Origin of the sequence: Methylobacterium sp. 10 (genome assembly GCF_000519085.1) — a bacterium.
Lineage (GTDB): Bacteria > Pseudomonadota > Alphaproteobacteria > Rhizobiales > Beijerinckiaceae > Methylobacterium.
In genome coordinates this window covers 3,316,798-3,374,468 of sequence record NZ_KI912577.1, presented here as the reverse complement: position 1 = coordinate 3,374,468, position 57,671 = coordinate 3,316,798, and the positions used below count along the sequence as shown (strand labels likewise).

Genomic DNA, 57,671 nt, shown 5'->3' with positions numbered 1-57,671 from the left:
TTTATGGAGCGACCTTTTGGGTCTGCGGCTGGAGGCAGATCCGAGACGCGAGTTCGTCAATGACGCCGTGCGGGGGGCGGACACTCGCACGAGCACGTCGGCGAGCCGTAACGGTTGCCGGCCCGAGTTAAGTGGGACGCCGCACTCATGGCCGAGATCCGGCGCGTTCACCCGGCCAACTTTGGTTTCTTAGGATTTCGCGAGGTCTGATGTCAGCTCTCCCGCGAGGGGATCGCGGTGGCGCGCTGCACGGTACCACGGCTGACCTGAGCAATGGGCTTGGCCAACGCTGCATCCGTAGCCAGATCGCTCAGGGCGGCATCATTAATCCGATGGTCCTCGACGACGTGCACCACTACGACTGGGTTCTGAACCGATGGATCGGAGTCAAATCCGCGGGGAGTGGCAAGGCCACGCGGCAATTCATATTCCGGTGCGATCCGCGCGATATCATTCAGAGCTATTTTTTCGAGCTCGACTTCGGTCGCTGTTTTCCGATTCCCTACCGGAACGTAACGCGGCCGACCGTCTCACTATGGGAAGTGCGTACGGCCAAGGCAGGACTCACCAAGAGTGAAAATCGGCGGATCGGCGAAAAGTCGTTATTCAACGGCATCGCACGACAGTAAAAATTTTTCAGGATGGACGGCATATGACAAAATCGGCTCAGCGCGAGCATCACCTGGCAACATGACTGCTGCCGCCCTCGACGGACATACCGCCAGTGGTTGAGACAGTTGCACGACAGCGTAAGGGCCGGTGGCCGTCAGTGGAAGACTTTTTCGCCAAGCTGGCTCAAGTGTTTGGCATTTGCGCGAATACAATCGGAAGGTAACTGCGTTAATCCCCGGCGGCATCCCGCACGGAATCAGATTGGATCGATCACAACAACGATCGACGCAATTTTTTTCATGACGTATTACTATCTATACAATGCCGATGAGAAACGTCGTCATCGAACAAATTTTTCCATGTGTCGAACCTATGCACCAACGGAGGTAGCGTTCAGGACGGAACTCCTATCAGCCCAATCGCTTATCACGTCATAAAGTCTGGCGTCACGACTATTTGGCGAACCGCTATCTTATCGGGGCGTCAGATGATCATGTCGCTGAGCGATTTCGAGAGCAGAATGTCGATTTTATTTCGTCTCATTTCGGTGATGCGCATCTCTAGCTTACATCTGTATAATGCGACGCTTCTTTCTTGGATAACGCGATTTCGGCGGAGACATTGTCCTATACGATGTGTCGTGACCATCTTCATCGAGCCCTTTATCGTCGCTAACTATTAAATTCTCCACGGCAAGCACAATTCCTTTCTTTCCTTCAATCATTGATTTTAAATATGGGATTAATAAATCGGTCTGCAACGTATTTGTGCCTATCCAACCGCGGCCAACCATATCGATGAAATGCGTAGGAGTAAAATAACGACGACCGAAAGTCTCTTTATAGATAACTTTACCCCCTCGCTTTCCCTTTACAGTTGGCGTTTCGGTAAATCGCTTCCAATAGCTTAAAGGGATATAAATACCAGGAACATGACCGTTTTCGTCATATGTCAAAAGCTTTTTGCAAAATTTGAAAAAGAAGGGATCGAAACTGAAGCGATACCCATCGCACGTCTCGTCGGTGGCAACTCCGTTAATCGTCGCAAGAGCGGCGTCCATGCGGGCGATTTCTTCACCTAATTGGGCGTCTGGCCGATAGCCACCCTCTCCATCGAGCCCTTTAAACATCTTGTACTGTACGAAAGTTACAGATTTCAAGGTTTCGTTTACATATATTAGATCTGTTCCCAGCTGATGTTCCAGTGGTAATTTGTTTGCTAGGATAATCGTGAGTTTGGTATCGCCGTTCTTGAAAGATTTCGCAGGGTATAGCTGGCTCTTGAATTGTTTCCATTCCTCTCCCGCGTCATCAAGATCTTTGAGGACAAGAATATCTTCGACCGTAACAAAATCAGAGTCGCTATCAAAGATCGATGTTAAGTCAGCTGCTGCGTCTTCAGAGATCTGGGGTCTGATCCTTAGCCTCTCTCTTGGAATTCGAGCAATTTCCAGGGCTGTCAAACTTGCATCGCGTTGATAAGCATAGTTTATCTTAGCGCGTGTTGACGTTGGATCAGGTGGTTGCCGCCTACGATCGGTCAAACCATCGGCTGCAGCGAACGCTTTGGCATCGACACGACGCAATGCGTCCAGAACCAATTTGAAAGCGCCCGCTGAAATATGGCCACCGTCTAGCGCCTTCCTTGCGCGCCAGGATTGCGGTCCGCTGAGTTTGGCTTTGATTGCTAGTATCCGAACGGGTTTAGAGAAGGCTATTATATTCCAAATGTCGAGTTTGTGACGTCCAGACTCCGATTCATGGAAGACGACACTGCGCGCGACGTGCGTAAAATAATTCCTTTTGCAACTAATGAAGCACATCATTCCGCGCCGGCGAAGAGCCGTCGGTATTTCTGAAATACTTTGGCTGCTAAACATTTTACGGGAAAGAACCTCCTCCAACTCTTCTAGTCGTTCGGAACTGATTGCGAGCACGTACCCTTGCTCAGGTATCCAAGGGTTTCGGATTTCATGAGGTTGGTTCTCTGATGACGACAAGCGTGGATCCTTTTTGAGTTTTTACGTCCATCATCCACTCCATAAATACGTTCTAGAGTAGGGAAGAGATGGACAGCTTCGATCTAATTCGGCATTTTATCTATCCATCAACCTGTAAATTCCCAATGAATTTATTTGGAAAAGGCAAGCTAAGATCGTACTTTCGATCTTAGCTTGCCCACCCAGGTCCATGACAGCCTCTGCATACCTCGCTGAAACGTTGATCGCGACTTCCGGGGCTTTGTCGCCGCCTATGAGCGCCTATTATCGTTGGCCAAGACCTCCGGAGTCTGTCCGAATGCGAACTGCTGATCCCGTTGCCCACGGTCGGAGACGGGACCCGTCGGCCAGGTGGTGAAACTGCTCCAACGCGCTGCAAAGGTCGCATTCCGTACTGGTAACGAGCAGATCGACGTCAACATGATCCTGTTGGTCGCCAATCTGCCGCGCGAAAAATAGCGCCGCGCTTGGATCCGTAGGGCCGTGGTACGCTGGCCCCCCGCGCTTCGTCCTGCATGATGACGAATCGTTAAATCCCCATCCCAAGCGACACGGGATGCAGCCCCGCTTCAGACTGACCGTGTTCGCGGCTCTTTAGTGGCCGGAGCTGGCGATCTGAAACCGCGATCTAGATCGTGGCGAGGACACGCGGTGTCTCGCGCGGATCGCCGAGACCGCCGGCCTCGACCTGGATCTGGTCGTGGGGGCTACCGTGACAGAACCACATCACCAATTTGGCTTGGCCGGGGGTACGACGCCGCTGATCCTGGTGGTGGGGATCTTTCATCGGAAGCGAACGGGATTAGGGTTCAGATCTGTCCGCGGGGTTCTGAATGCGCGCCGATTTGGCCCTTGAATGCCTGACAGGCCTGCAATCGGATCGTGATTGATCGTGTCGCGCCGGCGGTGCCGGACGCCGTGGTACGGCTCCGGACGCAACTGCTAGCGCAGTTCCTCTGCCGGTCAGAGGCAACGCTCGGGCCGTGGATCAACTATGCGATAATTGCCGGCCTGCGAAGTCTCATCACCATCGCTGGGCATCCGGATACCGCCGATCCAAATCAATCAGACGATACTCTTGAAAAATCAAATTATATCGAATTTATGGGATGCTGGATACTTCGAAATTTGGCTCGTACGCATTTACGTCTTTGGCCTCACCGAAGTTCAGAAAATTCCTGATCCTGTCAATCATAAGCGTCACGTCTTTAGTTTCGCACTCCCAGATTTGCATGACACGCCATCCCCAATTCTTCAGATCTGCGGATGCACAGTCATCTCGTATTTTATTCCGATCCCTCTTCTTATTCCAATATTCCAAATTCGACTTTGGAACCCGCCTGCCTTTCTTGCAATCGTGAGCGTGCCAAAAGCACCCATGCACGAATATGACGGCTTTACGCTTGGGAAATACGAGGTCCGGCTTTCCGGGCAGGCTCTCGTCGTGAAGCTTGAATCGGTAGCCGAGCCCATGGGCCGTCCGCCGAACTAACATTTCCGGCCGCGTGTCCTTCGATCTGATGCGGCGCATGTTCTCGCTGCGCCGCTCTTGGGACAAATGGTCAGTCATGCTGCCTTGGCGGATTCCAGAAGCGATTGAATCTCTTCAATGCTCAAGCATGGTTTCCTGCTATGGATAATCATATGACAGGAGGCACACACCATAGCCAATTGGTGAACAGTTGTGATGCTGTCGGGCTGAAGTTCTTCAATAGGAGTCGTGTGGTGAGCATGAATACAACGCTCTCCCTCGGGACCATAAACCGCAATCGGATCGAGGCTGCAGGCAACGCATTTAAGCCTGCCTCCGGCTTTGCTTTTGTAGTACTGCTTAGCTTTCAAAGTTAGCTCTCGATCCCGCTCTTTGTACGAGTGCATCCGAGTGAGAAGCCTGCCTTCTTTGCCGGCAAGGATATCTTCGAACTCAGACGGCGGAAGCGCCTCGAACTTTTCAACTTCGACGGTGGATCCGGCGTTTGTCTTACCGAAGATATCGGCCTGCAGCGCGATAACGATATCGGCAGATGTCCTGATGCTAACATCATTGACGCCAGCCCGGACGCATCGCTCGTGCTCCTCAACGGCGTCGGCAAGATCTGGATGCCGTGCGCGGATGCTCGCAACGGATTTGAAATCCTCCGCGACGGCACGTAGTCGATCATTGAGGTTAAGCCGAACGTCGGAATGTAAAATGGACATGTAGAGGGGAGCAAGAATCACCGTCTCCTCATCCTCCTCGATAATATCAAATTCCATAGCGTCCATTACGAACGCTTTATTCTCCAGGGGAAACTCTACACTATGTGCCAGATCCTGACGGGCGAATTCGGGAAAGCGGGCAACCGCGAGAACAAGCTGGGGGAGATGGAACTTCTTCCTGTTGTTCGGCTCGTGCTTGCGAAGGCGGGGCTTGCCCTGCGCTTCCTCTTTTCGCCCAACAACTTCGGCGTCAATGGTAAGGCCCAGCGCCTCGAAATAGACTCTCACATCGCGGTCAGTCAGGCTGTCGCCGGGAACATACTCAAATTCTCCGCGACCGCCCGATGGTCGCCACCGTACCGAACAGGTTGGCATTTACCAGAAACCTCTCATTTGATTCGCGTAGGTATCTTACCAACCGTTTTCCGCATTGCGATGCCCCTCGAAGGATTGACGAACCAATCTCGGACCGCATACGGTCCAGGCTTCTTGTTCACCTTTTGGCCGCACATCGGAGCCGCCCCACTTGCACGCTGTGGCTTCATTCTTCTCGGGCATCGGCGGGCTGGACCTTGGTTTGGAACTTGCCGGCTTCGACGTGCGGTTCCAATGCGAGGCGAAGCCGTTCTGCAGAGAGCTTCTCAGGCAGCATTGGCCTGGCATCCCGCTAGACGAGGACATTCGTACCCTCGATGACACAAAAATCCCTGAAGCTGACGTTTGGGCAGCAGGATTCCCCTGTCAGGACCTCTCGCTTGCGCGCATGGGGCCGAGATCAGGGCTTCGAGGGGTCCAATCTGGACTCTTTCACGACTTCATGCGCCTCGTTGGAGCACGTACTCCACGAGCAATTATCCTCGAAAACGTGCACGGCCTTCTCTCTAGTCACGGAGGACGTGACTTCACCGTCGTACTCCAGGCGCTGGATGAACTCGGGTACGGCGTGGCGTGGCGTGTGCTTAACAGTAAAGACTTCGGAATCCCCCAGCAGCGTCGTCGCGTCTACATTGTTGCCATGCATCGAGACCCAAGAGGTCCCGGAGAAGTACTTTTTGAGCCACAATGCGGCGGTTGGAATTCTTCGAAGGGTAGACCGGATGGGGAGGAACCTACCTCCCTCTTTCAGAAAATCCTTGGAGATCCTAGCAAAGGTCCCCTCGTAAAATCTATCGCACACTGCATTTACGCTGAAAGCGCGCGGCATACAGGGACGGATTGGAGCCGCAACTACGTCTGGTACCCGGACGGTCGCGTCCGTCGATTTACGGCGAACGAGGTCGAGCGAGTTCAAGGCTTTCCTGCCGATTGGACGCTTCCAGCAAACAGAAGCATGGCAGACTCCGAGCGGATCGATAGCTTGCGATACCATGCGGTGGGCAATTCTGTTTCACCTCCAGTGGCTGAATGGGTCGGGCGTCGATTAATAGCCGTACTTGAACGACAGGATCGCGAGTTGCTCGAAAAGAGTGTAGCCGCGTTTGACAGTCGCTTTGGCCGATCAACACCAGTTGCAGCTTGACGTTCGTCGACAGTCAACCTTGGCCATTTGAGTGGACTGTTGGTCGGGGCGGGGTGCCGAAGCCGGCGTGCTAGTTAGGTTGGTGGTGTCCCCGCCAAAAGACACCACCACCATGTCCACTTAGCCGACCGGCTTCCGGGCTCATCCTCGCGTTGCTGTTCGTTCACCGTTCCTGGCGGCACGCGTAGGTGCTGCTGGTCGGTGCGATCCTCACCCCCGCACGGTGGCCAGTGTGCTGCGGATCATGGGCCGAGCGCACGTGCGTCGGTTGGGGAACGTCCGCCGCATCCTCAACCGCGCCCCACGCGGCTCCGCAGTACACGGGCTCAATGACACGATCGAGCGGCGCTCGGGGCGGCGCATTCGGGCGAGCGGCATCTGCCGCGATCCGGTGTGGTCCTCAGACGGCCACTTCGTCAAGGCCAGCGGTCTGCGCCGGATGAGCATGATGCTGCTTAAGCCGATCCCATGGCGGGTGGGTCTGAGCGCTGCCGTTCCTGACCGCGCTGGTGCCATCCGAGCGCGCCTGCCGCGAGCAGAGTCGTCGACAGAAGCCCCTGGTCGACGTCTGCCGCTAACTCGCTCTTCAGCGCGCCGCTAGGTGTCGGAGCGCGACGACGTGCTGGTAGGCGAAGGCGGCTTCTCGGCCCGCAGGTTCCTCGACGCGGTGCGCCGCAGCCTATTACCCCGCCTGCGGCTGGACGCGGCCCTTTACGATCGTGCCCCGTCGCGGCCCCCGGCACAATCGGACGCCCATGCACGAAAGGCGCGCGCCAGCCCACAAGTCCGATTTGCCTCCGAGACCCGCGGTGGCAACTGGCGAAAAAGCGGCCACGCCGTAAAAGCGTCTCGTTGAGACTAGACGGGGGGTGATTTCTCCCGCACGCCTTAGCCTCCAGCAGGAGACGATGGAATGTGGTTAAGCCAGCGTTCGCATCACCCTATCAGATGGTGCACAACTAGGGTTGGAGGCTGAAAATGGTCTCTGTCCGTAGAGCCATCGTTTTTCTCGACTGGGATACCGCACGTCGCGTTGCTCCGGCACGCCGCATGCAAACACCCGATCTTAAACGTGCTGCACGGGAAATTGAGCAGGTTTTCTCTGTGCTTCAGGAGATCGTAGCGCGTCACCTAACTGCCTTGGACGCCAAATCTCTCTTCCGGGTGCGTTGGCGACTCTACCATGGTTGGTACAGCGGGAAGACACGGACCTTCGACTATCGAGCCGTCTCTGAGTACCTTGGAGGAGCAAGTACGAACGCTATAAAGAACGTTTCCTTCGGCATTGACGTAGAAATTGCGACGTCGATGCTCATCGGAGGCAAACGAATGCCGTTGTACGACAGCCTGAGGTATCGAGAGGACCCAGAAGGCAGCAAGTTCATTGAGCAGAAAATGGTCGACACAAGCCTTGTCTGCGACCTTCTTCAATCGGCACGAAGTGCACGCGACGACATACACATTATTTATGGTAACGACGACGACCTCCTTCCTGGGATATTTGTGGCAGAGGCTTGGGGCACCAGCATTCATATGTACCGTCCTGATCACGGAAGCAGCTATCTGGATACGAGTCGGATCGTCTCTAAATTGGAGATTTCTTAGATGATTTCGCCTGAATCACTCGAGCGCGACCTTCGTCCGTTTGCAGATCCCGCGACGGACGTTGAGGTTCTAGCGAACGAACAAATCATCCGCGTGTTACTGACCCGTGATGGAGAAGGCAACACGATTACCTATAATACCGAGTCCGGCCGCGTACGACTACAGATTTTGCAAGCCGGAGATCCAATCGTCAGCGAATTTCCTAATATGAGGTCGCTGCTAGCCTCAAAAAATTTCTCAAATATCCAAGTCATCGCCGATAATCAACGGCGAATGCTAAACTCACAAATTGTCGGGGTATTTATCGAGCCGGAAGGATTTATCGATGGCGATCGCTTAACAATCAGCAAGTTTCGGCAAGCGGCAAGCCTGCGAGAGAGTGACGCAAACGGGAAACCTATACAATTACTGCTTTTAGACGGTTCGGCCGGGGTCGGAAAAACAAGCTTAATATCTCATCTTGTTTTGTCGCGAGCTGATAAGTACGGCAGGGATAGCAATGACCCACCGGTTTTGCATGTTGCAAACCGAGGGCGACGACTTGCCAGCCTAGATGAGCTAATTGCACTCTCCATTCAGCTCGTGCGCGGTAAATTCTCCTATGATCAAGTGCCTGCGTTGGTTCGCCATGGCGTCTTACAAATTGCTATTGACGGGTTCGACGAGCTTGTCGACGCGGATGGCTATGCAGACACATGGTCAGTGCTACGCGATTTCCTAATCGAGGTGGATGCTGGTGGTCCAATAATTCTAGCTGGGCGCGACACCTTCTTTGATTTGACCAAATTTTCCGAACGACTGCATGACCTTAGCGGAAAGGTAGGGCTTAAGCACGCTAGCTTAGCGCCTATTTCGCCGGCTACTGCTAAAAATTGGCTTACGCAAGTTGGCTGGTCCGCGGACGATTTAAATTCGAGCGAGGCGTCCGAGCTTCTCAAGCCCGGTTCATACGCTTTAAGACCGTATTTCCTGAGCACAGTCGCGCCTCTGGGTGGAATCAATTCTGTCTTGGGAGAACTCGTAAGCCCGCGTGACTTCCTTGTAAGAAGCTTTCTGCAACGAGAAGCGAAGCTTATCACCCAACGTATTAACATGGATGAGTCTACCGCAGCTGATCTTCTTTGGGAATTGTTTGAGCTCATAGCGCTCGAAATGGCCGAAGCGGAGACAGAGTCTGTTGACTTGCTATTCTTACAGCTGGCTGTCGACGTTACATTCGAACGCGCTTTGAAAGACCCCGCAGATCTGGCAAAGCTTCGGCATAAAGCTGGCTCTTTTGCCTTGATGGATGTCGATGCGCGACAAGGATTTCGTCGGTTTCCCCATACTGAGATATCGAACCATTTTTTAGCAAGAGCGCTAAGTAAAGAGATCTTAATTGGGAAAGTACCTCGCTTCCTTCGCCGAGGTTATTTTGGAACTGATCTTCTGCTGATATTTGGAGAGCAGATGTTGGACCTCCCTGAGAAGGAACTTCAGAAGCTCCAATCGAGATTATTGAGTTTGATGCGCAATGATGTCGGAGCAGAGCGGCTCAGCGAAAACGCAGCCAGTATCCTTTTGACCTCGCTCGCAGTCAGTTCATCAGAGTTGACAATTGAGCAAATCAAGGCTGGCGATGCGGTCCTCTTCGGGACTCCAAGCAGTAATCGCTTGATTGAAGTGGATATAAATCGATTTGATTGCCGAGACACAGATTTGTCAGAGCTAAAGTTCGAGAGGTGCTCCGCATCGGTTTTAGTCGTCAACGAACAGACAGTATTCGGGACTACCGTCCCCGCGGCCAGTAGTTTGATGGTTGATGAATCAGGGAAAGCAACAGTTCTGTATGATCCCGATTGCATTGGGGACTGGATTACGAAACATCGGGTCGTCTCAGACGGATCCACATTGGAAAACGAGGCAACAAAGCTTCTGGAAAGAATTACCCGCGTATTCCTGCGGCAGTTCTATATCAAGATTGATCCATTAGACCCTGCAGGACGATATCTTTCGACGGATCTTTGGCCTGGTATTGAAGAGAAGCTTGCCGCATCTGGTAGATTGCGCCGAACTGATAGAAAGGATGCTTCGGGGAAACGTGGAGAGTTCATCCACATCATCAATCCTGCCGGCTTACTGGAGCGGACATCACAGGAAGATCGTGAGATTTGGAGTGAGGTTGCAGGATTGGCAACGAGATAAGCATTGATCGACATGGTCGTACAACTTGCGGCCTTCTTGGGCGGGAGGCAGTCAGCTTGGCATACGAAACCGCACAGGGAGGCCAGACGAGACTATAGCGGGGTCTTACCTGGAGCGGTTAAGCACCAGCGGGCCGAAACGATCAATGATTTGCGACGGAAGAATCTCGCTGGCCGAGGAAGAGCTAAAGGAATGAACCATCACCGGTTTGGGGGATGCTCACTGGACAACGCAACAGGACCGCTGGACGGCCTGTCTACGATTTGATGAGCACGATTGCATCGCCAAAGTCTGCGTCGAGGATGATGCCCCCGACCTGATAATTGTAGCCGATCTGCCTTCCGACGACGAAGCCAGTCTGCTCACGCGACTTCCGAAAGCCGTCGAGGACGCCTGGGTTGAGCGCGACGAAGCCCCGGCCTTCGGTGTATGATCGCCGCGTCTTTTCTTGATGGCGATACTCAGCGAATCGCCTGTACAATTTACTAATTAGCTCGGCCGTATCCGATGGATCAACGGACGATGCGTCCTTTATAGTGCCGGTGAGCAGTGAGGCCTATCGTCGGGGTTGTAACTGTGAGGCTTTCTAGCGAAGCGGTCGAGAGTCGCGAAAGATCGGTGGGCGGGAATTATTGTGTTGCGAATCGCTCAATAAGCAGCGATTCGTGAAACAGAATTTCTGATTGTGTATAAGACGCTGATTTACATACGGTATCAGACTTGATCATTGGACGGGCGCTGCCTACCTGCCGGAATGTTGCTGGCCCGGCCGGAGGCGAAAATCGCCTTGGGCAGGGCATGCAACACAATCAGAAACAGCGTTTCAGCACGCCAGCGGCTCCGGCCCTCTGGCCGGCTCCAGGATTCGTCGTGATGGTTCGAGCGATGCCGACCGCACCTCCCTCGCTCTACACCGGCGGAGGACGACGGAAATACCTCACGGCGCAGGAGCGAGAGCGCTTCGTCGCTTCGGCCGCCTCCAGCGTCCCCGAGATCGAGACGCTCTGCCTGATGCTGGTCTGGACAGGATGCCGGATCTCCGAGGCGTTGACCCTGACCATGGCCGATCTCGACGTCGAGGGTGGCATGGTCTCGGTGCATTGCCTGAAGAAGCGCCGTCCCGGGATCGTACGCGAGGTTCCGGTGCCCCTCGCGTTCCTGGCCCACGTCCGACAGGTCCACAGCGACGGACTGCTAGAGGACCGGCTCTGGCCGATCGCACGCTGCACAGCCTGGCGGCAGGTGAAGGACGTGATGATCGCCGCACGGGTAGGCGCGACTGCCGCGTCGCCCAAGGGCCTGCGCCACGGCTTCGGCGTCCACGCCCTGCGTTCTGGCGTGCCCCTCAATCTCCTGCAGCGCTGGCTCGGCCACGCGGACATCGCGACGACCGCGATCTATGCCGATGCGATGGGCCCCGAGGAACGCGCGATCGCAGCCCGGATGTGGTCCCCCACCATCTGAATGGATCGAAGTTGGGACCAGAGACGGTCCCCATTCGACCACACCAAAAGCGACGTCCCGCCTCGAGCCCCGCGTGGATGGGCCGATGATCATCGATCACCGCTTCGACCATATCGCGGACGACGAGGCGCGCCGCCGGGCTTGGATCGACAGCCTCGCTTCCTTCTTCGTCACGGAGATTGATCCGGACGCGGTCGTGCCTACGAGCGCGTTCCACCGCTACCACCACATGAACCATTTGGTGTTCGGAGAGATCGAAGCGTCGCCGCAGACGATTCAACGGACGCCGACCCTGGTGGCGGCCCAGAACATCGATCACGTCGTGCTGCGCCTCTATACCTCCGGCCGCACCAACATCTCGACCGGCGGTGACGAACGAGAGATCGCCCAGGAATCGTTCGTCCTCTTCGACCTGTCGCAGCCGATCCGATCGGAGACCAAGGGAATGACGGGCCTCAATCTCGCAGTACCCCGTCGCCTGATCGAGGGCGGCGGCGATCTCTCGGCCTGGCACGGGCAGATCCTCCCCTCCGCGAGCAGTCCGATCACGAAGCTGCTCGCCGACCATTTACGCAATATCAGCGCCTGCCTGAAGACGGCGACGACCGCGCAGATGGACCACATCGTTCCGGCGACCACCGCGCTGTGCAACGCGCTGTTCCTGTCTGAGACCGACAGCGCCTACAACGGCCCGGCGATCACCGGCATCGCCATCCGTCAGTTCATCGACGAGAACCTGTCGAAGGTCGATGTAGGGATGCTGATGGCCCGGTTCGGCATGTCGCGGAGCCCGCTCTACAAGCTGTTCGAGGCCGAGGGAGGCGTTTACGCCTACATTCGTAACCAGCGGCTCGCCCTTGCGATGCAAGTGCTCTCGAGCACCCAAGGCAGCCGGCGGCCAACGATCGCCCAACTCGCCTTCAGCGCTGGCTTCCAGAACGAGCGGGTGTTCAGCCGGGCGTTTCGACGAAAGTACGGAGTGAATCCCAGCGCCGTAGACGGGACAGCGGGAGCGGCCGCGAATGAAGAGCACACCTCCCGGCTACTCTCCTGGATGAAGGATCTGTAGCGCTGTCACTCGGGACAGTGTTCCGACCGGACGCCGCTTCTTTCCGGGTCACCAGTGTATCCACAGCCTGTTCACAACCCGGTCGAAGCTGGCCCTCACAAATTTTTTACGCCGCGCTCACGCACATAAAAAGCGAGTCCGCAGAATCGGTTGACTGAGACTTTTGTCCTGTCACACGAATTCCGAACGATCCGTTTTGCAGGCGAAGTCAAAAAAGAGCTTGTTCTCTGTCTGTTCCATATAATACATTAGGACCATAAGCCCGAAGGCGATCCACACATTCCTAGTGGAGCTACGGGCCGTCCTGATTCGTGGAGCGCCCTATGGACCGCTTCGAGGCTGAATTACACGCCATCGCACTGCGCTCCTCGTCCGAATTCCGGGTCCTCCGGAAGCTCGCACGAAGAATGATTTACGACCGACCCTTGCCGTCCAAAATCAAGACGGGCCTGATTGTCGACGTCGAGACGACAGGCCTCAATCCCAACACCGATGAGATCATCGAGATCGGGATGGTACGGTTTGCCTACACCCCAGGTGGTACCGTGCTGGGACTGTTGGCTGACTTCAGCGGCTTTCGCGAGCCGTCGCGTCCGATCCCGCATGAGATTTCGCGCATGACCGGGATTACCAACAAAATGGTCGCTGGGCGGCGCATCAGGGATGATCAGATCCGCAGCTTCGTCGCATCCGCGGACATTGTGATCGCCCACAATGCGGGATTTGATCGACGTTTCTGTGAGCGGCTCTGCCCCGTCTTCGTCACCAAGCCTTGGGCATGCTCTCAAACACAAATCCCGTGGAGTGCTGAAGGTGTTGAAGGCACGAAGCTTTTCTACATCGGCGTCCAACAAGGTTTTTGGTTCGAAGGGCATCGCGCCTTGGACGACTGCTACGCCCTCCTGGAAATCCTCGAGAGGCCGCTCCTGGTCTCGGGACAGGGTACGCTTCAGAAGCTTCTGGAAGTCGCTCGCGAGCCGACCTTACGCATCTGGGCGCTGGGCGCACCGTTTGAGGTGAAGGACCGCTTGAAGGCACGGGGATACCGCTGGAACGTCGGCGAGGATGGGCAACCCCGGGCCTGGCACCGTGACGTTCCTGGCGATCAGGTTGAGGCGGAACTCAAATTCCTGGATGGCCTCGGCTTCCCCGACCTCATCGAGCCGCTGGTCATAGAGATGGATGCGCTCATTCGCTTCTCTGACCGCCGCATGTAGGTGCTTAGCAGACGACCCGCTGCGACAAAGGTGCAGAATCAAATATTTTTTAATAAGATCTCTATGATGCTAAATTTTTATTCTTGTAAAGTGAAAGACGAAAAAATAAATAAGATCAATCAGCGCCTCTATATTTATAGAATACCCCTAGTCAAATCCTACGGATCAGGCTTTTATAGCCATCAGGTTACGCAGTAAATGTTTTTGCCGATTTCACAAAAAACCTAGGTTTCACAAAACGTATTCCCGGGTTTTAGCCTTGCCGTATCTAGCAATATCACTGAAACTGCCTGCGACCCATTGACTCCGGGGGACGGGCCGACAAGCTAATAGGTAAGGGGACGCAAGGCCCCACCTCAAGCCACAAGGAAGCGGTCCATGTAGTGACCCGGACCAAGCAAAAGCCGACAAAAACGAAAAGGAGCGCGTGACCGAAGACACGCGCTCCTGAAGGCAAGGTGTTCGGAACCAGTTCGAACGGTCTTCTGTCGAGGACGCCCGTTCGAACTGCACAACAAGCGATCGACAAGCCGTTGTGACCACCAGCGGTGGTCACAACGGTGATGTCGCACCAATGCTGATGCAGATTCTCACAGTTGGAGCGCTCGATCAAGGGCACTCTCGCGACGGCGGAGCTCTGTCCATTTGGACCGGCTCGGCTCTCTGCACAGCATCCTCAGCCTTCATCCTCAACGCCGTTGCTGCCGACACATGTCGGCAGCAACCCCGATCAATCGCGCCGCCCCGACACCGGGCCGGTCGGAGGATGATGTTGTCATGCTGGATAATCGATCCGTGGCTTCAGAGGGTCGCGAACCTGACGCGGGTTTCCCACAGGAAGCCAGGTTGTCGTGGAGCGAGCGCTCCTATGTCGAACCCGCCTCCCTAGGCCTGGCTCCGGGCTGCAAACCCGTCCGGAAGATCGCGCGTAAATCCAAGCGGATTTCGCGTCCGGGGTTTTTCTCATCTCGTAAGACCTGGAGCCGGGACGCCATCCGCGCAGAATCTCTGTTCGAGCAGGATGGTCTCGCGCACATCGAGACGAACCCGCGATATGTGCGTATCGCGCCGCAGCCCCACCGCCTGACGTATCACCTCGACACCGGAAACGACGGCGTCCTCGTCCGGACCTACGTGCCGGACCTCGCCGTACTCACGATCGATCGCACCGTCGTCATCGTCGATTTCAAATGGAGCTTCCTGCGCAGGGATCCGGCTTGGGCCAAGCTCGAGCCCGTCATCCGTGAAGCCTACCGCCGCGATCACGGCGCAACGTTCCGGGTTCTGACCGAGGAGCACATCCACGTCGAGCCGCGACGCACGAACGTGACGATCATGATGATGCATCGGCCCATGGTCACGGATGGGCCCGCGATCACCGCGGTTCGCGTCGCCATCGACATGCTGGGTCTGCCGAGCACGATCGGACGCCTGCGGTCAGCCTCCGGCCTGATCCCGCAGCCTCCAGAGGACCGCGCGTTCTCAGCCCTGATGGAGCTCGCCATGGCCGGTGAAGTCGAAATCGACATGAGCGAGCGATTTTACGACGGCAGCGTCGTTCATCGGGGGATCCGCTGATGACGCTCCATCACAACCATCATTCTGTCGTCGCGCCTGGAGCGCCCGGTCCTCGTTGGGACTTCGCCAAGGGCGATCTTGTCAGTATCGGCGCACCTCTCGGGCATACCTTGCGGCGTCTCGTCTACGAACGCGCGATCCCGGGCACGTCGGCAGACTCGGTCCACGGCGTTACGCAGCGCCAGCTTGTCTTCCACGAGATCCCGAGCGGATCGATTGTGATGCTGACGGATCAGCAGATTGCCTTCCTCGCGATGGAAGGCGAGTTCCGGCTGGACGTGATCGACGAGAGCACGGGCCAACGACGCGGGCCGCTGCCCACCAATCTCGATCTTACCGAGACCGAACGGGCCTACGTCGAGCGACATTGGCCTTACATCGAAGCTTTGATTGCCCAGGGTGGTCATCTCAAGATCAACCGCCAAAAGCTCGATCCAATCGTCGCTGAGGTCAATGCGCGATCGAGTGGCAAGCCGATCAGCACCTCCACCGTCATCCGCCTTCACAAACTCTGGCTGGAGCACGGTGGCCGGCTTGGCCGTGCGGCAATCATTCCAAAACGCGGTCGTGGGAACCGCATCAGGCCTTGGCCTGACGTGATGATGCAGGAACTGAAAAACACCATACCGCGTGTTCTCAAACTCCCGAAAGGCGGAGCGGAAGACGTCTTGAGCCTAATGCACGCTTGGGCAGACGAGACCTATCCCAACACCAACTTCAAACTTCCGTCACTTCGGACAATCCAGCGCGAAATGCGCAAGATCGACGCCTGGACAAAAGACGCTTGGCGGAAGGGTGAGGGGTACGCCAATCGGAAGCATGCCTCATATTACGAAACTATTCGACCGGATTTGCCTCTTGAAGACGTCGAGACCGATCATACGACGTTCGACCTTCCAATTATTGACGATGAATCCGATCTCGTCTTCGGTCGGCCTGACGTAATCGCCTTCCGCTGCCGCCGGACTGGATACTGTTTGGGATATGGCATCGGCTGGGAGGCTCCGAGCTACACGTCCTTCCTCGAAGGCGTCCGGCACGCGATGTATCCCAAGGATTTGTCAGCCTTTCCCAACTTGAAGCATGACTGGCCAGCCTACGGTCGCTGGAAGCGACTGTTCGTCGACAATGCGTTGCACTTTCTCGGGGTGAACATCGCCAACGCGGCTGCGGAGCTGAAATTCGAGACCGCCGAATTGCCGCCGGCCACGCCCTGGATGAAAGGGGCTGAGGAGCGCCTTCTGGGAATCCTCAATCGCAAGGTTGCCCACATCATGCCAGGCACCACGCTGTCGAACCCTGTGGAGCGCAAAGACCACGAGGAGGCCCTTCTCAAACCCGCCTTAACGCTCCGAGAGTTCGAGGCGTTCCTCGTCGCCTACATCGTCGATGATTATCATCAGCGTCCGCATGAAGGCCTTGGCCCTCTCCGGACGATGAAGGACATCCCAGCCCGGATTTGGAATGCCGAAATCGGGGCGGTGAAAATCCAGCAACTCCCAGATCCCGACACCTTTACAGCACTCGCCGGCGACATCGACGAACGCACCATCCAGCAATACGGCATCGAGTGGGATCGCATCACGTATCAGTCCGAGGCGCTGTTCGCGATCCGAGCGCACGGCGAGCACAAAAAAGGCCGTAGGCCACACCGAGGGTCGAAGTACCGCGTCACACGTGATCCCCAGAATCTCGGCATGATCTGGGTCTTGGATCCCTACCAGCAGCAGCGGATCCCCGTGCCGGCCGTCCGCCAGGATTACGCGGCTGGACTGACGCTCCACCAGCACCGCGTCATCCAAGCTCAGCATACGCGGATGGTGGGCCAGTTCACCGATATCGACGGCTTGCTTCGTACGCGGGCCGAAATGGTCAAAGCCGTGGAGGCCCTACGCGAAGAACGCGTCAAGCTCGATATCGCGCGGAAAATGGCGCGCTTTCTCAACGGTCAAGCCTCGAAGCGCGTGCGGAGCACAGTTCAGACGAAGATCGAAAGTGCTGTCGTCAGTTCGACCCCGTTGGATATCGAAAATCCTATCGGTGTCGTCCAGGCCGAAACACGCAGCAAGCGGGCCACGCAATCAAACCGCCGCCGCCGGGCCGCAGATCCTGAGCGCGTGAGCAGCATGCAGATGTCTACAGATGGCATCCCGAAAGCCAGCGAGCGACCGACGTTCCGCGAACCAATCATCGTGAATGATGATCCGGATCAAGCACCGGACATTGATTCCCTCAAGGAGCGTCATCAGGGCTGGGAGGACATCTGATGTCGGATCCTATGCCGTTCCACGACAAGAAACTCGATGACATCAGCCGTCGACGTGCTGCAGCGCTGCCGGTCAACGAGCGCAAGGCTATGATCGACCGCCTGCTCGTTCCCTATCCGAGGTTCAACGACCTCAGCACATTCGTGCGGCGATTTCATCGCCCGGTCGATGATGCTTCTCATGCGACCGGTCAACTCGGGGCGCTTCTCGGAGCCTCGCGATCTGGGAAAACATGGATCCTCAAAAACTACACAGATGAGCACCCACCAAGCATGGGCGACTACGAAACCATTCGGCCTGTCATTTACATCCAAGCCCGCAAGGGCATGGGCGCATTCGATCTGATCGACACCGTCGGCAAGAATGTCGGCTATCGATCGACGCCGAAGATCAAAACATCAGCTTACATCGACCGGATCGTTCTCGCTTTGATTCACCACAAAGTCGAACTGGTGATTATGGATGACATTGATAACGCGCTGAGTTCAGCAACCAAGCACAACGCTGAAAAGATACTTAGCTTCGTACAAGAGATGATCGATAGCGCCCATTGTAACGTTTTGTGCGGTGGGCGAGCCGAACTATGGAACACCCTCAATGCCGTCGTGCAAATCGAAGGCCGAGGCAGCCTCCCGTATATGATCTTGAAGGCCTATGACTGGTCTATGGCAGAAGAGCGAGACCATTTTCGCCTTCTGCTGGACGGGATCGACAATCGCCTGCCATTCAAACTGAAATCGGACCTTAACCATTCTGAAATGGCCGCGCACTTCTATTACATCTCAGGCGGCTTGGTCGGCCGGGTGATGAACTACGTCAAAGCCGCTGCTTTCGAAGCCATGAACGATCGGGCCGACCGGATCGAGCAGTCACACCTCGTCTACGCAGCCAAACTGCGCATGCGGCCGGGATCGAGCTTCGTTCCATTCCAAGATCGGCTCGCCGCCACACGCCTGACGGCGAATGACTACAATCCCGAAGAAGACGACGAACATCATCCACCGCAGGTCACCCGAGACACCTTCACGAAGAAACGCCCCCGGAGATCGGCATGACCGTCGATGCCGCATATATGCCGCTACAGCGGGACTTCTTCCAGCGCTGGGCCGAGCCACTGCCGCATGAACCTGCGACAGCCTTTTTCTCCAGGCTCGTTGGCATGAATCTGCAGACGAGCGCGCGCGTATTCGCTCAGGAAATGGGGATCGACGGACGCGAGCTTCGCCCCGCAGAATGCCTGGAGGCCGTCCGACATCTACCCATCAAAGGCATGGCCCACTTGGTGGCGGCGACGCCAGTCGTCACTCCGCAGACCGTGCAGCTTCTCAGCGTCACCGTCCGACGGAAGCACTGGTCCGGCGACTATCCACGCTACTGCCCGGCCTGTGTCGCCGAGAGTGCGCATTACCGGACCTACCATGGCCTTACGGCCTTCACGGTTTGCCCATTTCACGGCTGTGATATTGAGACTGCCCGCGGTGGCAACGACAGTCTGTCGTGGCGACATCCCAGCCTCGCGGAGACCCCGGACGGAACGCCGATTGGACGCCGACTTCCGCGGCGCGATCAGCCGTCGCAGAGCTTCGAAACCTGGCTACTCGGTCAACTCGGCGTCATAGACGTCTGGACGGTTCCTTTGCTTGAAGGCGTGCCAGTCCGTATCGCAATTGAGACAGTCGACCTCCTCGGGCGCGTGGCCGTTGGCGGATGGTCGCGAAAAGCTCCACGAATTGGTCGCGCCAGCGTCACGCGTCGTGCCGTCGTCGAGAAGGGCTTCCAGACGCTTCTCGGCGGTCCAGAGGCTGTTGAGGCGCTTCTTGAGTCCATCGCGGCGCAGGCCGGCGAAAGGCTCGGCCCCGCCAATGTTGCCTGGGGGCTGCATCAATCGTTCGGGTGGCTCTTTAATGCGCTCGTAGACGGGGAGCGCACATCACGGATCATGAGTGCCGTCCAAGACGCCGCCATCGCAGTTGCCAAACGTCGGGGCACATTCGGCAGGAAGACGAAACGGCTCGATGTGACTGGAACCGATGTCGCCTGCCTTCATCGCGAGGAGATCGGGCGGCGTTTTGGCATCAGCCCAAAGGTCATAGATACCATTGCGCGTTACCTTCATATCGAACGATCTGTCGGCGGTGGATGCTTCTTCCTGTATCAGCGCTCCGACGTTGAAACGATGCAGCGCGAATTCGATGCCGCGCTTGATCGCAAGAGTACCGCTGCGCAACTCGGCCTTTCCGCGAAAGATCTCCGAAGCCTTGAACGCACAGGAGTGCTGAGGCCCTTCTTCCGGTATGGAGGAGCCACAAACCGATATGACCGGTTCCGAGCGTCAGACATCGCGACGCTGGCTCCAGCCCATCTACCTCAGATCAAAGACGCCAAAGATCACGGTCACGTCGAATTCACCGCTCTTTCACGCGCAACCGGACTGAGCGGTGGAGACCTGGCAGCAAAAATAGAACGAGGCCAGATCAAACCCATTGGCCGCAGCTGTTACGCTCAAGGTTTTCGCAATCTCATCTTCAGTAAGGATGTCGTCGAACACCTAAGAACCCAAAAAATCTGCGCTCTTCAGGAGGGAGGACGCGAAAGGCTGAGCCAAAAAAATATCGGTCTAACGCGAGCCGATGCACGCGCCGTCCTCGGTATCAGCCCGACATCTTTGAATGCATTGAACAATGGGGGATATATCCAAACAATACGATCCAAAAAAGGAAGCACCAGAGAATGCGTTGATCGACCCTCTCTTCAAGCCTTTGCCGATGAGTACGCCCTCGCGTCGGCTTATGCGACCGCTCTCGGCTGTTCTCCCTATTCTGCGACACGGACCCTTCGCACGTTGGGTGTCGCCATCCATGGCATCGATTCTCAGTACGTTAAAGGCCTCACCGCCTTCGTCCGCAAGGCAGACGTCACTCGTATGCTTGGTCTCAGGGAGGATCCGATCACGAAGCAAACTGAATGGGCGCGGTTCTGGACCGCCCTGGGCGACCGGCTATCGGCCCACAAATCAATCTTCCGCCTTTTTAAAGCCAACGACAGACCATCTGCTCGGCTCATCACCGGAGACCGTCGCACGTCGTGCACGATGTTGATTGTTCAGACCGCATCTGCGTCTCAACACGTCACCATGCACGGCCGATCCGCAATGGCCCCACCCAGCGTGGCTTGGTCTGAAATCCACCGATCGATTGAAAATCTTGCCTATGCGCAACGCTGCCATCATCCCGAACGAGATCGAGATCAAGTGATACTTGACGACACGACACTTGAGGTGATCGTTATTGCGCGATCATTTAGGCAACAAAGGTGCAATGACCCGAGCAACAAGTGACGAGCACAGGTTTAACATATAAAATCATTCAACAGATACATTGAAAATCTTTATATTTGAGAATTGTTTTTAAGAACCAAGCTTAGAGCCTTGGACACATCCCAAATCTCAGCAAAACCAGGGAAAGCCCCCAAAGCGATTGCGCTAACCTGCAACGGGCCGTATCCAACGGCTGCGCATGTTCAAGATTAGCTGGCGCATTCGAACCTATGTTCAGGATTAGCTGACAAGAGGTTCAAGATCGATTGGCGGTTCGGCTGTCACCGCAGACCGCAACCAAGGAATCTTGTTCAAATTTATGTGTCGCGCTACAACAATCACAGTGACTTAGCCGCCGGTTGTTAGCTTTCGAAGAACGGCTGGCAACCACATAGTTACCACGGTGATGCTGTCATTTCCCGGCTTGCGTCGTAGTCGATGCCGAGCGGACTGTGGGCAATGCACGAGCGGATCGGACGGCGTGCTCGTCCGATCCGCTCGCGATCTCGAGGGCGAGGTCGCTGGGCGAGAGGACGCGCTTGAGGATTTCGGCGATCGGGGCGGCGTTGCGGGCCGCGGTCGGCGAGGACAGGACGTCGGGCATAGGGCTCTTCTTAGGGCGGCCGATGCCTAGTGCATCCCTGTCGTGGCGGCACGCCTGAGGCGTGGCCGCCCGGGGGTGGCAAGCTGCGGTACATCGCCCGGACGGAAGCAGCCTGCTCGCGAAGGCGTTTCCACGCCATTTCTGCGGCAGTGGCCGATCTGGCCGGGAGCTAACGTGTCTCGTCCCCAGCCATGCCGTGGTTCGACCCGGTGACGCTGCTCGTTCTATGGCCAGGGAAAGCGGATGTTACCTTCGCGAAGGCCCGCAAGTACGACCTCTACCCCGCCCGACTTGACCATCCATTCGAGACGGTGGTCACGGTATTCACGGCGTCGTCCACCGGTAGTGTACAGGTCGGAGGCCTTCACCATCTCAGCGGCGGCTGCGTCGAACTCGGCGAAGGTCTCAGCCACCGAGGCGCGTTCCCGCAAGCGGCCGTGCCAGGCCGCGAGCGGGCTGCCCGCCTCCGGCCCGAGACCGTAATGGACCGAGCGGTTGACCATCGGCGCGGCGGCAGCGTCCGCCCACCCGAAACGCGTCCCGCCGAACCAGTCGCCGCCGCCGAGGCGGCCGGTCAGCCATGCCTGGAGCGTGCGCGTCTGCCGTTCGGCCTCGTCCCCCAAGTGTGCCGCGAGATCGCCGGTGGCGCGTCCGAACCAAAGCACTTCGCCGAAGCCCCAGTTCACCGCTTCGTACTGCGTGTCGCACACGTCCTCGGTCATCCGAGCACGGGCCCGGGCGGCCGGTTCGCGCGGCAGGAGCGGTGGCTCCGGCCAGCGCTCCTCGACGTATTCCAGGATTACTGTCGAATCGAAGATCGACGCGTCGCCGTCGATCAGCACCGGTACCTCGGTGCGCGGGTTCACGGCGGCGAAGGGTCCGTCGCCCCTGCCGGTGCCGAAGCCGTCCGGCAGCTGCGCAACGAACGGGACGCCCTTCTCGCGCAGGGCGATCTTGACCTTCTGGGCGTAGGACGAAAGCGGGTGGTCGTACAGCAGCATGCAGGTGATTCCGGTTCGCGAAGGAATTGCCTGGGCATGCCGGGTCCTGCGCCGATGCGTTCAGATCTCGATGCAGATCTTACCGAAGTGCCGGTTGCTCTCTTGGTACCGGAACGCATCGACCAACCCGTCGAGCGGGTAGCGGCTGTCGACCACCGGCCTCAGGCCGCAGGCGTTGATGGCGCGGATCATCTCGATCTGGTGGCGCCGGCTGCCCACGAGCACGCCCTGCAGGCGGATTTGGCGGACCAGCGCCGGGACCAGCGGAAGCGGGCCCTCGACGCCCGTGAGGATGCCGATGACGGAGACATGGCCCCCGACCCGCACGGCCGCCATCGACTGTTCCAACGTCGCTGGTCCGCCGACGTCGAGGACGTGGTCTACGCCCCGGCCGCCGGTCAAGCGGCGTGCCGTCTCGCCCCAGGCCGCGTCCTCCCGGTAGTTGACGACATGGTCGGCCCCGAGCCCGCGCAGGCGTTCTAGCTTTGCGCCGCTCGACGAGGTCGCGATCACCGTCGCGCCGGCGGCCTTCGCGAACTGCAGCGCGAACAGGGAGACGCCGCCGGTGCCCTGTACCAGGACCACGTCACCCCCCTTCAATCCGGCATCGGCGTGCAGGGCCCGCCACGCGGTCAGCGCCGCCGTAGTTAGGGTCGCCGCCTCGGCGTGATCCCAGCCGCTGGGCGCCCGGGTGAACGCGGTCGCCAGCGCGGTGACGCGTTCACGGGCATAGCCGTCTATGCCGTCGCCCGGCACGGTCGCGAAGCCCTCGACCTCGGGCGCCCCCTCCAGCCAAGTGGGGAAGAACGTGCTGACCACCCGGTCGCCGACCTCGAACTCGTTGGTCCCCGGCCCCACCGCCTCGACCTCGCCGGCGCCGTCGGACATCGGCACGCGGGCCTCCGAGGGGCCCCACATGCCGCTGACCACGGCATAGTCGTGATAGTTGAGTGAGCTGGCGCGTAGGCGGACGGTGATCTCGCCGGGTCCCGGCTTCGGGACCGCCCGTTCCCCGAACCCGACCCTTTCGAAGCCGCCTCCGGGCTGGACGACGACGGCGCGCGATAGTGAATGCTTCATGTCCGCCTCTTCGAGTGCATGACGACGTTGGGTGCCTTACCGGTTGGGCCACGAGCGCGTCGCGATCCGCCTCTGGGCGATCCTTGTCCGCGTTGACGACAACTGTCTGGTCGCCCGTGCGGGAGGGCGTGTTGATCCGGTGGGCCTAGGCCGGAACCTGGTCGATGCTCGCCGTATCCTCCGCTGCCACGCCGTTCTCACGGTGGCGGAAGGCGCTCAAGGCTCGGTATACCTGGAGCCGGGCGCGCATCACGGAGCCGAGCGGCCGGTGAGCCGCGAGGCTGTGGGCGGGACGGAAGGTCATCACCTCGTCGAAGTAGCGAACGCGGTCCGGCGTGTAGGCGTCCTGACGCGGCAGGCGCAGCGTCGCCACCGTGCGATAGGGGCTGATCGAGACGGGCCAGTCGACCGAGGCGTCCTCGATGGGCTGCCGCTCGGCATCCGCCCAGAGCTGGGCCCGCACCTCGAACACCACCTCATGCTCGCGGAAGAAGGCGACCGTAGCATGGCGGAAGCCGTTCTCGTCCTGATGCGGGTCGAGGCGCCACTCCGACAGGGCACGCTGGCCTTCCGTCGCCGGTACGGCCCCGAGCTTGGCGACATAGTCGCCGTAGCGGACCGGAGCCTGGCTGAAGTAACTGTCGGCCAGCGGATGGCTGTAGGGATGGCCGAAGAAGTCGGCGAGGGCGCTCTCCGTCCCAAAGGCGTGCAGCGCTTTGTTGAGGTTGCGCATCGTCGATGAGACGGCGCTCTTGATGCCTTCAGGCAGTCCCGTGGACTTGCCGATGACGGTGCCGTCCCGGAGGAACCCGGCTGCTGTGCCCGAGGGAAACGTTGTGCCGGTCGCGAGCACGAAGTCCTGGGTGTCGACGGCATGACCGGGCAGCTTCTCGCCGGGGACGTCGAACACCTTGATGGACATGCCGCGGTGGGTCGATACGCGGTCGCCCAAGGTCTCACCTGGCCCCTGCGCGAAACGGACCGCCACGGGATGGGTGCCGGGAGTGGCGAAGAGCCCTTGAGCCAGTTCGGCGGGAAGGCCGGCGGCAATCGTCAACTCGCCGGTGACGCAGGCCGAACTCTTTGCGTGGCTGGCGCGCACCGCATGGTGCTCGCGGGCCTCGACCGTCTCCGATTGCTCGGTCATCCCCTTGATGATGCCATCGATGGTCTCCTGCTCATCCGGGCCGGGCGTCTCGATGTCGGGGGCGTATCGCAGGTAGGTCATGGTTTGCCTCGCAAGGGGGTAAGGAGTGGAAAAGCGCAACGGGCTTGGGATTCACTCCCGGCCACCGACACGACACAAGATCAACTCAGGGGCGGCTGTCCGTTCGAGGCCATCAGGCCACCGTCGACTGGCAGATTAACGCCGGTCACGAAATGGGCGTCCTCGCTTGCCAGGAACGCGATGACGCCAGAGATGTCCTCGGGCTTGGCGCCGCGCCCCATCGGGATGCGCTCGTTGAACTTCGCGACGAGCTCGGGCTGGTCCTGCATGCCGGCGGTGAACGGCGTGTAGACGAGCGACGGGTTGACCGCGTTCACGCGTACCCCGTTCCTCGCCTCATCGAGCGCCACGGCACGTGTGAAGTTGGTCACGGCGCCCTTGGCCGCACAGTAGAAACTGTGGTTCCAGTCGCCGCCGAGCCCAGAAACCGAGGAAATGTTGACGATGCATCCGCGGCTCTCGCGGAGGTGCGGCAGCGCGAAGCGGGTCATGTAGAAGACGCCGTACAGGTCGGTCTCGATCACCGTCGAGAAGTCGGCAATGTCGCCCTCGTCGACCCTGCCGAGATGGTCCTTGCCGGCATTGTTCACGAGCACGTCGAGGCGGCCGAACCGGTCAATGGCGGCTTTTACCGAGGCTTCGCATTGGCTGGCATTCGAGAGATCGGCGACCTCTGCCAGGACGGCGACCGCCTCGATCCCGTCTGCTACCTTCCGAAGGCCCTCCTCGTTCTTATCGATGAGGACCAGGCTGGCGCCTTCCTGTCCGAAGCGTCGCGCCGCGGCCTCGCCGATGCCGGATGCGGCGCCGGTGACCAGCACCACCTTGTTCGAGAAGCGTCCCATGTGATGTCTCCTGGATGGGGCGTGACCCGCTCAGACGCTCCGGGCCTGGTCCGGATGGCGGCCCTCGGCGAACTCCTCGACGATCTTCGCGCAGAAGGCGGGGAGGTCCTTCGGGGTACGGCTCGTGACGAGTCCCTGGTCGGTGACGACCTCCTCGTCGACCCACTCGCCGCCGGCGTTCCGGATGTCCGTCGCGACCGTCGCAAACGAGGTCAGCCTGCGACCCTTCACGACATCCGCCTCGATCAGCGTCCACGGGCCGTGGCAGATCACGCCGACCGGCTTGCCCTGGGCGAAGAAGTCCCGGACGAACGCGACCACATCCTTGTTCGCACGAAGCTTGTCGGCGCCGACAGTGCCGCCAGGAATGACGAGCCCGTCGTAATCGGAGGCCGAGGCTCCCTCGATGGTTGTGTCGACGCCGTAGCGCCCGGCCGGGTCGAGGTCGTTATTGACCGTCTCGGCCTCCCCAGCCTCAATCCCGATCACCGTCACCGTGGCACCGGCTTCCGTTACCGCGTCTCGCGGCTTGACGAACTCCGGCTCCTCCGTCCCCCGCGGAGCGATCAGGATGGCGATCTTCCGTCCCTGTAGGTTCATGTCCCTGTCTCCTTGCTTCGGGCGGGTCGGGCCAATCACGAATGGTTCGCGGACGATGCCGAGATGCCCTCGTGACGGGCGGCCACGCCAAAATTCGTTCACGCGTGATGGAACGGAGGAAGGCCGGGGAGGTTCAATCCGGAATTGGAAAAAGTTGGAGTCTGCGCTTTGCGAGCACCTGTCCGCTACACCCCCGACGTCGAGGACGTGAAGCCCGACGAGGGTAGGACCATCGAGGGGCTGAACGAGACCTTCGACACGATTCTGAAGACGGTCGCCCAGGACTCCGGCCACGCCGTTCGCTCCGTACACGCCAAGGCGCATGGCATCCTGGAGGGTGTCCTCAGGATCGACGAAAGCCTGCCGTTTGAGCTGGCGCAGGGGCTTTTCGCCAAGGCGGGCGAGCACAAGGTCATCATGCGGCTTTCGACGAACGCCGGCGACATCCTCCCCGATGCCGTGTCTCTGCCGCGCGGGCTCGCGCTGAAGGTCCTCAACGTCGATGGCGAGCGCTTGCCCGATGCCGAGGGCACGACCCAGAACTTCATCATGGTTAACGGCAAGGTCTTCCAGGCGCCGACCGCAGAGAAATTTCTCGGAAGCCTCAAGTTACTCGCCGGCACCACCGACAGGGCGGAAGGCCTGAAAGTCGTCGCCTCGACTGTCCTGCGCGGCGTCAACAAGGCGCTCACGGCGGTAGGGATCGAAAGCCCAACCCTCGGCTCGCTCGGTGGTGCGCCGAATGTCAATCCGCTCGGCGAGACCTACTACAGCGTCACCCCGTTCCGGTACGGCGATTACATCGCCAAGTTCTCGGTGGCGCCCGTTGCGCCGGGACTGACCGCGCTGACCGGGACCGAGATCGACGCTTCGGGCCGGCCGAATGCAATCCGTGAGACGGTCCAGTCCGAGATGGAGGGGATCGAGGGCGTCTGGGAGTTCCGCGTCCAGCTCTGCCGCGACCTCGAACGCCAGCCAGTCGAGGATCCCACGGTCGAATGGGACGAGGAGGAAGCGCCGTTCCAGCGAGTCGGCCTGATCACCGTCCGCCCTCAGGACAGTTGGGAGGCGGGTCGCGTCCAGGCAGTCGACGAGGAGATGCGCTTCGGCGTCTGGACCGGGCTCGCCGCGCACCGTCCGCTCGGCAACATCAACCGCGCCCGCAACGCACCCTACAAGCACTCCGCGGAGTTCCGGCAGCAGTTCAATAGATGCCCCATCCACGAGCCCGGTGCCGGGCGCTGATAGAGGAGATGACGATGCGAAACCTCGGCACGGGCGCGGCCATAGCGGCGCTCCTCCTTATCGGATCTTCGTGCTGACGGACCTTAGAGTCGGGTATCGCCGAGTGGGCAATGGTTCGGGCACCCTGGTCGGCCCGAGATATAATGCGAATCCGACGCGCCTCGGCAGGGTTCATCACGCGTGTGTCATCCAGACCTGAGCGGAGTTTTGGGCAGACCTGAGCGGAGTTTTAGGGATGGTATCTAAGAGGTCCAGACTGCGGTTGGACGACCAGATCTGTTTCGCGCTCTACGCTGCCACTAATGCCGTGGTGCGTGCTTACAGACCCCTGCTCGGCGAACTGGGGCTGACGTACCCGCAGTACCTGGTGATGCTGGCGCTCTGGCAGGATGGCACCTCTTCCGTCCACGTCCTGGCCGAGCGCCTACACCTCGGGTCCAATGCCGTCACCCCGCTCGTCGACAAGCTTGAGACGGCCGGTTTCGTCACCCGTGCCCGCGGCACCGACCGCCGCGTCGTGTTCGTGGCCCTCACCGAAGCAGGTCGGCGGTTGGAGAACGATGTCTCGGATGCGCAGCAGGTCGTCGCCTGCCGCCTCGGGCTTGACGGCAGCGACCTCGTCGACCTTCGTCGGGAGCTAAAGAACCTCGCCAGTCGCCTTTCCGACCCAAAAGAAGTGCCGTCGGTCGAGGGGCGTTGACGACCGCCACGTCCGGAACAGGGCTGGCGTTTGTACGGTCGCATGATGTTTCCCGGGCGGATGCAATGCCGGTATGGTGATGACGGATCGCGTGGGCGAGGTCGATGCCGTATGGCGCGGGAGGTGGTCGATGACCGCTTCAGCTGGGACCGCCCTCATCTCGTCGTTGGAGGCAAGCTCATCCGTTGCTTCGGCTTGGAGGCAATGCCGTTCGAGGTCGGCATGACCGCGACGGCGCGCGCCTTCGTCGGGGAGGGCCGCTGAATATCCGCTGCATCACGACAACGCTCGCCATCGGTGGGCGCTGTAGAACGACAAGACGAGCGCATTATGCAAGCGAACCAATTGAATGGACCTTCCGCTTACTGATACCTCAAATTCGGAAGCAGCCAGACCACATTCCACCCGACCCGGTCGTAGAGGGGACCGGCTGGTCTCGACCCAACCTTGCCGTAGACGCTTATCTTTCCCGTTCCGAAAAGCAGGCGTTCATTGCCGCCTTTATTTAGAGGGATGGACCTCTTTGGATACGAGGCCGTGCCTAAGGCTGCGTCGTAGAAGCCGCTCAACGTAAGGTAATGAGATCCTTGATCCGCGTGGCAAGGGTTTCCAGCACGAAAGGCTTGGTCAGCACCTGCATCCCGGGCCGGAGGTGTCCGTTTCCGAGAACGGCGTTCTCGGCGTAGCCGGTAATGAACAGCACCTTCAGGTCAGGCCGACGCTCGCGCGCCGCGTCGGCCATCTGGCGCCCGTTCATCCCGCCCGGCAGGCCGACATCCGTGACCAGCAGGTCGATGCGGACGTCTGACAGCAGCACTTTCAGTCCGGAAACGCTGTCGGCGGCCTCGATGGCCGTGTAACCCAGATCCTCCAGCACCTCAGTGACCAGCATCCGCACCGAGGGCTCGTCGTCGACGATCAGCACCGTCTCGCCCTGGCCGGCACGCCCGACCTCGGCAAGCCGTCGGGCGACGTCGGCCTCGTCGGCTTCGCCGTAGTGGCGCGGCAGGTAGAGGCAGACCGTGGTGCCCTCTCCGACCTCGGAGTAAATGCGGACCTGACCACCGGATTGGCGCGCGAATCCGTAGACCATCGAAAGGCCGAGTCCCGTGCCCTCGCCAAGCGGCTTGGTGGTGAAGAACGGCTCGAACACCTTAGCCAGCAGGTCAGTCGACATGCCCGTGCCGGTGTCGCTGACGGACAGGCTGAGGTACTGGCCGGGCGGCATGTCGTGTCGGCGGGCTCCGGTTTCGTCCATCCACTTGTTGGCCGTCTCGATGGTGATGCGACCGCCATCAGGCATGGCGTCCCGGGCGTTGATGCACAGGTTCAGCAACGCGTTCTCAAGCTGGCCCGGGTCGATCAATGCCGGCCAGATTCCCGACAGGCCGACGACCTCCAGGTGGATGGCCGGCCCGACCGTGCGGCGGATCAACTCCTCCATGTCCGTGACGAGACGGTTCACGTTGGTGGGCTTGGGATCGAGGGTCTGGCGGCGCGAGAAGGCCAGGAGGCGGTGTGTCAGGGCGGCGGCGCGCTTGGCCGCCCCCTGTGCCACCGTCATGTATCGGTCGATCTCCGTGAGGCGGCCCTGCGCCATCCTGGTCTGCATCAGTTCCAGCGATCCCGAGATGCCGGCGAGCAGGTTGTTGAAGTCATGCGCTAGCCCTCCCGTGAGCTGCCCTACCGCTTCCATCTTCTGGCTCTGGCGCAGGGCCTCCTCGGTTAGGCGGAGCGCCTCGGCCTGGCGTTTGATCTCGGTCACGTTCCGGACGGAGGCGTAGATCAGCCCATCGCGCGGTACCGCGTTCCAGGACAGCCAGACGTCGCCGCCGTCCTTGTGTCGATAGCGGTTCTCGAAGGTGATCTGCGGCTCGCCGTCCGCAAGGCCGGTCGCGGCGGCCAGGGTGGAAGCGACGTCGTCGGGGTGCACGAAATCGATGAAGGGCCGTGCCCGCATCTCCTCCTCGCTCCAGCCGAGCGTCGCCGGCCAGGCCGGGTTCAGGCTGACGAAGTAGCCGTCGAGGTTGGCCACGCAGAGCATGTCCGACGACGCCTGCCAGACCTGATCCCGCTCCGCCGTACGGGCAGCAACCTGACGCGCGAGGTCGGCCTCGGTCCGCTTTCGGGCGGTGACGTCGTGAACGAACACGTGGAAGCCGTCGACGGTCCCGTCCGCGGTGCAGCGCGGCAAGTAGCGGATTTCGGCGATGCGGGGCTCCCCGTCGCGGCGCGGCCAATCGAGTTCGAAGGTGACCGCCTCGCCTGCCAGGGCGCGATCCATGTGCGGCTTGCGCGCCGCGTATGCGTCCGGCCCAAGAAGGTCCCTTACGTCCCGCCCGACGATTTCCGCTGCGGGCATCGAGAACCAATCGTCATAGGCCCTGTTGGCAAAGCGATAGACGTGGTCGGCGCCAATGAAGGAGATCAGGACCGGCAACGCATCCGTAATCAAGCGGAGTTCGCGCTCGCCCGCCTCGGCGCGCTTCTCGACGGTGCGCCGCTCGGTGATGTCGGAGAAAAAGATGGCAACGTGGTTCGCGGCGGGATCGCCCATCCGTAAGGCGCGCACGTCAAACCAACGCCCGAATACGTCGGCGTAGTGCTCGAAATGCGCCGGCTCGCCGGTCAGCGCGACACCCCCATAGGTGTCGAACCAGTACCGCTCAAGGTTGGGCGCGAACTCGCTCACCCACCTGCCGGCGACGTCAGCGCCCGTCTGCCGCACGAAGGCGGGGTTGGCCTCAAGGATACGGTAATCGACGGCCCGGGCACCCTCGAATTTCATCTCGACAATGCAGAACCCGACTTCGATGCTCTCGAACAGGGTTCGGTAGCGCGCGTCATTCTCCCGCAGAGCGATCTCAGCGAGGGTACGCTCCGTGACGTCGTGCCCTTCCACGAAGATGCCGCTGATGCCCCCGAACGCGTCGGTGATCGGTTGGTAGATGAAATCGAGGTAGCGCTCGTTGATCGGACCGCCCGGCACGGCCTGGACGTCGTACCTGGCACCCGTTGCCCGATGTGCATTGCCCGAGCGGAATACTTCGTCGAGCAGGTCGACGTAGCCTTGGGCGGCCGCGTCCGGCAGAGCCTCGGCAGCGGTGCACCCGCCCACGTCGCGGTGGTCGATGGCCCTTTGGTAGGCGGCGTTTGTCAGCGCGAAACGATGCTCCGGTCCGGTCAGCAGGGCAATAAAGCTCGGGGCTTGCTCGAACATCTGGGCGAGCGAGGCCGACTGGGCGCGCAGGTTGCGCACCTCAGCTTCAAGTTGGTCGCGGGACAGGGTTTCGGGTTCCGGAAGGATCACGGGTTGCATGCCTGCCGGGTTAGCGTGGGATTGTGTTGCGCGCGAGGACTTCGGGCGAGACGCCATACATCATGCGAAGTGATGCGCGCTCAGCCAGATCGCCCCTCGTCGATCTGCTCAGATACTTTTCTGGAATCCCCGCAACGGCGCCTCGACCACGCAGATGACTCCTTTGGTCGCGTAGTCGTGCCTCAACGTTCCCCCAACCTGTCCGGTGATCGGGCCGCGCGCAAGCACGAGATCCCGGAGGGCCAGTGCCTGTCGCTCTGCGTGAGTGATACCGGCACCGGCATGACGCCGGAGGTCATCGCGCGGGTGTTCGAGCCGTTCTTCACGACCAAGCCCATCGGGGAAGGTACGGGCTTCGGGCTGTCGATGATCTACGGGTTCGCGCAGCAGTCGGGTGGGCAGGTCAGGATCTCTTCCGAAGTCGGGCAAGGCACGACGGTGTGCCTCTACCTCCCGCGCCGCTATGGCGAAGTGGACATTGACGGCCCTGATGCGAAGCGCCCCACCCTCAGGCGATCCGAGCAGGGCGAGACCGTGCTCGTCGTGGCGCAAAGCGTACGCTGGCAGTATGCTTAAGGCTGTCACACTAAGGCATACCCTGGCGTAACGTAACATTGCGGGCACAGGCTATCGTAACATCTGGGCTGACACCGGCTATTTGTGACAAGGTAGCCTCGGGCCTAAAGCTTGAGGTTACAAACTATGGCCCGCATCTTTATCGGGTGCTACGCGGGTCCTAACCGACCGGATGTATCAAGGCCATCGCCATGTCCCTCATGGGTGGATTTCTGCTGGTCTGCTTTGTGGAGGCAAGTCAGTAAAGCAGACACAGTCATCCCGCCCCTCTCGCCCCTGAGCGTTGAGCTCCAACGCTCCGACCATTCGTGTACGCATACGAGGACGAACTACAGGCATCGGACGAATTTATCGACTAGCCGCTCATGCCCAGGCTTTCGGCCTGATAGCCGTAGACCGCCAGCTCGTTGCCATCGGGATCACGCGTATAGGCGGCGACTGATCTGGGCGCCCATGCACGCGGCCCGGCGGCACCTTCATCCGGCGACCCCAACGCGAGGGCGGCCTCATGGAAAGCGTGAACGGCGTGATGATCCGGCGCCTCGAAGCTGATGGTCACGCCGTTTCCGACGCTGGCGGGTTTACCGTCGCGCGGCTGGGTCACCATGAAGCTCGGTCGACCATCGCCCCACATCGAGCCCCCCCTCGCCAAGATAAATGATGACGAGGTTGGCCAGCGATGAACCAACATCGACGCGCAACCTGCCGCGCGGGCTGGATCGTGCCTGCCCCGCGGCCGCATCCATCGCGTCGAGATCGGCGAGAAGGCCAAGGGCAAGATCCCGGTAGGCCTCGCCCTCCGGGGTGATGGTCAGGGCGCGCGTGCTGCGTTCTACGAGTTTCGTGCCGAGGTGCTGCTCGAGGTCCTGGAGGAGCTTACTGACCGAGGAGCGCGGCAGGTCGAGGTATCGGCGGCCTTCGCAAAGGACCGGGCGTCCGCGATTCGAACGAAGACCCGCATGGCAAGGAGTTGGTCCATTGATACGATCCTGGGGGCTTGAGGGACTGGGGGGGCGGGCATCTAGGCGCCGCCGCCACTTGTCCGTTCCGTATTGCGACGTGCCGGGTGTCAGGTCAGGCGCCCCAGATCGCCTTGAACTTTCAGGGCATCCCGCGTCGGCGGCAGGCCGAAAAAGCGGGCGTATTCGCGGCTGAACTGAGAGGCGCTCTCGTACCCCACCTCGAACGCGACCGCGGCGGTGCTCCCCGCGCCCGCGATCAAGAGCGTACGCGCCTGAAGCAGGCGGATACGCTTCTGGAACTGTAGCGGGCTCATTGCGGTCGCCGCTTTGAAATGCCGATGGAAGGCCGACGCGCTCATCGCCGCCATTTCAGCAAGGGTCTCGACGCGCATCGGCCCACGGAAGTTGGCGCGTATCCATTGGATCGCCTGGCGCATGCGGGACAGGGCTGTGTCTGGCATGGCGATGTCGCGCAGCATGCCGCCATGCGGCCCCTGGAGGACACGGTAGAGGATCTCGCGCTCGTAGGCAGGCGCGAGGACCGGAATGTCGGAAGGGGCGTGCATCAGGCGCAGCATCCGCACGAAGGCGTCGAGCAACTCGGGCGTCACCGAGGCGACCGAAAAAGCATGGGTCGCGACGGGCGGGGCAGTCATCGGGGGCGCGCACGCCAGAACGTCGGCCACGACTGACGGATCTATCGTCAGGCTCACGGCAAGGTAGGCCTCGCCCGTCTCGGCCGCATGGATCGCCCCGACGGCCGGCAGGTCGATGGACATCACGAAGTAGCTCGCCGGGTCGTACTCCAGGGTCCGGTCACCGATTGTCATCAATTTGCGACCCTGGAGGATGAGGTTGACCATCGGGTCGTAGACGGCGGCCAACTCGTGTTCGGGGACCTTCCCCTGCACCATCGCCACCCGCGGTATCCCAGTCTCCGTCCGGGTTTTCCCCGCGCCCGATGCCAAGGCGCGTAGTTCGACAAGGCGATTATCCATAGGGGAGAGCTCGCAGGCGCCACCTCCACGCGCAAGGCGGAAAGCAGGAACAGGCAAGAGCCCGACAGGATCGGGCGCGATCCGACAGGCGGGTCGGCGGTAGAAAGGAGCCACGGGAAAAACACGGGACCAGACCATGAAGATCGCAGTCATCACTGGCGCAAGCCGCGGCCTCGGCCGAAGTGCAGCCCTTCACTGCGCCAAGCGCGGTACAGGTGTCATCCTGACCTACAACACCCATCCGGACAGCGCGCAGGAAGTGGTGCGCATGATCGAGGCCGATGGCGGCAAGGCCATCGCGATGAAGCTCGACGTCGCGGACATCGCAAGCTTCGCCGCCTTCCGGGACGATGTCACGGCAGCGCTCGCGACGACATGGGGGCGTACCGAATTCGACCATCTCGTCAACAATGCCGGCTACGGCGTCTACAATCCGATTGAATCGGTCACGGAAGCTGAATTCGACGGATTGTTCAACGTCCACATGAAGGGGCCGTTCTTCCTCACCCAGGCACTGCTGCCGCTGTTCGCCAGGGGTGGGCACATCGTCAACGTGACCAGCGCGACAAGCCGCGTCGCGACAGTCGGCGTGGCACCCTACGCCGCCTTCAAGGGCGGGCTTGAGGTGTTGACGCGCTACATGGCCAAGGAGTTCGGCCACCGCGGCCTGCGCGCCAATGCCGTGTCGCCCGGTGCCATCCGCACCGACCTCGGCGGCGGGCTGAACGATGAGTTCGAGGCTCTGCTCGCCGGGCAGACCGCACTCGGCCGCGTTGGGGAGCCCGATGACATCGGCCGGATGATCGCCAGCCTGCTCTCCGACGACAATGCCTGGGTGAACGCCCAGACAATCGAGGTCGCCGGCGGATACGTCATCTGATCCGCCTCACCTCGTATCGCCGGGAAACCCCATGCTCGATCACGTCTTCCTATCGGTTAGCGACCTGGATCGGTCGATTGCCTTCTACACGGCGGCCCTTGCTCCTCTGGGGATCAACGACCGCGTCGACTACGACGGTGCGGACGGCCCACCAGGGCATCCCGACCTCAAGGGTTTTGGCTGCAACGGCCGGATCTTCCTCTGGCTGCGTCCCGGCATCGTCGAAGGCCGAGCCGCGCACATCGGCCTTGTCGCCAAGTCCCACGCGGAGGTCGACGCAGCCTATGCCGCCGCGATGGCGGCGGGGGCGACCGACAATGGCGCGCCGGCGGCACGCCTCCACTACGACCCCCGCTACTACGCCGCCAACGTGTTCGACCCGGACGGCTACGGCCTGGAGTTCGTCCACAAGGCCTGGCAGCGGATCTCGCCCTGAAGACTCCGTCGATCCGACATACGCGCCGACCTCGGTCGGTGGCCGCGAATAGGAACGCACCCATGACCAAGCTGCTGATCTATGGCGCTACGGGATACACCGGCCAGCTCGTCGCCGAGCGGGCGAAGGCCATCGGGCTCGACTTCGAGATCGCCGGGCGCGATGCCGAGAAGCTGGCCAGGGCCTCGGTCGAGCTAGGCGTAGGGCGCCGCATCTTCACGCTCGACGACCCGGCCAGCCTGCCAGCGCACCTCCACGGTTTCACCGTGCTCCTGAACTGCGCCGGCCCCTTCGCCAGGACGGCCGAGCCCTTGATGCATGCCTGCATGGCGGTCGGGGTGCACTACCTCGACATCACGGCCGAGATCAACGTCTACCGGTTGGCCGAGGCGCTCGGCGACTCCGCGGAACGAGCCGGTTCGATGCTGCTTCCCGGCGTGGGATGGGACGTCGTCACCACGGATTGCCTCGCAGCCCACGTGGCAGGGCGGGTCGATACGCCCCGGAGCTTGCGGATCGCGCTTCAGGTGGCCGGCTCGCTGTCGCGCGGCTCAGCGATGAGCGCGGGCGAGATCATCGGCGCGGGGCTGATGGCCCGCGTCGATGGTGTCCTGATGCCGAAAGCAGATGCTGCGATCAGGAGCTTCGACTTCGGTGACGGCCCGGTGGATTGCGTCCCGCTATCGTTCGGCGACCTGGTGACGGCTTGGCGCTCGACCGGCATCCCCAACATCGAGATGTTCGTCCACGTCCCGGGCGATGCGTTCCCCCAGGGTGATCTCGTATCGCTGCCCGACGGTCCGAGTGCGGAGGAGAGGGACGCCAACCGGGCCCGTGCGGTCGCCGAGGTCACCGGCGCCGACGGCCGCACGGTTCGCTCGATGATCGAGACCCCGAACGGCTATTCCTATACCCCGCAGGCCGCGGTCGAGGCGTCCCGGCGGGTCCTGGCGGGCGATCATCGTCCCGGCTTCCAGACTCCAGTCACCGTGTTCGGGCCTGCGTTCGCCCAGGGCATCGCCGATACCTCCATCACCGACCTATGAGGTCTTGGCGATGGGGTATCCGGCCACCGGCCTCGTCGCCGTCCTCGGACGGAAAGCGCGCCATGCGATGATCGCCGCCACGAAGGCAATCGCGGCCCCGGCTCCAAAGGCCGCCGGCAAGCCCGAGACGTACCGCCCCGGCTCGACGGCGAGGGTGTAGATCGCGGTGATGACCGCGATGCCGAGCGCCCCTCCGATCTGTTGGTCCATCTGCAGGAGGCCGGACGCGGCCCCAGCGTGATCGACCGGTACGCCCTCCATGATCGCCACGGTGCCCGGCGCGAAGACGAGGGCGATGCCGACGGCGTGGACCAGGAGGGGGATCAGAACGGCCGGGAAATAGGCCCCGGCATCTCCGAGCAGCGCGAAGCCGAGCAGGCTCGCCGAGACCAGCAGGCTACCGCTGATGAGCAGGGCACGGGTGCCGAACTGCCCAATCAATCGCGGTACCACCTGGCTGATGCCGAACACCGTCGCCGTCAGGGGCAGGCAGGCGAGCCCCGCGATGAGCGGCGTGTAGCCAAGGACCTGCTGGAGGTACTGCGCCAGCGTGAACAGGACGGAGAAGTGCATACCGACGATGAGGGCCATCACCGCCAGCCCCCCGAGCCGAGGACGGTCCCGCAGCAGGTCGAGGTCGAGCAACGGCTGCGGATGTCGGCCCGCCGACCGAACGAAGGCGACGAACAGGAGCGCCCCCGCCGCGAAGGACAGGATCGTGGCCGCCGATGACCAGCCGTTCTCGGCGGCGCTGATGAAGCCGTAGACAATGGCGACGGAACCCAACGTTGCCGTGATGGCGCCGACGATGTCTAGCTTGGCCTCCTTGGGATGGGTCTCGGCGACCAGCCGCCCGATCACCGCAACGACCATCGCACCCACCGGTACGTTGATCAGCAGCGACCACCGCCAGGAAACGTACTCGGTCAAAACGCCGCCAAGGATCAGTCCCGCCGAGGCTCCGACGGACGAGACGGCGATGAAAAGGGACATTCCGCGCGCCTGCTCGGTCGCATTGCGCGACATCGCCAGGACCAGGGCAAGAACGCTCGGGCCTGCCATTGCGGCGCCGATCCCCTGGAAAACGCGTGCGGCGACGAGGATGCCCGAGGTCTCGGCGAGCCCTCCGACCAGCGAGGCCAGCACGAACACCGCGATGCCTGCCCGAAAGGTTCGGACCTGTCCGAGCATGTCACCCAGTCTGCCACCCAGCAGCAGCAAGCCACCGAACGAGAGGCCGAACGCGTTGAGGACCCAGGTCAGGGCCGCAGGAGAGAAGTCGAGGTCCACCTGTATGCGTGGCAAGGCCACAACGACGATGAGCAAGTCCATGGCGAGCATGAACTGCGCCGAAAGGATCGTGAGCAGGGCGAGCGAGCGCCGCCCCGACGTGGGAGGTGCGCTCCCGCGGTCCGAGATAGCCATGACGGCATCCTTCGATGAGGGATTGATGATCCGCGGCGTCGGGCTCCCCCCCGGACGCCGCTACTCAGGTCGGATCGGCTGGATTGCGCCGGCTAATATCCGACGCCGCGTACGCCGCCCGCGGCCCTGATGGCCTCTCCGGTCACCCAGTGGGAATCGTTCGAGGCCAGGAAAATCGCGACCGGGGCGATGTCTTCGGGCTCGCCGAAGCGACCAAGCGGCGTGCCGGCGACGAGCTTTTCTCCGAACGCACCGTCGAAATGCCCTACGGTGGCCGGCGTGTTCGTATGGCCCGGCAGGATCGAGTTGACCCTGATCCCGCGCGGTCCGAGCTCACGGGCCAGGGCGAACGTCATCGTGTCGACGGCGCCCTTCGTCGCCGAATAGACGCTGGAGGCGAGATACGGGTCGGAGCTGAGGATCGAGCTGACGTTGATGATGCTGCCGCCGGTCTCGCCGAAGTGCTTCACCGCTTCCCGGATCGCCAAAAAGTAGCCCAGCACGTTGACATTGAACTGCCGGTGGAAGGCTTCCTCGGTCATGTCCGCGACCATTTCGAAGACAGCGATGCCGGCGTTGTTGACGAGGATGTCGACCCGGCCGTGGTCGGCCTTCACGGCGTCGAACAGGCGGGCGACGTCTGCGGACTGGCTCATGTCTGCCTGGATCGCGACCGCCCTCCCGCCGCCCGCCTCAATGGCCGCGACGACAGCATCCGCCCCTTTCCGGCTGGTCGCATAGTTCACGACGACGGTTGCACCCTCGGCACCGAATGCCTTGGCGATGCCGGCGCCGATGCCACTGGAGGCGCCGGTGACAACGGCGATCTTTCCATCGAGCTTCATGGGTTGTTCCTACGGTTCACGACTTTCGTCACCGGAACCAAGGGGCCCCGTCGACGACCGGAACCTAAGTCGTTGGTCCATTTTCCGCGTGCCGTTTACTCGCTCATCCTTGCCCATTCTTCTCAGTCGCTTGTGGTGGCTATCACCCGATGCTAGCTCACGAGGCATGATGGACGGGATGGACGAACTACGCGCCATCGTGATGCGCGCCGGGGACAAGTGGACGCCAACGGGGCTTCCCCGTGTGTCGATGGTCAGGTCGGAGGCCTGTTCGAACCAGGTCTACGAGCCGATGCTCCACATGGTCCTGCAGGGGACGAAGAGCCTCTCGGTCGGGGATCAGATCCTACGCTTCGAACGGGCGACGTACTTTCTGATCCCCGTCGATGTGCCCGCAATCGGGCAGATCGAGTCTGACAGACCAGGGGAGCCGTATCTCGCGCTCAGCCTAACCTTGGACCCGGGCATCATTGCGAACATGCTCGACGACCTTGGCGATGCCCGGTCGCCGAAATGCGGTCCTTGCTTCTTGGTCACCGCCTCCGAGCCGGAACTCATCGACGCTTGGCTCCGGCTGATGCGCCTCGTTGATCGACCGAACGAGATCGGCATGTTGGCACCAATGATCGAGCGCGAAATCCTGTTTCGCGTGCTTCAAGGGCCGCAGGGAGACCTGCTCCGGCAAATCGGTCGGCCGGACAGTCGACTATCCCAGGTCGGACGGACCCTCGAATGGATCCAGGCACACTATGCCGAGCCATTTCGCGTCGAAGTCCTTGCGACGATGGCGGGGATGAGCGTGGCGGCATTCTATCGCCACTTCAAGGCGATCACCGCAATGACGCCGATCCAGTACCAGAAGCGGCTTCGCCTCTTGAAGGCGCGCCGGCTGTTGCTGTTCGAGCCCCGCGATGCTGCGGCCATCGCTTTCTCCGTGGGCTACGAGAGCGCATCCCAGTTCAGCCGGGAATACGCGCGCATGTACGGCATGCCCCCGGTTCGCGACATGGCTCGCTTCAGGGCGCCGTCCAGCGCAAATCGGCTCAACTCGGTCGATGTGCCTCGCCCGAGTGTTGTGTGAGCCGAGAGCGGCACTGTTTTGCTCACGGCGAGAGACGCAAAGGTCCGTTTCGAAACTGACGATAAGCGCTCGCAACGGCGCGGTTGGGTCGATAGGAGCCATCCGCCCTACATCTTTCGAAGCACCGCGCTTTTCAGGGTGCGGTGTTCGGTGTCGTCCATGTGGCCGGCGGTGCGGAGATCGGCGAGGCGTTCGAGCTCCCGCACCGCATCGGCCGTCGATAGGGGCCGCACGAGCCCGCCCTCGTCCACGTGAGGGGCCGCCACGAGGGCGACCCGATAAGTGTCGTTGACGAACAGGTTCAGCCCTGACTCACCGCCCTGCGAAGCGTCGGGCTGATCCGGCCGATGCACCGCGTGAAGCGCTCACACCAGTGCCACGACCCAGCCGACGAGCGTTCCGCCGAACAGGCCGTTGACCGCCAGAATGACCCGGCGGTTGGGATGGAGCCGATGGAAGGCGATGATCGACGGTAGGCCATAGATCACAGCGCAAACGGTGGCCGCGATTCCTGAGCCAGCATGATGGTGAGCACGCGCACCGTCACCGCTGGGTCGGCCTGGTCAGGCGAGTTCCCGACCATGGCGCGGTCGTAGGTGTCTATCTTCCAAAAGCACCGCTGCCCGGCGAGATCGAGGAGCCGAAATCGTGCTCGCTATACGGATCATCGGCGGCGCTGAACGCTTCGAACGACTGCACTGCCGCTAGCGCCTCGCGCCGGCGCTCCTCGGGCGGGGTAGCGATCCCTCGCGACAGCATCACATGGCCCCCGGCAAAGCTCCGGCGGAAGGCATCGTTGAGGACACGCACGCGGTCGGTGCGGGTGGTCGATGCGAGATCCGCCTCGACACTGATGGGGGCCCAGCGGCTCATGCCCCTGGCTTCGCGCCCTGAACCGCGCCGGGTGGCAGCAAGCCCAGCTCGCTGCGATGCCGGGTGATCAGCCCATCGTCCGGCCAGTCGCGCCATTGAAGCTCGAACGCGTCGGCGGCCTTGGTGTACATGATGTCGTCGCTGATCTCGAGCACATGCATGCCCATCAGCCCGGCGGCTCGCTCGGCCTCGACCTTGTCACCGGCGGCAAAGCGAGAGGCGTGAGGGCGGTGTCGTTCGTCGCGGCCGAACAGGATCAGGCCGGGCGGTTTGCCGGTGGCGGTGCTGGTTGCGATGTTCGGGGTCATCGAAGGGCTCCGGAAACGACGAAGGCGGCCCGGAGGCCGCCTTGCGTTGAGTGTGAGGGGAAGGATGCACCCGCCTGCTGCCGATGTGGCTCGGGTGGCGGTAGGGGTCGCAAAAGCAGGGTTATCGGGGGCATCCGGTCAGCTGCGAAACAGCCCGCAGCAAAACTCACTTTATAAGATTATAGTCCTAATATCAAGCTTGGGTTGCCTCATGGCTTGCGCTAAGTTGTGGGTGGGACTGGCTCAGCCCGCCCGCTTGATCTTGAAGGAGTCGAGGTATTCCTTGGGCTTGGCCGGGTCAAAGGTCTTGCCCATGACCACGAATGTCTTCGTGGTGCCCTCCGGAGGCGTGAGGCCAGCCTCCCGCATCAGGCGCATGGCGTCGGTGGCCAGGTAGACCTGCTTCGCGATGGCCGCGTAGTTGACGTCGCCCTTGATCTGACCCCAGCGCTGCATCTGGGTCAGCGTCCAGACCGCGAAGCTCTCGTACGGGAAGGGATCGAAGGCGACGCGCTTCGGATCCTTCTTCACGCCGCCGAGCCCATCCGCGTAGGTACCGGTGAGGACCTGCTCGATGACGGTCTGGGGCTGGTTCAGGTAATTCGCCGGAGCGATGGCGGCGGCGATGTCCTTGCGGTTCTCGGGCTTGGAGGCGTGCGCCGTCGCTTCCATGATGGCCCGCAGCAACGCCGCCGTCGTGTTCGGCATCTGCTGGATCGTATCCTGCGCGATCGAAAAGGCGCAGCAGGGATGCCCGTCCCAGATCTCCTTCGACAGGATATGGATGAAGCCGACGCCGTCATAGACCGCGCGCTGGACCACGTTGTCGGGTGCCAGGAACCCGTCAATATTGTCGGCGCGCAGGTTGGCGACCATGTCGGGCGGCGGTACCGAACGCAGCTGCACATCCACGTCGGGATCGATGCCGTGCTCGGCCAGATAGTAGCGCAGCAGGTAATTGTGGTTCGAGTAGTCGAATGGAATGGCGAACTTCATGCCTTTCCAGTTCTTCGGGTCGCGGTTGTCCCTGTGCTTCATCGCCAGGCAGATCGCCTGGCCGTTGACGTTCTCGATGGCCGGCACCGCGAAGGGCACCGGGGCCGAGCCTAGCCCCAAACTCATCGCGATGGGCATCGGCGCCAGCATGTGGGCAGCGTCGTATTCCTTGTTCAGGGTCTTGTCGCGGATCACCGCCCAGCCAGCGGTCTTCACGACCTCCACGTTCAAGCCCTGCTTCTCGTAGAAGCCCATGGGTTTCGCCATGATGATCGGCGTGGCGCAGGTGATCGGAATGAAACCGACCTTGAGATCGGTCTTCTCCGGCTTACCGGCCTCCGCGAAGGCCTCGGCCACGAACCGCGTCGGCAGGAACTGGCTGATCGCCGCCGCGGCGGTTGCTGCGCCGACGCTCCGGAGGAAAGCGCGGCGCTCGGCTTCCCGTGGGAATACGGCACGCATCATCGACGCCTCGACGATCCGCTGGACAGCGGCGTCGCCCGTCGGGAGCGCCGCCTCGTGCTCGACCTGGCTCATATGCACCCCGCAGCTGCAGCCACGGCGGTTCAGGCGAGGTCGTGAGCCGTAATACTTGTCGAACAGGGCCATCGCGAACTCCGGTGATGATCGTCTCTGAAATTTTCAGCAAGAACTGAGCCGGCAGGTCTGTTTCCGGAGAGCGGCCGAAGGCCAGTACTCGTTCGGATCTGCGAGCGGATCGTCTTCATTCGCGGTGTCGGCCGGTGGCGAACACCCCCATTACGCTCGGATCTACCGCATCAGCATCACCAGCCCCGCGCCTCCGATGATGGCGGCCAGCACCGTGTCCAGCGCGCCCTTGCGGGCGACACAGGCGGAGCGAAGACGAAGGCCGATGATGCCGCCTCCCGCTCCCCCGGCCACGAAAGCCAGGACGAGGGCCCAATCCACGAGGTGGGACAGCGCGTAGCTCAGCCCGGTCGTCACTCCGAAGGCCGTGATGACCACGAGGGAACAGCCGACGGCACTCACCAGCGGCATTCCGGTGGCAGCGACGAGCCCGGGAACGATGAGGAAGCCGCCGCCGATGCCGAGGAAGCCCGACAGCAGACCCGTGGCGCTCCCGTAGCCGACGAGTTTGGGCACACTCTCCCGAGTGACCTCCATCCGCGCGGCGGCCGGTACGAAACGCCGCTTGAACATCAGGCCCGCCGCCGCGAGCATCGCCGTGTTCGTTGGCTCGTCGAAGAAGCCTTGCACGACAGGTCGGGGAACGGTGCCCGAGAGGGTCGCCGCCACCTGTTCGTGCTCCTGTGAGAGAACGGGATCGGTTGCGGGCACGGCGCTCGTCATCGCCGATTCCTCAGGCTGCGAGCCAGGCGATGATGTCGCCATCGTGCCGCTGCTCCATCGCGAGACGGCGTTCCGTGTCCTCAACGACATGCCAGGGGGCGCCCGGAACCGGAATGCCGTGCAGTTCGACCGGCGCGGAGCGCGTCTTCAGGCGGATGACGGGCGTAGCGTGCGCGTAGCCCGGATGCGCCCGGCCGACGATGGCATGCGCGATCGCCTCGGCTTGCCGTGCGACCGGCTCGATGAAGCGGCAGGGCTGGCCGTCGATGCTGATGCAGTCGCCGAGCGCGAAGATGTCGGGTTGGCTCGTCCGCATCGTCGTCGGATCGACGACGATGCCACGCTCGAAGGCGAGGCCGGCTCCACGGACGAGCCGCGAGGGCGTGGCGAGGCCCGTCGCCGCGACCACGGTGGCGGCGTCCAGGACCCCGCCGTCCGAGAGGGCGAGTGTGACATGGCCGTCCGGCCTGCGGCTCAGGCCAGTTACCAGGGTGCTGGCACGGTAGCGTACGCCCAGGCGCTCCAGGCCCGCCAGGAGGCGAAGACCGGCCATCGCGGGCAGGAGTTCGGGCAGCGGAAGCCTTCCGGTGCCGATGAGCGTGACGCCATGACCGGCACGTGTGAGATCCTCGGCAAGCTCGCAGCCGACCATGCCGGCGCCGATTACCGCCACGGTGCGTGGGCCGCGCCCGAGTTCGGCATGCAGGGCGGACCATGCCGCGAGGTCGTTGACGCGCCAGCACAGTGTGGGATCGAGGCATGCCGGCAACGCCGCTCTGGCGCCGTGGGCGAGAACGAGCTGCGTGTAGGTCAGGGTGCCACGGGTCGTACGCAGCCGATGCCGATCCGGCGAGAGGCCCACCGCCACCGTGTCGGGCATCAGATGCAGGCCGAGGCGGGCCGCCGCGGTCGCGCCGCTCTCCCGGCGCAGGGTGTCCGGTGACATGCCGCGTCCGAGCGCAACCGAGAGTTCCGGCTTGTGGTAGACGTCGCCGCTGCAGGCTGTCACCAGGGTGATCGGAACCTGCGCATCCTCGGCGCGGATCGCCGCGGCGACGCTCCAGCCCGCCACGCCGGCCCCGACGATCACCACGCCCGGCCGACGCTGCCGGACGAGGGGAACGGGCGCGGGCGCGACGGATGCCCGCCGTTGATAGGGCTCGAAATCCGATTTGGTGACGCCGCAGATCGGGCAGGCCCAATCCTCCGCGATGTCCTCGAAGCGGGTGCCGGGAGCCAGCCCACTGTCGGGATCGCCTTCGCCCTCGTCGTAGATCAGGCCGCAGGCCCGGCAGAGGAACTGTCTCCAGGGGCCGAGCCCGTCGGTCGGCGCGAGAGCGGTCATGCCCGGCCTCCCTCGCGGGTATCGGCCGGAAGGATCTCCCGCGACAGGCGCGCCATCTCCCAGCGCAGATGCTTGATGGCGGGCGTGACGATGGCGACGAAATGCGCTTCTCGGATACGCCGTTGGGGCGCGGCCGACATCAGGTAGCCGCGTGCGCCCTGGTGGAGCAGGGCGGATTGCGAGGCGCGGAGAGCGAGCTCGGAGGTCTGCGCGCGGGCGTCGAGCACGTCGATCAGGTAGTCGTTCGAGCCGTCATAGGGGGATTCGGCGAGCCCGAGGATTCGGGTGCGGAGTTCGGCGAGTTCGGCCGCAATCTGTCCGGGGCGGTCGTCGAGGAACTGGTTGACGTGTCCGAGGGGCTCCTCGACCGCGATCATGGAATCGAGGCTTCCCTCCGCGACGCCGAGGCCCATGCCACATTGAAGTAGGATGAAGGCGGCTCGGATGCGGCCGATGAAGGGGCGGGCGGGATCGGCGATCAACTCGTCCTGGCTGACGAAGTACTCGTCCAGGCGCAAGCCCCAGGTGCTGGTGCCCTCCATGCCGGAGAATTGCGGACAGGGCCGCAGCTCAGCGCGGTCGCAGCGCAGCAGGAACATGATCTCGTGGCTGATCGTGTCGCCGGCGCCGACGACACCCGCGATGGCGCCGCAATACTGCCCCGGTCCGATGTGGCTGACCCATGGCAGCATGCCGTTGACCCAGTAACCGCCGGGCACGCGCCGTGCGCGCAGCAGGATCGGTTCGATTCCGGCAAAGGCCTTCATCGGGTTGGAGAGGGCCGTGCCGCCAAAGGTGCGACCCGCGGCATGGTCGTCGAGAATGGTCCCCGTCAGGGCGGGATTGCCTGACTGTTCCACGTAGAGGCCGCAGACGTTCTGGCACCACATCAGGAAGCCGGTGGCACCGCAGGCACGGCTCGCCGCCTGCATGGCGGCGATGGAGAGGCCGATGCGGGTGCCGTGCCGGTCGAGGTGGACGCCGAGAGCGCCCGCGCCACCGAGCCCGGCCATGATGTCGAGCGGGTAGGCTCCATGGTCGATCTTGGCCGCTGCCGCGCTCAAGGGACCTTCCGCAATGGCCGTCGTTCCGACGAGGACGGTCTCATCCGTCCAATCGGAAGCGGAGCGCGTGAAGCGTGGCGCCACCGCGATGGGGGCATCGGCCAGCCGAAGAGCGGGGGCGCTCGACATCGTGCAATCTCCTCAGAAGGGATCGGACGGGGCGGGACCGACCGGTCCCGCCTCCGGCTTCAGTCGGCCAAGCCGATGTCGAAGGGGATCGGGTTGCGCATGGAGTTGGCGACCGGCGAATAGACGTTCGCGTGGCGCACGATCTCGTCGAGTTCCTCGCGTGTTGCGTCGCCTTCGATGGTCACTGCGACGCGGATCGCCTGGAACCCCATCTCCTCCGGCTTCTTCTCGGCACCGCCCGCGCCCCAGGCGGCCGGGTTTCCGATGTCGCCCTCGATGTGGAGTTCGAGGCGCGACAGGCGCACCTGCCTCCACGTCGCCACGGCGGTGATGCCGACGGCAAGACAGCCGCCGAGGGCCGACAGCACGATCTCGCCGGGTGCCGGGGCGGTATCCTCACCGAACAGGTGCAACGGCTCGTCGACGACGACCGGCTGGTGATTGCCGACATAGCTGAGGGTTCGATACTGGCCGTCGACGACGGTGTGCACCTTGTTGGTCCCGCGTGAACCGGGATTGGCGCGGCCCTTTTCGGCGAACTTGGCGAGGCCGTCGCGATCGATCGGACGCAGGTAGGTCTTGAGGGTTGTCGGGGCGGCGCTGGCGCTCATGGGTAGCTCCTCTTGCTGCACGTGCCCCACGCGTTTATGGGGCCGGATCGAGGAGAGATGAGCAAGGCCAGTGCCAAGGCGACCGCACGCTCAAGTTTTTCGAAAATCCTTATATGACAGTATCTTAGTAGGGGGCTCGGATCAGTCGTCCGGGTTCGCGCCCCGCTAATGTCGACAATGTGTCGACATTGTCGAACTTTGTCGATCGGGCTTAGGGCATGGGCTGGAGCTTCCTCCATCGGTAGGAGAACTGGCGCCCGGTGAGGCCGAGTCTCTGCGCGGCCCGGGTCTTGTTCCCTCCGGCCTGGGCGAGCGCGAGGCGCAATTGTTCGTGTCCGTGCGAGTCGGCCGACAGATAGGGGCGGATCGTCGCCATTGGTGCTGCCGGGGAGTCCCTTTCCATGGAGCCGGGGAAGGCAATCGACGTCCGGGCGGCGTCTCCGAGCATCGGCCGCAGGTCGTCCACATCGAGGACGCCCTCACTTGACAGCAGCACCGTTCGCTCGATGAAATTCGCGAGCTGCCGGATGTTGCCCGGCCATTGCTGGCGAGCGAGATGCGCGATCGCGGCCTGTGTCAGGTTGACGTTCCGCTGGTTATCCTGGTTCGCTCGCGTCAGGAAATGCAGCACGAGATCGGGAATATCGCCCCGTCGCTCCGCGAGCGGCGGCAGTGTGATCGGGATGACGTTGAGGCGGTAGAACAAGTCTTCGCGGAAGCGACCCTGTGCGACGTCTCCCGCGAGATCCCGGTTCGTCGCGGCCACGAGGCGCATGTCGACCCGGATCTCGCGCTTGCCCCCGAGGCGCACGACGGTGCCCTCCTGAAGGGTTCGCAACAGCTTGGTCTGAAGGATCGCCGGCATCTCGCCGATCTCATCGAGAAAGATGGTGCCGCCGCTCGCCTGCTCGAACCAACCCGCGCGTGCGTCGACCGCGCCGGTGAACGCGCCACGCTCATGGCCGAACAGCTCGGATTCGAAGAGGGTTTCGGGAATGGCCGCACAATTGACCTTAATGAAGGGCTTGCCCCGCCGCGGGCTGGCGAGATGGAGCGCCCGGGCGAACAGTTCCTTGCCGGTTCCCGAATCGCCGAGCAGCAGGACGCTCGCCGTTGCGTTCGCGACCTTCTCGACCTGAGCGAGGGCACGCAGGAGTGATGGCGACGTGCCGATGATGCCGTAGCGAGCCCGCTTGATGCGAAGCTCACGCGCAAGCATGTCGTTATGTTCCTCGAGCGCGCGCGTCTTCTCCTCGACGCGCTCGTTCAAGGTCAGCAGCTGACCGATCAACGTGGCGATGATGCGCAGGATGGTGAGATCGTCGGAGAGCGCCCTCTCACGGTGGCGGATTCGGTGGCAGGCGATGGCACCAACCGTTCTTTGCTCGACCCGGATAGGAAGCGCCAGGAACGAGACGACACCTTGCGGAAGCGTGGTGCGTTGGACGGCCCGCCCGAGGAAGGTCGGGTCCTTGTCGATGTCCTGGACGATGATGAGATGGCCATCCTGGATGACGCGCCCGGTAATGCCTTCGCCCAGTGTGTATCTGCCTCGGTCAACCTCTTTGCGGGTCAGGCCATAGGAGTGCGCGATACGATAGCCGTCCCCGTTTGGGTCTTGCAGGACGATGCGTCCGCGGTTGAGCCCGACGATCTCGGAAAGCAGATGCAGCATCTCGCGGGCCACCTGATCGAGGCGAATGCCTTTACCGATCAGGTTCATGACCTCCTGAAGGAGGAACATCTCCTGCGTCCGCCAGTGCGTGCTCGATTCAACCTTGCCTGCACGTCCATCGGTCACTCAGTGAGCCTCATTTTCGCATTCAAGGCCCCGACAGACTGCAAGCTTCGTGCAAACTGTCCGCTCACCAAGCATTACTGATCGCCGAGGGGGGACCGACGACCCTCTACCTGAACGGCGGGGACATACCCGACAAGGCAACGTGTGCCCGGCTCGTCCAATAGGGCATCGAGATCGAGCCCGCTCCGCTGGTCGGTCTCACGGGCGGCGGCGATACTTTGTCGGGGGGCGGCTCACCGACGGCAGAACGGTCACGATTGATGCCCTCTACCTCGCACCGTGTTCCCGCCCGAACAGCCCACTGGCGGAACGGTTGGGCTCCGCGCTCGATGAAGGAGCATTCGGTCGGGTCATCCGCACGAATGTCATCAAGCTGACAACGGTGCCGGGAGTAGGGTGAGAGCGTAGAGGTCGTGGACCTCCCTTGGAGCCCCAGGTCGAAATTGCGGGACTCGGCATACTCAGCCCTCACATCTCTGAGGAAGGCGGCGAGACGTTCAAGTCCGGCGGCGCGGATCATGGGGAAAATGCGATCCATGACCGTGAGCTAGCGCGCGTCCGGGAGAAGCCGATGCGACCGAAGCCCGAGGGTTCGGTGGCACCGGTATCAGAACGATACCCCTGAGAGCGTCATCAACGGCCCAGGCCAGCCATCTCGGCCCAAAGGCGGGGCCCCAACACCGCCGATGGGGGCTCTCGACGCCTGCAGCCGCCTCCGGTGGCGAGGGAAAGGGGGCGCCCCGTAGGCCGGGCGGGGTAGCGCGTAACCGAGTAACGCGGCTCCATATGCCCCAACCAACCGACATCACCCGGATGGCCGACCGGTCCCCAGAAGGCGCTTGTCCGCCGGCGCAATCGCTCATAGCTCTCGACCATGACCACGATCCCGTTCGATAACAGCTACGTCCGCTTGCCGGACCGCTTCTATGCCCGCCGCGCTCCGACACCCGTCGCAGGCCCGCGCCTGATCCGTTTGAACCGCGCGCTAGCGGCGAACCTCGGAATTGACCCGGATTGGCTCGCTGGCCCCGCTGGGGTGGGGATGCTCGCGGGGAACAGCGTCCCAGAAGGCGCCGATCCGATCGCGACGGCTTACGCCGGGCACCAGTTCGGCAACTTCGTGCCGCAACTCGGTGACGGACGCGCTGTACTACTCGGCGAGGTCGTCGATCGTAATGGACAGCGCCGCGACATCCAGCTCAAGGGCGCGGGCCCGACCCCATTCTCCCGCCGCGGCGACGGCCGGGCGGCGCTCGGGCCGGTGCTGCGCGAGTACCTCGTAAGTGAGGCCATGGCCGCGCTCGGCATCCCGACAACCCGCGCGCTGGCGGCGGTTACCACGGGCGAGGTGGTCGTGCGTGAGACCCGGCTGCCCGGGGCGGTGCTCGCCCGCGTGGCGGCTAGCCACATCCGGGTTGGCACCTTCCAGTACTTCGCCGCCCGGGGCGATGCCGAAGCAGTGCGGGCGCTCGCCGATCACGCCCTCGCCCGGCACTATCCCGCGGCATCCTCCGCGGAACATCCCTACCGGGCGCTGCTCGACGGCGTCGTCGCCCGCCAAGCCGACCTCGTGGCGGCCTGGCTGCTGGTCGGCTTCGTCCACGGGGTGATGAACACCGACAACATGTCGGTGGCCGGCGAGACGATCGACTACGGTCCCTGCGCCTTCCTCGACGCCTACGACCCGCGCACGAGCTTCAGCTCGATCGATGCGCACGGGCGCTACGCCTACGGCCAGCAGCCCGGGATCGCCCTTTGGAACCTCACCCGTCTCGCCGAGACCTTGCTGCCGCTGCTGGCCGAGGACGAGGCGGCGGCGGTCGAAGCGGCCGAGGCGGCGCTCGCCGGGTTCGGCCCGCGCTTCGAGAAAGCGTATCACGATGGCCTTGCGCACAAGCTCGGGCTGGCCGCGGATCGGGACGGAGCCGTCGCGCTCGCGGACGACTTGCTGGCGCGGATGGCGGAGAACCGGGCGGATTTTACCCTGACCTTCCGCCGCCTTTGCGTTGCGGCCGAGCGGCCGGAGGCGGACGTCGGGGTGCGCGACCTGTTCATCGACCCGACCGAGTACGACGCCTGGGACGTACGCTGGCGGAAGCTGTTGGATGAAGAGGGACGGAACCCCGCGGCGACGGCGTCAGCGATGCGCGCGGTCAACCCGGCCTTCATCCCGCGCAACCACCATGTCGAGGCGATGATCGCGGCGGCGGTCGAGCAAGGCGACTTCGGCCCGTTCGACGAGCTGTTGGCGGTGCTGTCGCGGCCCTACGACGACCAGCCCGCCCATGCCCGCTACGCCGAGGCGCCTGAGGGCGGCGGGGCGGACTACCGCACGTTCTGCGGCACGTGAACGCGCGCGTCGGCGTTCGCGTCACTGGAGATCGTCATTCGGCCCCATGATTCGGAAACCAGTTTCCGTGGAAGCCCGGCGGGATCCGGTGCCCGAGACGGACCGTGGCGACGGGCGGCGCCTCGAACGCGCGCGCGTCGAGGACGGTGAAGTCCGTCGTGTCGCTCGCCGTGTCGATGACGAGCCCGACGAGCCACCCCTCGTCCTCGCCGGCCTCCGGCCCCGTCGGTACGAACACGAATTCCCCCGGGACGCGGTCGGCGCCGAATTCGTGCACGCGTCGCCCGCCTGTCGCCAAGTCGTGCTTGTAGATCTGCGTCGCGCCGGCGAGCTGCGTGTTGCCGTCAGCGGGGACTGAGCCCGTGTAGACGTAGCGGTGGGGCCGCCCGAAACGGCGCTCGTCGATCCGGGGGAACTCCTGGGCCGCGGGGTCGATCACGCGCCGGTCGACCCGCCCCGTCGCGGGGTCGGCGGTCCAGCGCTCCAGCCGGCCCGGCGTATCGAGGCCGCCACCGGCCGAGGCGAACACCCTCTCGTAGGCGACGACGTCGAGGACCACCCGCCCGTCCGCGTCGTCGTAGGCATTGGCCACGTGGAAGACGAAGCACGGCTCGACCGCACACCACGCGATGTCCGCGGCCGTGCCGTGCCGGGGGAGCAGGCCGACGCGCGCGCGGTGGGCGGGGTTCCAACGGAACGGGAAACGGTGGCCGGCCAGCACTGCCCTCATCGAGAAGGTGACGGGCAGGTCCAGCACAACCACGAAACGCGCCGTGATCGCGCAGTCGTGGATGCAGGGACCGTGCTCGACCGGGATCGGCACGTCGCGCACGACCCGGCCCGCGGTCGAGACGACAACGTGGCGCACGCTGTCCCAGACGCGGCCGTCATAGGCGATGGCATGTGTCTCCCCGGTCTCCGGGTCGCGGTGCGGGTGCCCGCTGAAGGAGCCGGCGAGCGTGCCGTCGAACGGATCGTAGCGCTGCGTCTCCAAATCCTCGGACAGTGCGACTGGGTAGCTGCCGGCCTCGACCACGGCGAAGGGGCGGCCGCCGATCTCGACGACGTTGGTGTTGACAGTGTCGTCGCCGCGGCGGGGCCCAGGGGCGGCGGGTTGGCCGAGCGCTGCGGAGGCCGCCCGCGAGCCGATCCAGCGGTTGCGGTACCACAAGGCCTTGCCGCCCTCGATGCAGAGGCCGTGCACCATGCCGTCGCCCAAGAACCAGTCGTGGCCACGCGTCGTCGCACCAGCGGGGTTGGCACCCATCTTGAGGTAGCGCCCGTCGAGCTCCGCCGGGATCGTCCCGGTCGCGGGCAGGTCCCACAGGGTCAGCTCCTCGCGCATCGGCGCGTGCACGCCGACCACGAAGGGGTGTGGCGTCCGCGGCAGGCGTAGCCGGTTGCAGGCCGCCACCAGCGCGACGAGGCCCTCGGCGGCGGCACGCAGGCTGGATTCGAAAGGGTTCGGCATCGGTCGCGTTCTCAGTGCGGTGCGGGCGGAAGGCCGTTTTAACGCGGGGGATCCTCCGTCACCGGACGAGGACGACGGCCCTGCCTACATGAGAAGGCTCCGTCGCGGTTCTATGCACAAGACCCTACCGCGGACCCGCGCGCCATGTGTCCGCTTGACCGGGTGCAAATGTCCGCTTCGGGCGTTATCGCCCAAAGGCATCTCTGCAAACTAAGTCTCGATTTGAGGGCCTGGGACCCCACACATGAGCCCCGGGGTTTGGCCTGCTGCCGGTGTGGTGGACAGCGTCCTAAGCTAACTGGGCTTGGTTTTCGAAGTCGACCGGGCTGACGTAGCCCAGGGTCGAATGCCGTCGTGCCGTGTTGTAGAAGCGCTCGATGTCGTCGAATACGTCCGACCGCGTCTCGTCTCGCGTGCGGTAGGTCCGTCGTGCCGTGCGCTCGGTCTTCAACGACGAGAAGAAGCTCTCCATCGCCGCGGTATCCCACACGTTGCCCGATCGGCTCATCGAACAAGTCACGCCGTTCTCTGTCATCAGTCGCTGGAAGGCTTCACGCGTGTATTGCGAACCCTGATCCGAGTGATGCAGCAAAGCATCCGGCTTTCCTCTGCGCCAGATGGCCATGATCAGGGCGTCCGCAACAAGCTGAGTGGTCATGCTCGCTTGCATCGACCAGCCAATGACACGGCGTGAGAACAGGTGGATGACGGCTGCCACGTAGAGCCAGCCCTCGGCGGTCCCGATATAGGTGAAGTCCGCGATCCATTTCCGGTTTGGAGCCTCCGCCGCGAAGCACAGTTCCAGAAGATTGGGCGAGGCGACGGCCCGCTCACCGTCGTCCTTTGGCAGCCCACGTCGGCGTGGTCGTGCGCGCAGGGCGTTCTCGCGCATGATCCGCTCGATCCGGAGCAGGCCGCACGCTACGCCCTCGGCCAGCACGTCGTGCCAGACACGCCGCGCACCGTAGGTGCGGCCGCTATCCACGAAGCTCGTGCGCACCTGGGCCAGGATCGACTCACTCCTCGCGGGTGCGCAGGCTGAGCCACGCGTGGAAACCGGAGCGCGAGACACCCAACGCCGAGCACATCCATACCACCGGCCAGACGGGGCGCGATGTTTTGCGATGAAAGCGAACTTCATATCGCATCCCTCGCAAAATATGCGGCGGCCTTTTTTAGGATGTCACGCTCCGCCTTCAGACGGGCGACCTCCTTGCGCAGCCGATCGATCTCGACTTGCTCGGGCTTCATCTGCCCTTGGCCGGGAAAGGCGTGCTGCGGATCAGCAGCAGCCTGCTCGACCCAGCGGCTCGACACCGTCTCGTGAACGTCGAGATCCCGCGCCGCCTGCGCGGTGCTCACCCCACGCTCACGAGCCAGTCGGACCGCCTCGATCTTGAACTCACGCTCAGATCGTTCTCCCTGCACAGGCCACCTCTGGCTTTCTGAAGCACCCGATCTCGATGTCCACGAAACTGGCGGCAGGCCACTGCGTTGGGACTAGCCGTTCGCTCAGGCCCGACTCGTTGTTGCGCCGGCAGGTACTGCGGCCATTGATCTGCGCCGCCGGGCGCCGCGTCGTAGGACGTAGAGGACGAGGCCGGTAACCGCGAAGAGCGGCACTACCAGGGCCGCGACGAAGAACAGGAAAGCGACTATACCGCCGAAAAAGCGTCCGCGATGCACCTCTAGCATGTTCTCGGCCATCTGTCGGCCGATGGGCTTGTCGGAAAACCGGGTCTGCGAGAGGCGGGCCCCGGTGACGGGATCGAACGTCGTTTCGTCCCGCGCCTTCGGCAGATCCGAGGGGTTGGCGAGGAAGCGGATGCGGATCGTCGCCAGTTCCGGCCCAGGAAGTGCGATGAGAACCATATGGGCGCCCGCCCCCTCCCCGGCGCTGAAGGTCGCCCAGGCCGTATCCAGGGCCGAGGCGGATACCTGCGGGGGCGCGCTCGGGCTGCGCGGCGCCCGCGCGACTCGGGTCTCGCCGGTGAGCAGCCAAGTCGCGGCGTTTCTATAGGCGTCGTAGGACCACCATAGCCCGGTCAGGGCGATGGCGGCGTAGACCGGAATGAGCCAGGTCCCGACAATGCTGTGCAGCGACCACCAGCGCGGCCGACCGGGCCGCTTGAGGGAGGGCTTCAGCCAGATTCTCCAAGAATGGATCCTGGGCCAGCGCAAGTAGAGCCCCGTGCCCAGGAATACGAGCAGGGCGATGGTACAGATGCCGGTTATGCTACGGCCCCAGCCCTTGCCGTCACCCGGCAGGAGCAGCCAGCGATGTAGTTTGCGGATGGTGACGAAGGCGCTCTCCAGCCGCATCTCGCCGAGTTCCCGGCCATCGACGGGGTCGAGATAGAGTGTCGGCGGTCGCACGCCCAGCTTGGCGTCGTTGGCGAACCGGATGCGCGGGCTTCGCTCCGGCTCGCCCCAGAGGGTCAGGGAACTCACCATGAGGCCCGGCCGCTGCGCCTCGACCCTTGCCTTGAGGGCGGCGGGCGAGAGGCGGGGCGCAGCGCTCGCGACGACGGAGGCGCGGTCGCCGTTCACCCATTCCGTCACTGCTTCCTCATAGCTCAGCATCGCGCCGGTTACACCGACGAGGGCGAGGACCAGCCCGGCCGTGAGGCCGAGCAGCCAATGCAGGCGAAACAGAACGGTGCGGATCGTCATGGGCGGGCGCCTATAGTACAATCGTGCGGTCACGATCGCCTGAAAGGGATCGCCCACCGCGACGCCGAGATCGGTGGCGATGGCCGGGTCCCCCGTCACACGGGTAGGCGATGTCGGTCTCCTTGATCGGCCCGATCTGGTCGAGTTCGATCCCGCTGCCGTTGAAGCTCAGGCACATGAGGTGGAGGGCCTCGCGAAACTCCGTCGCCTTCAGGGTTTTCGGCATACGAGTCGTTTCTGAAGGCGTGCGCTACTGTGCGAGACGGTACGCTGATCGGCGCGGAACGCGCTCGGCCTTGAGCTACAAAGGTGACCACGAGCCTGTCAATTGCCGGGTGAGAATTTAATGCGGATCGATGCTTGATTGAGAATGATTGCTGTTAGTTGCTTCAGCTATCCCTGGGAAATCCATGTCAAGACTGTCAGTACAGATTTAATAGAATGATTTATAATTCTGCTTTGCCGATGGATGGTCGTTGAATCAAGCCGGGGGCGAAGCAGTATGGCGCTATCGTTGTCGATACAGTTACGGGCACTGTGAGCGTCTTGCACCCATTCTCATCCGTCTTGCGTCTCACCGAAGATCGCTTCGAACGCGGCACGCAGCGCCATGTCCACTTCCGGCAGGGTGACGATCTGGCCGAGATCGACGAGACTCGTCACCCCATGTCTAGAGATGCCGCAGGGCACGATGCCGGAGAAATGGGAGAGGTCGGGTTCCACGTTGAGGCTGATGCCGTGGAAACTCACCCAGCGCCGCACGCGGATGCCGATCGCCGCGATCTTGTCCTCCACCCCCTCCCCTTTCTCGGGCCGGCGCACCCAGACGCCGACGCGGTCCTCGCGTCGTTCGCCGCGTACATTGAAGGCGCCGAGGGTGGTGATGATCCAGGCTTCCAGGGCGGACACGTAGGCACGCAGGTCCGGTCTGCGCCGGTTGAGGTCGAGCATCACATAGGCCACCCTCTGCCCTGGTCCGTGATACGTATACTGACCGCCTCGCCCCGTGACGTGGACCGGGAAACGGTCGGGTTCGACGAGGTCTGTTTCTTTCGCCGAGGTTCCTGCGGTGTAGAGCGGCGGGTGTTCGAGCAGCCAGACCATTTCAGGCGCCTCCCCGCTCGCGATCCGCCCGGCATGCGCTTCCATCGCCGCTACCGCCTCGTCGTAGGGGACGAGGGTGTCGCTGATCCGCCACAGGACCGGCCTCAGGCCGGATCGCGGTCGGAAATCGGCCGTGGAGGCGGAAAGCCGGGCGCTGCGGGAGACGTCGTTTACCAAGGCTTCACCATATCTCAGGAACACTCCGCCGATCGTGGCCCGGAGCGGGCCGATGGAGTTCGTGGCGCGTGGCAGTTCTCGAAGACCTCAAGGTCAATCTCTCAGTGGTGCTCGGGCGCAGTCACATGCCGCTCCACATGCTGCTGCGCATGGGACGCGGCGCCGTGATCGAGCTCGAATCCACGGAAACGGATATGGTCGAGATTCTCGCCAACGACCACCCAATCGCACGCGGGCAGATCGTGGTGACCGGAAACCGGATTTCGGTGGAGATCACCGAGCTGATCCGCAAGGCGGAAGTCGTGCGCACCCCCGGCGTCACCATCGGCGACGGGGCGGTTCAGATCCTTGACGGGCCGGTGGATCTCATCTGAGTCGCATGACGGCGCTTGTCGTGGCAGATTCGATCTGTTATCCGCTGCGCCGCGCCACACGAAACGTCCCGCACCGCCTTCCGGCGGAGAGCGCGGCGGAACGGGTGGTACCGATGCGGCCATGGCGGAATTGGTAGACGCGCTAGCTTGAGGTGCTAGTCCTGCAAGGGGTGGAGGTTCGAGTCCTCTTGGCCGCACCAACTCTTTTGAGTTGATGTACCCCAAAGCGTCTGATCTCGAAGAAGGCTGAGGGGCCACCGGGATCGTCAAACGAGATCTTACGGAACATTGCTGTCTTGCCTGCATCCTGGCCCTGAGCCGGTGATGCGCGTCGCGCTTTACGCGGATGGTCCAGATCGCTGAATCCGCATGAGCCCGGCGCGATGCACCGGAGGCTTCCGTGGAGCATCGAGTGCATGCCTCCACGGACGGTCCACATCATCGAGACCATTTCCGAACCATGAGTCACGGTACCGTCTGCGTCGGGTAAGTGAAGGCTGGTGCTGCCTCCAACTCCGCCTTCGTCCGGCGGATCTCTGCCTCGACGGGTTCTCCGATCTGGACGGTCGCCCGGTCCTTCGTAGCATCGGTCGTCGTGGCGGCGCCCGCCGAGCCGGTGGCCTCATTGGTGTCGCCGGTGGTCTCCGCATTGAGGACGGCGTTGCCGGCCTTTGCGCCGGGCATGGTCTCCGGCGTCACCTCGGCCGCCCGGGCCTCGGATGGGGCGTCCTTCGGCTTGACAATGGAGGGGTCCGGGGCATGCCCCGCCTTCGCGTGGGTGTTCCACACCAATTGATCGAAGGACACCGCGACCTTCTTGCCTCCAACCCCGAGGAAGCCGCCGACATCGATCACCACGGCCTGAATGCGACCGCTGCCGTCCACCATCACGTCCTCGATCGTGCCGACCTTGACGTGATCCTGGCCGACCACGCGCAGGCCGATGATTCTGGAAACCTTGAAGCTGCCCAGCGGAGCCTGCGTGCTGAAGGCGGGCTTGCCCGCCTGCCCGTCCTGCGCGAGTGCCGGCGCCGCGGAGACGGCGAGGATGAGCGCGAGGGTCCGGGCCAATGTCGGCATGTGGGTTCTTCCGTGCGATCGGGAGCGATCTACCAAGTCTCAACACGCGCGGACGGATACTGGTTCATCCCTGTCATGCCCCC

The 57,671-nt window shown here is 62.4% G+C and carries 49 protein-coding genes, 1 tRNA gene and 3 pseudogenes; 21 read left to right on the top strand and 32 right to left on the bottom strand.

The genetic code is table 11. The annotated features are described in order from the left end of the window. Positions 1-102 precede the first annotated feature (102 nt). Positions 103-267, top strand: a pseudogene (locus tag K368_RS27370) (IS3 family transposase); the annotation flags it as partial. Further along, on the top strand, positions 210-629 hold the full coding sequence (locus tag K368_RS0115795; RefSeq protein WP_155935177.1) for a hypothetical protein: 420 nt from the start codon (positions 210-212) through the stop codon (positions 627-629). The pseudogene K368_RS27370 and the gene K368_RS0115795, both read left to right, overlap by 58 nt. A gap of 548 nt (positions 630-1,177) precedes the next feature. Here the strand turns inward: K368_RS0115795 and K368_RS26720 are convergent. The 4 genes from K368_RS26720 to K368_RS27365 all read right to left on the bottom strand — a co-directional run bounded on the left by K368_RS26720 (position 1,178) and on the right by K368_RS27365 (position 6,101). Beyond that, positions 1,178-2,611: a hypothetical protein gene (locus tag K368_RS26720; protein ID WP_155935175.1), complete on the bottom strand. Its 1,434-nt coding sequence runs from the start codon at positions 2,609-2,611 to the stop codon at positions 1,178-1,180. 1,102 nt (positions 2,612-3,713) lie between these two features. Continuing rightward, positions 3,714-4,181 (bottom strand): DNA mismatch endonuclease Vsr, encoded by a 468-nt coding sequence (gene vsr, locus K368_RS26110; protein WP_081739591.1) that lies wholly within the window; start codon positions 4,179-4,181, stop codon positions 3,714-3,716. Beyond that, positions 4,178-5,185 carry a hypothetical protein gene (locus tag K368_RS25625; RefSeq protein WP_155935173.1) on the bottom strand — a complete coding sequence of 336 codons (1,008 nt, stop codon included), beginning with the start codon at positions 5,183-5,185 and terminating at the stop codon, positions 4,178-4,180. The genes vsr and K368_RS25625 overlap by 4 nt, the downstream gene beginning before the upstream one ends. Positions 5,186-5,585: 400 nt before the next feature. Continuing rightward, positions 5,586-6,101 (bottom strand): hypothetical protein, encoded by a 516-nt coding sequence (locus tag K368_RS27365; protein WP_245259590.1) that lies wholly within the window; start codon positions 6,099-6,101, stop codon positions 5,586-5,588. 1,206 nt (positions 6,102-7,307) lie between these two features. Here K368_RS27365 and K368_RS0115765 point away from each other — a divergent pair. From K368_RS0115765 to K368_RS26095, 9 genes are all read left to right on the top strand, one after another. After that, entirely contained in the window at positions 7,308-7,934 is a 627-nt protein-coding gene (locus K368_RS0115765) for a hypothetical protein (RefSeq protein WP_155935171.1), read from the top strand. Next, entirely contained in the window at positions 7,935-10,118 is a 2,184-nt protein-coding gene (locus K368_RS26715) for a hypothetical protein (protein ID WP_155935169.1), read from the top strand. Positions 10,119-11,003: 885 nt separating this feature from the next. Then, a complete protein-coding gene (locus K368_RS0115745; RefSeq protein WP_245259589.1) occupies positions 11,004-11,582 on the top strand; it encodes a tyrosine-type recombinase/integrase in 579 nt (192 codons plus the stop codon). An 85-nt stretch (positions 11,583-11,667) separates the two neighbouring features. Next, positions 11,668-12,651, top strand: coding sequence for an AraC family transcriptional regulator (locus K368_RS0115740; RefSeq protein ID WP_027173167.1), 984 nt, complete (start codon positions 11,668-11,670; stop codon positions 12,649-12,651). Positions 12,652-12,974: 323 nt separating this feature from the next. Next, on the top strand, positions 12,975-13,868 hold the full coding sequence (locus K368_RS0115730; RefSeq protein ID WP_027173166.1) for a 3'-5' exonuclease: 894 nt from the start codon (positions 12,975-12,977) through the stop codon (positions 13,866-13,868). Between the two features lie 711 nt (positions 13,869-14,579). After that, positions 14,580-15,446 (top strand): hypothetical protein, encoded by an 867-nt coding sequence (locus tag K368_RS25615; protein ID WP_155935167.1) that lies wholly within the window; start codon positions 14,580-14,582, stop codon positions 15,444-15,446. Then, positions 15,446-17,713: a Mu transposase C-terminal domain-containing protein gene (locus tag K368_RS0115720; protein ID WP_027173164.1), complete on the top strand. Its 2,268-nt coding sequence runs from the start codon at positions 15,446-15,448 to the stop codon at positions 17,711-17,713. Before K368_RS25615 ends, K368_RS0115720 begins: the two co-directional genes overlap by 1 nt. Further along, entirely contained in the window at positions 17,713-18,768 is a 1,056-nt protein-coding gene (locus tag K368_RS0115715) for a TniB family NTP-binding protein (protein ID WP_027173163.1), read from the top strand. The genes K368_RS0115720 and K368_RS0115715 overlap by 1 nt, the downstream gene beginning before the upstream one ends. Further along, positions 18,765-21,050: a TniQ family protein gene (locus K368_RS26095; RefSeq protein WP_081739587.1), complete on the top strand. Its 2,286-nt coding sequence runs from the start codon at positions 18,765-18,767 to the stop codon at positions 21,048-21,050. Before K368_RS0115715 ends, K368_RS26095 begins: the two co-directional genes overlap by 4 nt. A 391-nt stretch (positions 21,051-21,441) precedes the next feature. Here the strand turns inward: K368_RS26095 and K368_RS24770 are convergent, their stop codons facing one another. From K368_RS24770 to K368_RS0115670, 6 genes are all read right to left on the bottom strand, one after another. Beyond that, entirely contained in the window at positions 21,442-21,633 is a 192-nt protein-coding gene (locus tag K368_RS24770) for a DUF938 domain-containing protein (protein ID WP_027173160.1), read from the bottom strand. Positions 21,634-21,857: 224 nt separating this feature from the next. Beyond that, positions 21,858-22,634: a glutathione S-transferase family protein gene (locus tag K368_RS0115690; protein ID WP_027173159.1), complete on the bottom strand. Its 777-nt coding sequence runs from the start codon at positions 22,632-22,634 to the stop codon at positions 21,858-21,860. Positions 22,635-22,694: 60 nt separating this feature from the next. Further along, positions 22,695-23,714, bottom strand: coding sequence for an NAD(P)-dependent alcohol dehydrogenase (locus tag K368_RS0115685; protein ID WP_027173158.1), 1,020 nt, complete (start codon positions 23,712-23,714; stop codon positions 22,695-22,697). A gap of 145 nt (positions 23,715-23,859) precedes the next feature. Further along, positions 23,860-24,942: a catalase family protein gene (locus tag K368_RS0115680; RefSeq protein ID WP_027173157.1), complete on the bottom strand. Its 1,083-nt coding sequence runs from the start codon at positions 24,940-24,942 to the stop codon at positions 23,860-23,862. 80 nt (positions 24,943-25,022) lie between these two features. Continuing rightward, a complete protein-coding gene (locus K368_RS0115675; protein WP_027173156.1) occupies positions 25,023-25,787 on the bottom strand; it encodes an SDR family oxidoreductase in 765 nt (254 codons plus the stop codon). Positions 25,788-25,817: 30 nt separating this feature from the next. Next, positions 25,818-26,387, bottom strand: coding sequence for a type 1 glutamine amidotransferase domain-containing protein (locus tag K368_RS0115670; RefSeq protein WP_027173155.1), 570 nt, complete (start codon positions 26,385-26,387; stop codon positions 25,818-25,820). 168 nt (positions 26,388-26,555) lie between these two features. Here K368_RS0115670 and K368_RS0115665 point away from each other — a divergent pair, with 168 nt between their 5' ends. Then, on the top strand, positions 26,556-27,632 hold the full coding sequence (locus tag K368_RS0115665) for a catalase family protein (protein ID WP_027173154.1): 1,077 nt from the start codon (positions 26,556-26,558) through the stop codon (positions 27,630-27,632). A gap of 262 nt (positions 27,633-27,894) precedes the next feature. Beyond that, positions 27,895-28,332, top strand: coding sequence for a MarR family transcriptional regulator (locus K368_RS0115660; protein WP_348625538.1), 438 nt, complete (start codon positions 27,895-27,897; stop codon positions 28,330-28,332). Between the two features lie 565 nt (positions 28,333-28,897). Here K368_RS0115660 and K368_RS26090 read toward each other — a convergent pair. Continuing rightward, a complete protein-coding gene (locus tag K368_RS26090) occupies positions 28,898-31,642 on the bottom strand; it encodes a PAS domain-containing protein (protein WP_245259588.1) in 2,745 nt (914 codons plus the stop codon). 216 nt (positions 31,643-31,858) lie between these two features. On the opposite strand from K368_RS26090, the pseudogene K368_RS26085 reads away from it, so the two are divergent. After that, a pseudogene (locus tag K368_RS26085) lies at positions 31,859-32,197 on the top strand (ATP-binding protein); the annotation flags it as partial. 385 nt (positions 32,198-32,582) lie between these two features. On the opposite strand, the gene K368_RS24765 reads toward K368_RS26085, so the two are convergent. From K368_RS24765 to K368_RS0115630, 3 genes are all read right to left on the bottom strand, one after another. Continuing rightward, positions 32,583-32,834 carry a hypothetical protein gene (locus K368_RS24765; protein ID WP_051439891.1) on the bottom strand — a complete coding sequence of 84 codons (252 nt, stop codon included), beginning with the start codon at positions 32,832-32,834 and terminating at the stop codon, positions 32,583-32,585. Beyond that, positions 32,809-33,126, bottom strand: coding sequence for a LysR family transcriptional regulator (locus tag K368_RS26080; RefSeq protein WP_245259693.1), 318 nt, complete (start codon positions 33,124-33,126; stop codon positions 32,809-32,811). The genes K368_RS24765 and K368_RS26080 overlap by 26 nt, the downstream gene beginning before the upstream one ends. A 170-nt stretch (positions 33,127-33,296) precedes the next feature. After that, positions 33,297-34,187, bottom strand: a complete 891-nt coding sequence (locus K368_RS0115630) for an AraC family transcriptional regulator (RefSeq protein WP_027173150.1) — start codon at positions 34,185-34,187, stop codon at positions 33,297-33,299. A gap of 136 nt (positions 34,188-34,323) precedes the next feature. Between K368_RS0115630 and K368_RS0115625 the strand changes: the two genes are divergently transcribed. From K368_RS0115625 to K368_RS0115615, 3 genes are all read left to right on the top strand, one after another. After that, positions 34,324-35,067, top strand: coding sequence for an SDR family oxidoreductase (locus K368_RS0115625; protein ID WP_027173149.1), 744 nt, complete (start codon positions 34,324-34,326; stop codon positions 35,065-35,067). 31 nt (positions 35,068-35,098) lie between these two features. After that, positions 35,099-35,503, top strand: coding sequence for a VOC family protein (locus K368_RS0115620; RefSeq protein WP_027173148.1), 405 nt, complete (start codon positions 35,099-35,101; stop codon positions 35,501-35,503). A 62-nt stretch (positions 35,504-35,565) separates the two neighbouring features. Continuing rightward, positions 35,566-36,549, top strand: a complete 984-nt coding sequence (locus K368_RS0115615) for a saccharopine dehydrogenase NADP-binding domain-containing protein (protein ID WP_027173147.1) — start codon at positions 35,566-35,568, stop codon at positions 36,547-36,549. Here K368_RS0115615 and K368_RS24760 read toward each other — a convergent pair. Then, positions 36,544-37,974, bottom strand: coding sequence for an MFS transporter (locus K368_RS24760; RefSeq protein ID WP_051439890.1), 1,431 nt, complete (start codon positions 37,972-37,974; stop codon positions 36,544-36,546). The two genes, K368_RS0115615 and K368_RS24760, sit on opposite strands and share 6 nt — an antisense overlap. A 92-nt stretch (positions 37,975-38,066) precedes the next feature. Next, positions 38,067-38,819, bottom strand: coding sequence for a glucose 1-dehydrogenase (locus K368_RS0115605; protein WP_027173146.1), 753 nt, complete (start codon positions 38,817-38,819; stop codon positions 38,067-38,069). Here K368_RS0115605 and K368_RS0115600 point away from each other — a divergent pair. After that, positions 38,788-39,900 carry an AraC family transcriptional regulator gene (locus K368_RS0115600; protein ID WP_348625537.1) on the top strand — a complete coding sequence of 371 codons (1,113 nt, stop codon included), beginning with the start codon at positions 38,788-38,790 and terminating at the stop codon, positions 39,898-39,900. The two genes, K368_RS0115605 and K368_RS0115600, sit on opposite strands and share 32 nt — an antisense overlap. 107 nt (positions 39,901-40,007) lie before the next feature. On the opposite strand, the gene K368_RS0115595 is transcribed toward K368_RS0115600, so the two are convergent. The 10 genes and pseudogenes from K368_RS0115595 to K368_RS0115550 form a co-directional block, all read right to left on the bottom strand. Further along, entirely contained in the window at positions 40,008-40,253 is a 246-nt protein-coding gene (locus tag K368_RS0115595; protein WP_027173144.1) for a hypothetical protein, read from the bottom strand. A 12-nt stretch (positions 40,254-40,265) separates the two neighbouring features. Further along, positions 40,266-40,388: a superinfection immunity protein gene (locus K368_RS26075; protein WP_197031021.1), complete on the bottom strand. Its 123-nt coding sequence runs from the start codon at positions 40,386-40,388 to the stop codon at positions 40,266-40,268. Next, positions 40,385-40,659: pseudogene (locus K368_RS24755) on the bottom strand (DUF3768 domain-containing protein). Before K368_RS24755 ends, K368_RS26075 begins: the two are co-directional and overlap by 4 nt. A gap of 110 nt (positions 40,660-40,769) precedes the next feature. Next, positions 40,770-41,081 (bottom strand): hypothetical protein, encoded by a 312-nt coding sequence (locus tag K368_RS0115580; protein WP_027173143.1) that lies wholly within the window; start codon positions 41,079-41,081, stop codon positions 40,770-40,772. Between the two features lie 243 nt (positions 41,082-41,324). Next, positions 41,325-42,686 carry a CmpA/NrtA family ABC transporter substrate-binding protein gene (locus K368_RS0115575; RefSeq protein WP_027173142.1) on the bottom strand — a complete coding sequence of 454 codons (1,362 nt, stop codon included), beginning with the start codon at positions 42,684-42,686 and terminating at the stop codon, positions 41,325-41,327. A gap of 162 nt (positions 42,687-42,848) precedes the next feature. Then, positions 42,849-43,409 carry a sulfite exporter TauE/SafE family protein gene (locus K368_RS24750; RefSeq protein WP_348625536.1) on the bottom strand — a complete coding sequence of 187 codons (561 nt, stop codon included), beginning with the start codon at positions 43,407-43,409 and terminating at the stop codon, positions 42,849-42,851. Positions 43,410-43,419: 10 nt separating this feature from the next. Further along, positions 43,420-44,754: an FAD-dependent oxidoreductase gene (locus tag K368_RS0115565; protein ID WP_027173141.1), complete on the bottom strand. Its 1,335-nt coding sequence runs from the start codon at positions 44,752-44,754 to the stop codon at positions 43,420-43,422. Beyond that, positions 44,751-45,947, bottom strand: a complete 1,197-nt coding sequence (locus tag K368_RS0115560) for an acyl-CoA dehydrogenase family protein (RefSeq protein WP_027173140.1) — start codon at positions 45,945-45,947, stop codon at positions 44,751-44,753. The genes K368_RS0115565 and K368_RS0115560 overlap by 4 nt, the downstream gene beginning before the upstream one ends. Before the next feature lie 59 nt (positions 45,948-46,006). Further along, positions 46,007-46,558, bottom strand: coding sequence for an OsmC family protein (locus K368_RS0115555; RefSeq protein ID WP_027173139.1), 552 nt, complete (start codon positions 46,556-46,558; stop codon positions 46,007-46,009). Positions 46,559-46,769: 211 nt separating this feature from the next. After that, a complete protein-coding gene (locus tag K368_RS0115550) occupies positions 46,770-48,302 on the bottom strand; it encodes a sigma-54-dependent Fis family transcriptional regulator (protein ID WP_051439889.1) in 1,533 nt (510 codons plus the stop codon). Between the two features lie 931 nt (positions 48,303-49,233). On the opposite strand from K368_RS0115550, the gene K368_RS0115545 reads away from it, so the two are divergent. After that, entirely contained in the window at positions 49,234-50,709 is a 1,476-nt protein-coding gene (locus K368_RS0115545) for a protein adenylyltransferase SelO (RefSeq protein ID WP_027173137.1), read from the top strand. 34 nt (positions 50,710-50,743) lie between these two features. Here the strand turns inward: K368_RS0115545 and K368_RS0115540 are convergent, their stop codons facing one another. From K368_RS0115540 to lipB, 5 genes are all read right to left on the bottom strand, one after another. Continuing rightward, positions 50,744-52,180 (bottom strand): carotenoid oxygenase family protein, encoded by a 1,437-nt coding sequence (locus K368_RS0115540; RefSeq protein ID WP_027173136.1) that lies wholly within the window; start codon positions 52,178-52,180, stop codon positions 50,744-50,746. Between the two features lie 289 nt (positions 52,181-52,469). Then, positions 52,470-53,321: an IS3 family transposase gene (locus tag K368_RS24745; RefSeq protein WP_245259587.1), complete on the bottom strand. Its 852-nt coding sequence runs from the start codon at positions 53,319-53,321 to the stop codon at positions 52,470-52,472. Beyond that, complete coding sequence (locus K368_RS27360; protein WP_245259586.1) at positions 53,318-53,542, bottom strand: transposase; 225 nt, start codon at positions 53,540-53,542, stop codon at positions 53,318-53,320. Before K368_RS27360 ends, K368_RS24745 begins: the two co-directional genes overlap by 4 nt. Before the next feature lie 150 nt (positions 53,543-53,692). Beyond that, a complete protein-coding gene (locus K368_RS0115525; protein WP_027173134.1) occupies positions 53,693-54,853 on the bottom strand; it encodes a PepSY-associated TM helix domain-containing protein in 1,161 nt (386 codons plus the stop codon). A 558-nt stretch (positions 54,854-55,411) separates the two neighbouring features. After that, entirely contained in the window at positions 55,412-56,065 is a 654-nt protein-coding gene (gene lipB / locus K368_RS0115520; protein WP_027173133.1) for a lipoyl(octanoyl) transferase LipB, read from the bottom strand. A 137-nt stretch (positions 56,066-56,202) separates the two neighbouring features. Here lipB and K368_RS0115515 point away from each other — a divergent pair, with 137 nt between their 5' ends. Together K368_RS0115515 and K368_RS0115510 are read left to right on the top strand one after the other, a co-directional pair. Continuing rightward, positions 56,203-56,508: a FliM/FliN family flagellar motor switch protein gene (locus K368_RS0115515; RefSeq protein ID WP_027173132.1), complete on the top strand. Its 306-nt coding sequence runs from the start codon at positions 56,203-56,205 to the stop codon at positions 56,506-56,508. A 115-nt stretch (positions 56,509-56,623) separates the two neighbouring features. Next, a tRNA-Leu gene (locus tag K368_RS0115510) sits at positions 56,624-56,708 on the top strand. A gap of 265 nt (positions 56,709-56,973) precedes the next feature. Here the strand turns inward: K368_RS0115510 and K368_RS0115505 are convergent. Beyond that, complete coding sequence (locus tag K368_RS0115505; protein WP_027173131.1) at positions 56,974-57,588, bottom strand: PRC-barrel domain-containing protein; 615 nt, start codon at positions 57,586-57,588, stop codon at positions 56,974-56,976. Positions 57,589-57,671: the final 83 nt, after the last annotated feature.

Bases quoted from the DNA above. Each gene is read 5' to 3' on its own strand.
- K368_RS0115795 (WP_155935177.1), top strand. From the start codon at position 210: ATGTCAGCTCTCCCGCGAGGGGATCGCGGTGGCGCGCTGCACGGTACC.
- vsr (WP_081739591.1), bottom strand. From the start codon at position 4,181: ATGACTGACCATTTGTCCCAAGAGCGGCGCAGCGAGAACATGCGCCGC.
- K368_RS25625 (WP_155935173.1), bottom strand. From the start codon at position 5,185: ATGCCAACCTGTTCGGTACGGTGGCGACCATCGGGCGGTCGCGGAGAA.
- K368_RS0115765 (WP_155935171.1), top strand. From the start codon at position 7,308: ATGGTCTCTGTCCGTAGAGCCATCGTTTTTCTCGACTGGGATACCGCA.
- K368_RS26715 (WP_155935169.1), top strand. From the start codon at position 7,935: ATGATTTCGCCTGAATCACTCGAGCGCGACCTTCGTCCGTTTGCAGAT.
- K368_RS0115745 (WP_245259589.1), top strand. From the start codon at position 11,004: ATGCCGACCGCACCTCCCTCGCTCTACACCGGCGGAGGACGACGGAAA.
- K368_RS0115740 (WP_027173167.1), top strand. From the start codon at position 11,668: ATGATCATCGATCACCGCTTCGACCATATCGCGGACGACGAGGCGCGC.
- K368_RS0115730 (WP_027173166.1), top strand. From the start codon at position 12,975: ATGGACCGCTTCGAGGCTGAATTACACGCCATCGCACTGCGCTCCTCG.
- K368_RS25615 (WP_155935167.1), top strand. From the start codon at position 14,580: ATGTCGGCAGCAACCCCGATCAATCGCGCCGCCCCGACACCGGGCCGG.
- K368_RS0115720 (WP_027173164.1), top strand. From the start codon at position 15,446: ATGACGCTCCATCACAACCATCATTCTGTCGTCGCGCCTGGAGCGCCC.
- K368_RS0115715 (WP_027173163.1), top strand. From the start codon at position 17,713: ATGTCGGATCCTATGCCGTTCCACGACAAGAAACTCGATGACATCAGC.
- K368_RS26095 (WP_081739587.1), top strand. From the start codon at position 18,765: ATGACCGTCGATGCCGCATATATGCCGCTACAGCGGGACTTCTTCCAG.
- K368_RS24770 (WP_027173160.1), bottom strand. From the start codon at position 21,633: ATGCCCGACGTCCTGTCCTCGCCGACCGCGGCCCGCAACGCCGCCCCG.
- K368_RS0115690 (WP_027173159.1), bottom strand. From the start codon at position 22,634: ATGCTGCTGTACGACCACCCGCTTTCGTCCTACGCCCAGAAGGTCAAG.
- K368_RS0115685 (WP_027173158.1), bottom strand. From the start codon at position 23,714: ATGAAGCATTCACTATCGCGCGCCGTCGTCGTCCAGCCCGGAGGCGGC.
- K368_RS0115680 (WP_027173157.1), bottom strand. From the start codon at position 24,942: ATGACCTACCTGCGATACGCCCCCGACATCGAGACGCCCGGCCCGGAT.
- K368_RS0115675 (WP_027173156.1), bottom strand. From the start codon at position 25,787: ATGGGACGCTTCTCGAACAAGGTGGTGCTGGTCACCGGCGCCGCATCC.
- K368_RS0115670 (WP_027173155.1), bottom strand. From the start codon at position 26,387: ATGAACCTACAGGGACGGAAGATCGCCATCCTGATCGCTCCGCGGGGG.
- K368_RS24765 (WP_051439891.1), bottom strand. From the start codon at position 32,834: ATGGTGACCCAGCCGCGCGACGGTAAACCCGCCAGCGTCGGAAACGGC.
- K368_RS0115630 (WP_027173150.1), bottom strand. From the start codon at position 34,187: ATGGATAATCGCCTTGTCGAACTACGCGCCTTGGCATCGGGCGCGGGG.
- K368_RS0115625 (WP_027173149.1), top strand. From the start codon at position 34,324: ATGAAGATCGCAGTCATCACTGGCGCAAGCCGCGGCCTCGGCCGAAGT.
- K368_RS0115620 (WP_027173148.1), top strand. From the start codon at position 35,099: ATGCTCGATCACGTCTTCCTATCGGTTAGCGACCTGGATCGGTCGATT.
- K368_RS0115615 (WP_027173147.1), top strand. From the start codon at position 35,566: ATGACCAAGCTGCTGATCTATGGCGCTACGGGATACACCGGCCAGCTC.
- K368_RS24760 (WP_051439890.1), bottom strand. From the start codon at position 37,974: ATGGCTATCTCGGACCGCGGGAGCGCACCTCCCACGTCGGGGCGGCGC.
- K368_RS0115605 (WP_027173146.1), bottom strand. From the start codon at position 38,819: ATGAAGCTCGATGGAAAGATCGCCGTTGTCACCGGCGCCTCCAGTGGC.
- K368_RS0115580 (WP_027173143.1), bottom strand. From the start codon at position 41,081: ATGACCCCGAACATCGCAACCAGCACCGCCACCGGCAAACCGCCCGGC.
- K368_RS0115575 (WP_027173142.1), bottom strand. From the start codon at position 42,686: ATGGCCCTGTTCGACAAGTATTACGGCTCACGACCTCGCCTGAACCGC.
- K368_RS24750 (WP_348625536.1), bottom strand. From the start codon at position 43,409: ATGACGAGCGCCGTGCCCGCAACCGATCCCGTTCTCTCACAGGAGCAC.
- K368_RS0115565 (WP_027173141.1), bottom strand. From the start codon at position 44,754: ATGACCGCTCTCGCGCCGACCGACGGGCTCGGCCCCTGGAGACAGTTC.
- K368_RS0115560 (WP_027173140.1), bottom strand. From the start codon at position 45,947: ATGTCGAGCGCCCCCGCTCTTCGGCTGGCCGATGCCCCCATCGCGGTG.
- K368_RS0115555 (WP_027173139.1), bottom strand. From the start codon at position 46,558: ATGAGCGCCAGCGCCGCCCCGACAACCCTCAAGACCTACCTGCGTCCG.
- K368_RS0115550 (WP_051439889.1), bottom strand. From the start codon at position 48,302: ATGTTCCTCCTTCAGGAGGTCATGAACCTGATCGGTAAAGGCATTCGC.
- K368_RS0115545 (WP_027173137.1), top strand. From the start codon at position 49,234: ATGACCACGATCCCGTTCGATAACAGCTACGTCCGCTTGCCGGACCGC.
- K368_RS0115540 (WP_027173136.1), bottom strand. From the start codon at position 52,180: ATGCCGAACCCTTTCGAATCCAGCCTGCGTGCCGCCGCCGAGGGCCTC.
- K368_RS24745 (WP_245259587.1), bottom strand. From the start codon at position 53,321: ATGAAGTTCGCTTTCATCGCAAAACATCGCGCCCCGTCTGGCCGGTGG.
- K368_RS0115525 (WP_027173134.1), bottom strand. From the start codon at position 54,853: ATGACGATCCGCACCGTTCTGTTTCGCCTGCATTGGCTGCTCGGCCTC.
- K368_RS0115505 (WP_027173131.1), bottom strand. From the start codon at position 57,588: ATGCCGACATTGGCCCGGACCCTCGCGCTCATCCTCGCCGTCTCCGCG.